The 57,671-nt window shown below is 62.7% G+C and carries 47 protein-coding genes and 1 pseudogene (2 of these 48 cut by a window edge); 32 read left to right on the top strand and 16 right to left on the bottom strand.

The features are described 5' to 3' along the window. The 4 genes from L21SP4_RS06470 to tnpC (L21SP4_RS06455) form a co-directional block, all read left to right on the top strand. Window positions 1-389, top strand: partial view of a DUF3857 domain-containing protein gene (locus L21SP4_RS06470; protein ID WP_082116586.1) — the final stretch only. It extends 2,782 nt beyond the left edge of the window; the window shows 389 of its 3,171 coding nt (coding positions 2,783-3,171); its start codon lies beyond the left edge, outside the window; its stop codon occupies window positions 387-389. Then, on the top strand, window positions 296-997 hold the full coding sequence (locus L21SP4_RS06465) for a hypothetical protein (RefSeq protein ID WP_052881891.1): 702 nt from the start codon (window positions 296-298) through the stop codon (window positions 995-997). The genes L21SP4_RS06470 and L21SP4_RS06465 overlap by 94 nt, the downstream gene beginning before the upstream one ends. Window positions 998-1,158: 161 nt before the next feature. Further along, complete coding sequence (locus tag L21SP4_RS06460; protein ID WP_082116585.1) at window positions 1,159-2,070, top strand: Druantia anti-phage system protein DruA; 912 nt, start codon at window positions 1,159-1,161, stop codon at window positions 2,068-2,070. Continuing rightward, window positions 2,070-3,509, top strand: a complete 1,440-nt coding sequence (tnpC, locus tag L21SP4_RS06455; RefSeq protein WP_074041552.1) for an IS66 family transposase — start codon at window positions 2,070-2,072, stop codon at window positions 3,507-3,509. The genes L21SP4_RS06460 and tnpC (L21SP4_RS06455) overlap by 1 nt, the downstream gene beginning before the upstream one ends. Before the next feature lie 466 nt (window positions 3,510-3,975). On the opposite strand, the gene L21SP4_RS12380 is transcribed toward tnpC (L21SP4_RS06455), so the two are convergent. From L21SP4_RS12380 to L21SP4_RS06435, 4 genes are all read right to left on the bottom strand, one after another. Beyond that, on the bottom strand, window positions 3,976-6,846 hold the full coding sequence (locus L21SP4_RS12380; protein WP_144413779.1) for a glycoside hydrolase family 95 protein: 2,871 nt from the start codon (window positions 6,844-6,846) through the stop codon (window positions 3,976-3,978). Window positions 6,847-6,959: 113 nt separating this feature from the next. Next, on the bottom strand, window positions 6,960-7,967 hold the full coding sequence (locus tag L21SP4_RS06440) for a hypothetical protein (protein ID WP_052881887.1): 1,008 nt from the start codon (window positions 7,965-7,967) through the stop codon (window positions 6,960-6,962). Continuing rightward, window positions 7,964-8,185, bottom strand: coding sequence for a hypothetical protein (locus tag L21SP4_RS12925; RefSeq protein WP_144413778.1), 222 nt, complete (start codon window positions 8,183-8,185; stop codon window positions 7,964-7,966). Before L21SP4_RS12925 ends, L21SP4_RS06440 begins: the two co-directional genes overlap by 4 nt. A gap of 61 nt (window positions 8,186-8,246) precedes the next feature. After that, on the bottom strand, window positions 8,247-8,927 hold the full coding sequence (locus L21SP4_RS06435) for a hypothetical protein (RefSeq protein ID WP_144413777.1): 681 nt from the start codon (window positions 8,925-8,927) through the stop codon (window positions 8,247-8,249). A 172-nt stretch (window positions 8,928-9,099) separates the two neighbouring features. Here L21SP4_RS06435 and L21SP4_RS06430 point away from each other — a divergent pair, with 172 nt between their 5' ends. From L21SP4_RS06430 to L21SP4_RS06410, 5 genes are all read left to right on the top strand, one after another. Then, window positions 9,100-10,011, top strand: coding sequence for a Druantia anti-phage system protein DruA (locus L21SP4_RS06430; protein WP_201774599.1), 912 nt, complete (start codon window positions 9,100-9,102; stop codon window positions 10,009-10,011). Further along, window positions 10,011-11,450 carry an IS66 family transposase gene (gene tnpC / locus L21SP4_RS06425; RefSeq protein WP_074041551.1) on the top strand — a complete coding sequence of 480 codons (1,440 nt, stop codon included), beginning with the start codon at window positions 10,011-10,013 and terminating at the stop codon, window positions 11,448-11,450. The genes L21SP4_RS06430 and tnpC (L21SP4_RS06425) overlap by 1 nt, the downstream gene beginning before the upstream one ends. A gap of 616 nt (window positions 11,451-12,066) precedes the next feature. Further along, the gene (gene nrdD / locus L21SP4_RS06420; protein ID WP_052881884.1) at window positions 12,067-14,811 is read left to right on the top strand and encodes an anaerobic ribonucleoside-triphosphate reductase; all 2,745 of its coding nucleotides are present in this window, start codon (window positions 12,067-12,069) and stop codon (window positions 14,809-14,811) included. A 22-nt stretch (window positions 14,812-14,833) separates the two neighbouring features. Beyond that, window positions 14,834-15,229 carry a hypothetical protein gene (locus tag L21SP4_RS06415; RefSeq protein ID WP_052881883.1) on the top strand — a complete coding sequence of 132 codons (396 nt, stop codon included), beginning with the start codon at window positions 14,834-14,836 and terminating at the stop codon, window positions 15,227-15,229. Further along, window positions 15,229-15,933 carry an anaerobic ribonucleoside-triphosphate reductase activating protein gene (locus tag L21SP4_RS06410; RefSeq protein ID WP_052881882.1) on the top strand — a complete coding sequence of 235 codons (705 nt, stop codon included), beginning with the start codon at window positions 15,229-15,231 and terminating at the stop codon, window positions 15,931-15,933. Before L21SP4_RS06415 ends, L21SP4_RS06410 begins: the two co-directional genes overlap by 1 nt. A 7-nt stretch (window positions 15,934-15,940) precedes the next feature. Here the strand turns inward: L21SP4_RS06410 and L21SP4_RS06405 are convergent, their stop codons facing one another. The 6 genes from L21SP4_RS06405 to L21SP4_RS06380 form a co-directional block, all read right to left on the bottom strand. Continuing rightward, a complete protein-coding gene (locus L21SP4_RS06405) occupies window positions 15,941-16,393 on the bottom strand; it encodes a ferritin family protein (RefSeq protein WP_052881881.1) in 453 nt (150 codons plus the stop codon). 227 nt (window positions 16,394-16,620) lie between these two features. Next, entirely contained in the window at window positions 16,621-17,901 is a 1,281-nt protein-coding gene (locus L21SP4_RS06400) for a sensor histidine kinase (RefSeq protein WP_052881880.1), read from the bottom strand. A gap of 113 nt (window positions 17,902-18,014) precedes the next feature. Beyond that, window positions 18,015-19,940 carry an NADH-dependent [FeFe] hydrogenase, group A6 gene (locus tag L21SP4_RS06395; protein ID WP_074041402.1) on the bottom strand — a complete coding sequence of 642 codons (1,926 nt, stop codon included), beginning with the start codon at window positions 19,938-19,940 and terminating at the stop codon, window positions 18,015-18,017. A gap of 3 nt (window positions 19,941-19,943) precedes the next feature. Continuing rightward, on the bottom strand, window positions 19,944-21,146 hold the full coding sequence (locus L21SP4_RS06390) for a complex I 51 kDa subunit family protein (protein WP_052881879.1): 1,203 nt from the start codon (window positions 21,144-21,146) through the stop codon (window positions 19,944-19,946). Continuing rightward, window positions 21,143-21,664 (bottom strand): NADH-quinone oxidoreductase subunit NuoE, encoded by a 522-nt coding sequence (gene nuoE / locus L21SP4_RS06385; RefSeq protein WP_052881878.1) that lies wholly within the window; start codon window positions 21,662-21,664, stop codon window positions 21,143-21,145. The genes L21SP4_RS06390 and nuoE overlap by 4 nt, the downstream gene beginning before the upstream one ends. 3 nt (window positions 21,665-21,667) lie before the next feature. Beyond that, a complete protein-coding gene (locus L21SP4_RS06380) occupies window positions 21,668-22,048 on the bottom strand; it encodes a response regulator transcription factor (protein ID WP_052881877.1) in 381 nt (126 codons plus the stop codon). 250 nt (window positions 22,049-22,298) lie between these two features. Here L21SP4_RS06380 and L21SP4_RS06375 point away from each other — a divergent pair, with 250 nt between their 5' ends. From L21SP4_RS06375 to L21SP4_RS06365, 3 genes are all read left to right on the top strand, one after another. Next, window positions 22,299-22,823 (top strand): NADH-quinone oxidoreductase subunit NuoE family protein, encoded by a 525-nt coding sequence (locus tag L21SP4_RS06375; RefSeq protein ID WP_082116584.1) that lies wholly within the window; start codon window positions 22,299-22,301, stop codon window positions 22,821-22,823. Then, window positions 22,823-25,972, top strand: coding sequence for an NADH-ubiquinone oxidoreductase-F iron-sulfur binding region domain-containing protein (locus tag L21SP4_RS06370; protein WP_082116583.1), 3,150 nt, complete (start codon window positions 22,823-22,825; stop codon window positions 25,970-25,972). Before L21SP4_RS06375 ends, L21SP4_RS06370 begins: the two co-directional genes overlap by 1 nt. Window positions 25,973-26,142: 170 nt before the next feature. Next, window positions 26,143-27,918 carry an NADH-dependent [FeFe] hydrogenase, group A6 gene (locus L21SP4_RS06365; RefSeq protein WP_052881876.1) on the top strand — a complete coding sequence of 592 codons (1,776 nt, stop codon included), beginning with the start codon at window positions 26,143-26,145 and terminating at the stop codon, window positions 27,916-27,918. A 373-nt stretch (window positions 27,919-28,291) separates the two neighbouring features. Here the strand turns inward: L21SP4_RS06365 and L21SP4_RS06360 are convergent, their stop codons facing one another. Both L21SP4_RS06360 and L21SP4_RS13490 read right to left on the bottom strand, forming a co-directional pair. Then, window positions 28,292-28,552, bottom strand: a complete 261-nt coding sequence (locus tag L21SP4_RS06360; RefSeq protein ID WP_052881875.1) for a helix-turn-helix domain-containing protein — start codon at window positions 28,550-28,552, stop codon at window positions 28,292-28,294. 1 nt (window position 28,553) lies between these two features. Continuing rightward, on the bottom strand, window positions 28,554-28,835 hold the full coding sequence (locus L21SP4_RS13490; RefSeq protein ID WP_052881874.1) for a type II toxin-antitoxin system mRNA interferase toxin, RelE/StbE family: 282 nt from the start codon (window positions 28,833-28,835) through the stop codon (window positions 28,554-28,556). Window positions 28,836-29,460: 625 nt separating this feature from the next. Between L21SP4_RS13490 and L21SP4_RS12375 the strand changes: the two genes are divergently transcribed. The 5 genes and pseudogenes from L21SP4_RS12375 to L21SP4_RS13095 all read left to right on the top strand — a co-directional run bounded on the left by L21SP4_RS12375 (window position 29,461) and on the right by L21SP4_RS13095 (window position 32,903). Next, complete coding sequence (locus L21SP4_RS12375) at window positions 29,461-30,222, top strand: transposase (protein ID WP_074041401.1); 762 nt, start codon at window positions 29,461-29,463, stop codon at window positions 30,220-30,222. Window positions 30,223-30,264: 42 nt separating this feature from the next. Further along, a pseudogene (locus L21SP4_RS13485) lies at window positions 30,265-31,155 on the top strand (transposase); the annotation flags it as partial. Between the two features lie 142 nt (window positions 31,156-31,297). Continuing rightward, window positions 31,298-31,939 carry a type IV toxin-antitoxin system AbiEi family antitoxin domain-containing protein gene (locus L21SP4_RS06345; RefSeq protein WP_052881872.1) on the top strand — a complete coding sequence of 214 codons (642 nt, stop codon included), beginning with the start codon at window positions 31,298-31,300 and terminating at the stop codon, window positions 31,937-31,939. Next, a complete protein-coding gene (locus L21SP4_RS06340) occupies window positions 31,936-32,730 on the top strand; it encodes a nucleotidyl transferase AbiEii/AbiGii toxin family protein (RefSeq protein ID WP_052881871.1) in 795 nt (264 codons plus the stop codon). The genes L21SP4_RS06345 and L21SP4_RS06340 overlap by 4 nt, the downstream gene beginning before the upstream one ends. A 29-nt stretch (window positions 32,731-32,759) precedes the next feature. Then, window positions 32,760-32,903: a hypothetical protein gene (locus tag L21SP4_RS13095; protein ID WP_160300722.1), complete on the top strand. Its 144-nt coding sequence runs from the start codon at window positions 32,760-32,762 to the stop codon at window positions 32,901-32,903. Between the two features lie 105 nt (window positions 32,904-33,008). Here L21SP4_RS13095 and L21SP4_RS06335 read toward each other — a convergent pair whose 3' ends face one another. Further along, window positions 33,009-34,547, bottom strand: coding sequence for a sigma-54-dependent Fis family transcriptional regulator (locus L21SP4_RS06335; RefSeq protein WP_052881870.1), 1,539 nt, complete (start codon window positions 34,545-34,547; stop codon window positions 33,009-33,011). Between the two features lie 158 nt (window positions 34,548-34,705). Here L21SP4_RS06335 and gltB point away from each other — a divergent pair, with 158 nt between their 5' ends. From gltB to mazG, 9 genes are all read left to right on the top strand, one after another. Beyond that, window positions 34,706-39,259, top strand: a complete 4,554-nt coding sequence (gene gltB, locus L21SP4_RS06330; protein WP_201774597.1) for a glutamate synthase large subunit — start codon at window positions 34,706-34,708, stop codon at window positions 39,257-39,259. Window positions 39,260-39,369: 110 nt separating this feature from the next. Next, entirely contained in the window at window positions 39,370-40,824 is a 1,455-nt protein-coding gene (locus tag L21SP4_RS06325; protein WP_052881868.1) for a glutamate synthase subunit beta, read from the top strand. A 168-nt stretch (window positions 40,825-40,992) separates the two neighbouring features. Beyond that, entirely contained in the window at window positions 40,993-43,113 is a 2,121-nt protein-coding gene (locus L21SP4_RS06320; RefSeq protein ID WP_052881867.1) for a GreA/GreB family elongation factor, read from the top strand. Continuing rightward, complete coding sequence (locus L21SP4_RS06315) at window positions 43,100-43,600, top strand: adenylyltransferase/cytidyltransferase family protein (RefSeq protein WP_052881866.1); 501 nt, start codon at window positions 43,100-43,102, stop codon at window positions 43,598-43,600. The genes L21SP4_RS06320 and L21SP4_RS06315 overlap by 14 nt, the downstream gene beginning before the upstream one ends. Before the next feature lie 14 nt (window positions 43,601-43,614). Then, window positions 43,615-45,369, top strand: a complete 1,755-nt coding sequence (gene pabB / locus L21SP4_RS06310) for an aminodeoxychorismate synthase component I (protein WP_052881865.1) — start codon at window positions 43,615-43,617, stop codon at window positions 45,367-45,369. A 31-nt stretch (window positions 45,370-45,400) separates the two neighbouring features. After that, window positions 45,401-46,411, top strand: a complete 1,011-nt coding sequence (locus tag L21SP4_RS06305; RefSeq protein ID WP_052881864.1) for a uroporphyrinogen decarboxylase family protein — start codon at window positions 45,401-45,403, stop codon at window positions 46,409-46,411. A 181-nt stretch (window positions 46,412-46,592) separates the two neighbouring features. After that, window positions 46,593-46,868 (top strand): RNA recognition motif domain-containing protein, encoded by a 276-nt coding sequence (locus L21SP4_RS06300; protein ID WP_052881863.1) that lies wholly within the window; start codon window positions 46,593-46,595, stop codon window positions 46,866-46,868. A 157-nt stretch (window positions 46,869-47,025) separates the two neighbouring features. After that, complete coding sequence (locus tag L21SP4_RS06295) at window positions 47,026-47,724, top strand: HAD family hydrolase (protein ID WP_052881862.1); 699 nt, start codon at window positions 47,026-47,028, stop codon at window positions 47,722-47,724. 22 nt (window positions 47,725-47,746) lie between these two features. Beyond that, complete coding sequence (mazG, locus tag L21SP4_RS06290) at window positions 47,747-48,538, top strand: nucleoside triphosphate pyrophosphohydrolase (protein ID WP_052881861.1); 792 nt, start codon at window positions 47,747-47,749, stop codon at window positions 48,536-48,538. Between the two features lie 6 nt (window positions 48,539-48,544). Here mazG and srlD read toward each other — a convergent pair whose 3' ends face one another. The 3 genes from srlD to L21SP4_RS06275 all read right to left on the bottom strand — a co-directional run bounded on the left by srlD (window position 48,545) and on the right by L21SP4_RS06275 (window position 52,412). Continuing rightward, window positions 48,545-49,348: a sorbitol-6-phosphate dehydrogenase gene (srlD, locus tag L21SP4_RS06285; protein ID WP_052881860.1), complete on the bottom strand. Its 804-nt coding sequence runs from the start codon at window positions 49,346-49,348 to the stop codon at window positions 48,545-48,547. 72 nt (window positions 49,349-49,420) lie between these two features. Beyond that, on the bottom strand, window positions 49,421-51,055 hold the full coding sequence (locus tag L21SP4_RS06280) for an alcohol dehydrogenase catalytic domain-containing protein (RefSeq protein WP_052881859.1): 1,635 nt from the start codon (window positions 51,053-51,055) through the stop codon (window positions 49,421-49,423). Window positions 51,056-51,077: 22 nt separating this feature from the next. Continuing rightward, window positions 51,078-52,412 (bottom strand): PHP domain-containing protein, encoded by a 1,335-nt coding sequence (locus tag L21SP4_RS06275; RefSeq protein WP_052881858.1) that lies wholly within the window; start codon window positions 52,410-52,412, stop codon window positions 51,078-51,080. Window positions 52,413-52,691: 279 nt separating this feature from the next. Between L21SP4_RS06275 and L21SP4_RS06270 the strand changes: the two genes are divergently transcribed. The 6 genes in view from L21SP4_RS06270 to L21SP4_RS06245 are tightly spaced (at most 38 nt apart) and all read left to right on the top strand, a layout consistent with a single transcriptional unit that may run on beyond the window. After that, entirely contained in the window at window positions 52,692-53,348 is a 657-nt protein-coding gene (locus L21SP4_RS06270) for a hypothetical protein (RefSeq protein WP_052881857.1), read from the top strand. A gap of 2 nt (window positions 53,349-53,350) precedes the next feature. Then, window positions 53,351-53,872 carry a DUF2764 family protein gene (locus L21SP4_RS06265; RefSeq protein WP_052881856.1) on the top strand — a complete coding sequence of 174 codons (522 nt, stop codon included), beginning with the start codon at window positions 53,351-53,353 and terminating at the stop codon, window positions 53,870-53,872. A 25-nt stretch (window positions 53,873-53,897) separates the two neighbouring features. Then, a complete protein-coding gene (locus tag L21SP4_RS06260) occupies window positions 53,898-55,622 on the top strand; it encodes a V-type ATP synthase subunit A (RefSeq protein WP_052881855.1) in 1,725 nt (574 codons plus the stop codon). 1 nt (window position 55,623) lies between these two features. Further along, window positions 55,624-56,967 (top strand): V-type ATP synthase subunit B, encoded by a 1,344-nt coding sequence (locus L21SP4_RS06255; RefSeq protein WP_052881854.1) that lies wholly within the window; start codon window positions 55,624-55,626, stop codon window positions 56,965-56,967. 38 nt (window positions 56,968-57,005) lie between these two features. Next, on the top strand, window positions 57,006-57,596 hold the full coding sequence (locus L21SP4_RS06250) for a V-type ATP synthase subunit D (protein ID WP_052881853.1): 591 nt from the start codon (window positions 57,006-57,008) through the stop codon (window positions 57,594-57,596). Between the two features lie 26 nt (window positions 57,597-57,622). Next, window positions 57,623-57,671: the 5' end (the start) of a V-type ATP synthase subunit I gene (locus L21SP4_RS06245; protein WP_144413775.1), read on the top strand. It continues 1,712 nt past the right edge of the window; the window shows 49 of its 1,761 coding nt (coding positions 1-49); its start codon is at window positions 57,623-57,625; the stop codon falls past the right edge of the window.

The following is a 57,671-nucleotide window of genomic DNA, read 5'->3' as shown; positions in this document are numbered from 1 at the left end:
TGAGCGGGGCCGATGTGACCCTGGAATCCGGTTACGGGCATGCCGCCGACCGCGCGATACTGCTTTACGCGATGCTGGAGGCCGCCGGTTTTGCGCCGGACTGGGTCTTCGCCTCCGGACTTCCGCGTCCCGACCCTCTCGCCGCGCCGATGATCGATTATCCTCAGCGCGACGCCTTCGACAGCCCCCTGATCAGGGTCATGCTCGACGACGGACCGGTCTACCTCAACGACGCCGACCAGTACGCCCCGCCGACCAGTACGCCCCGCCGGGCAGCACCCCCCACGACCGGAGGATGGCCCTCGTCGCGGCGGACGGCTCGATCGGGACGGTGCGGGCCGCGGATCGCTACCGCGACCGCCGGGCCGTGGAATACGGGATCACGCTGACACCCGGGGGCGGGGCGCGCATCGATTGGACCCGCCGCTATTTCGGCTCGGCGTATACATCGTTTCACCGGGAGTTCGCTGAAATGATCCCCGAGGAGCGCCGCCGCCATTTCGAGCGCCTCGTCAGCTCGATTGCCCAGTCCGCCGCCCGGGAGGGAGAACCCCGCGCGGAATACACCACCTATCCGGGCGTACAGACCATTACGGTCACGGCGGACCCGTACGCCGTCCGCGACGGCGATCTGCTCTATTTCACCCTGCCCGACGGCATGACGGATCTGCTGCGCTGCGATGCCGATGAGCGCACGCTTCCGCTCTACCGCGATACCTTTCACCGGGAGCTGATGCGGTTCCGCATCCGCGTCCCCGAGGGATTTTCACCCGTGCGGGACGAAGGACGGCGTGCGATCATGCTGCCCGACGGCGTAAGTACGATTACGCGCGCCTCGGCCTACGATCCCGACTCACGGATCTGGACGATCGAGTACGAGGCGGACCTGCGTCCCGCCGTGACGGAGGCACGGGATTATGACCGGCTGCTGGAGATCGGAAGGGAACTCGCGCTGCCCGCCGAACGCACCGTTATCATGCGCAAGAACGGGTCGTAAAAATCCTGTCGCTTCCCGCCGTATGGATTGTAACTACTCAGGTAGCCCCACCATGGCGCTACCATTGAAACAATCGTAGTCTACCCCCCCCCCCCGAGCGCAACAGAAAAAACCCGATTTTCTGCTGGACTCGGATCGCGTGGTCTTCTACGCTGCTGACCATGGCACAGGCTATGGTCATTCAGGGGCGGAAGATCACGGACGGCGAGATCGCCTTGATCCGGGATTTGATGGCAGAGCATCGGGACTGGGGGCGTACCCGCCTCAGCGGGGAACTGTGCCGCTGCTGGAACTGGCGCAACGCGCAGGGCCGTATCAAGGACATGGCGGCGCGCTCCCTGCTGTTGAAGCTGGAGCGACGCGGATGCATCGAGTTGCCGGCGCGTCAACGCCCGTCTTCCAATCATTTCCGCAACCGGTGCGTGCCTGCCGTAGAACCTGCCGCCGAACCGATTCGCTCTGACCTGAGCGCATTGCGGCCCCTGTCGGCAGACCTTGTCGCCCCACGTTCGGATAACTCGCAGTTGTTCAAAGGGCTGCTGGGCCGATACCACTACTTGGGCCATCGCAACACGGTGGGCGAGAACCTGCGCTATCTGATCCGCGACCGGCACGGTCGGCTCGTGGCCTGTGCGCTGTTCGGTTCGGCGGCATGGAAATGCGCGGATCGGGATCGTTTCCTCGGCTGGGATCGGGCCTGCCGTGAACGCAATCTCCAGGCATTGACCAACAATACGCGTTTCCTGATCCTGCCCTGGGTCGAAGTCCCGCATCTGGCCAGCCACGTCCTCGGCCTCATTGCCCGGCGCATCCGGGATGACTGGCAGGGCAAGTACGCTCATCCCGTGCATGCCTTGGAAACGTTCGTGGACCGTTCCCGATTCAAAGGCACCTGCTACCGGGCCGCGAACTGGATGCGCCTGGGCGCAACGCAGGGGCGGACCCGCAACGATCGAGACCGCCGCATCCAGGCGCCGGTCAAGGACGTGTATCTGTATCCGCTTATCCCGGAGTTCCGGCGGGAGTTGTGCGCACCCGCCTGCTCCCGAACCGAAGGGAGGGCGGGCAGGTGATGACACGCCAAGAGGCCGAAGCGATCTACGACGCCGGCAAGGACACCGTCGTGCGGGTACTGTTGATGATGGATGCGCGCATCCGTGCTCTGGAAGAACGCGTTCAGTCTCTTGAGAACCAACTCGCCAAAAACTCGCGCAACAGCAGCAAACCGCCCTCCAGCGACGGCTTCAAGAAACCTGCGCCCAAAAGCCTGCGCAAGAAGGGCAAGCGCAAGTCCGGCGGCCAGCCCGGCCATACCGGCCATACGCTCGCGATGGCCGACAAGCCCGAGCACACCGAAGTGCACCGTGTGAAGGAATGCGAACACTGCGGCCGCTCTCTAGCCGATCAATCCGTCGAGGGCATCGAAAAGCGTCAAGTCCATGACCTGCCACCCCTGCGGCTGATCGTCACCGAGCACCAGGCTGAAACCAAAACCTGCGCCTGCGGCCATCTGAACAAAGCCGCGTTCCCCGAAGGGGTCAACGCTCCGGTGCAATACGGCGAGGGGATCAAGGCTGCGGCCGTGTACCTGAAGAACTATCAGTTCCTGCCCTATGACCGAACCTGCGAACTGCTGAATGACTTCTTCGGCTGCCCGATGAGCGAAGGCACGCTCTGCAATATCATCACCCAATCCCACACGTTGGCCGCCGACCCCGTCGAGAAGATCAAGGAGTTGATCGAGCAGGCCGCCGTGGCACACTTCGACGAGACCGGCTCACGGGTAGACGGCAAGCTGTGGTGGCTGCATTCGGCCTCGACCGCACAGGCAACCTATTATGACATCCATCGCAAACGCGGCCGCGAAGCGATCGATGACATCGGCATCTTGCCCGACTTCCTCGGACGCGCCGTTCACGACTTCTGGAAACCGTACTTCGGCTACGACTGCCTCCATGGCCTCTGCAACGCCCATCACCTGCGGGAACTGATCTTTGCGCATGAGCAGCACCAGCAGGACTGGGCCGACCACATGATCGACTGCCTGCTCGACATCAAAGAGGCCGTCGATCTCGCCAAACAGTCGACCGATCATCTTGACCGGCGGCAGCTACACACCTTCGAAGCCCGCTACCAGCAAGTCCTCGACGAAGGCTACGCGCAGAATCCGCTGCCGCCGTTGCCGCGCAACGCGAAGAAACGACGGGGCCGCCGCAAGAAGACCAAAGCCCGTAACCTGCTCGAACGGCTCGACGAGCACCGCGATGAAGCGCTTGCGTTCATGTACGACTTCAACGTGCCCTTCGACAACAATCAGGCTGAGCGCGATCTGCGCATGATGAAGGTGCAGCAGAAAATCTCGGGCATGTTCCGAACCGAGGATGGCGCCCAAGCCTTCTGCCGCATTCGAAGCTACATCTCAACCGCCCGCAAGAATGCCGTCGGCGCTATGGATGCGCTGACCTGCCTGTTCAGCGGAAACCCCTTCGTTCCGGCGCTCAATACCTCGTAGCCTCTGCCGCGGATGAACGGACCTCGCCGATCCTACTCGCACTCGCCCCCTCGCAAATCCAGGCGGAGCCATCCCGACTTGCCGCCATCGTCTCGATCCCGTATAGCCATCTGGAATCGGCTAACGATAACGGGCGACGAGAACGGCTCACGAGTTGGAAGCGCCTATCGTCCACCGCTCTCGTCGCCCGTTATCGTCAACCGTCCTCTGGGAGAGGGGTACCTGAGTAGTCACGGATCATGAAGCATTGCAAGCCTCTCTATCATTTGGGTTTCAGCATTGCTGCTTATGGCTCGCCCTGTTCATCGTCCCGAATGAACAGTGTGTCGCGTGGTCCGCCCTTTAACAACGAACTGATCGCCGAGTCGCCTTGCGGCTCCGCAAGCCGGTAATACAGCCAAAGACCACAACAGCAACCAAGCTGCCGACCACAATCATGAATGTTCATATCCAACTCCCTCTAACTTTAACGCAAACAAACGACCTGATAGGTTTGACCTTTTTGGGTAGGAAAAGAAGCAACCCCTTCCGAAATCGACACCGGAACAGCCTTCCCTTCACATAACACCTCAAAGGATCCCTCTGTTAAATTATGATCCAGCTTGAGCCGACAAGTGCTGCCTAAACCCGAATGGATCGTCAAGGTTTGCAGCAATCGATCTGCCCACTGCACATCCACTGTAAAGCCACCGCGTGCGCAGAGTCCCTCAAACTTCCCCTGCGGCCAGTGGTTCCAGGGAACAGCCGGAAGAATTTCAATCGTACCGAAATTACTTTGCAGAAGCATTGTCGCAAACGCTGCCGTGATCCCGTAATTGCCGTCCGTCTGAGGCAACCGCCATTGCTCCGGCGAGCAAATAGCAAACATCGAGTCATAGCAGTTCTGATTTAAAAACATATTAATAAAGCGATAGGCATCATCTCCCCTGCCTAGAGCTGCATACATACATGCCGTCCACGCCACGGTCCAATCAACAGGCTCATCAAAAGCTCCCAGTTCCTCTTTTGAATTCAGCACCTTTAAAGCCGCCGCTTCGTATTCGGGCTGATCGAACAAAGTCATCTTATGTGGGTAAAAAAGTCCGGCCAAATGGGATATATGACGATGAGCGGGCCAGAATTGACTGCATTCATTATTGTATTCCTTCAGATGCCCATCCTCCCCGATTAAAGGTTCCTGAAGTTGCCCCAGTTGATCTGAAACGACTGTGGTCAGGTTATCCTCAATCCCCAACACATCGACAATTTCCAAATAATCGCAGTATAATTGTTTGATAATCGTCTGGTCGTGGGTGGTCGCATAGGTAATGGCCGCCACATTACCATCAGGTCCAATTAACAAGTTCTCTGGGGAAATGGACGGACCGCAAACAAATTTGCCAGTACGAGGGTTCTCCACGAGATAATCGGCAAAGAATTGAGCGGCATCCCGCACAATCGGATAGACATCATGTTCGAGATAGAGTCGATCGCCCGTGAATAGATAATGATCCCATAGTTGCAGAGACAACCATGCGCCGCCGGTGGGATACATTCCCACATTAGCCGGAATGAAAGGATAAGTGTACCACCAGCCATCTGTAGCCGTGGCTGTAGCAAACCCCCGACACCCATATACTTCCCCGGCCGTCCTCCCGCCGTTATCGCGCAGCCTATTCAACATATAAATAAATGGCTCACGCAGTTCGGCGAGGTTGCAAATTTCCGTCGGCCAGTAGGTCATTTGAACATTAATATCTAAATGATAGTCGGCATTCCATGGTGCAGTTAATTCTTTGCACCAGATAGACTGAAGATTGGCTGGCATGGATCCGGGTCGTGATGAACTTATCAGCAGGTAGCGTCCAAACTGAAAAAGTAAAGCCTCAAGCTCACGATCCTCAGAACCCTCCCGGTAAAGCCGAAATCTCTCGTCGACTGGCGGGCTGGGCTGTTGTTCGTTTTCTATAAACTGTAGTGCAACCCGTTGGAAAAGTCGCTGATGCTCAGCGATATGATCACCCCGCAGGTCATCATAAGATTTACCCAAGACGTCGTGCAGAACCTCTTGGTTTCTATCTCGCCAGCCGTCCGGGGCCGGTTCGGCAGGATTTTGCCGGTTGTAATCCGTAGCCGACGACAAATACAATGTTAAGGAATCCGCATTCGCGATCATAAGTGTATTGTTGGTTGCCGAACATGTGCCTCCTTCATGTACCGCTTTAACACGAACCTGATATTTTGTTCCGCTCCTCTGATCCGGCATCCTGTGCCCGGGATGCATCGCCTCTCCGCTCATAACGAGCGCAGAACTGCTCTCAGCCCGGGTTTCATACTGGTCGGGGCGGTCCAAAAAGATCTGACAAGAAAGAGCCCCGGGCTCATTTACACTGATCTTCATGATCAACGCATGATCGACCGGGCTTATAAAAATCTCACGTCGGTATTCCACACCATGTCGGATATATTTGATCGATGCTATCGCGGTATCCAGATTGAGTTCTCTCCAGTAATCTTCGACAATTTCACCGTGATCAAATTTCAGTCTCAGGTTTCCCAGTGTCTGATAGCTTCGCGGACGCGGACGGTCGGTGAGCATCTCGGTTTCGACCAAATTTTGTGCATCCGAATACTTTCCTTCAAACATCAGGCTTCGGATATCATCTAAATGCTCAAATGCGTTGGTGCGGTTAAGATCTACCGGACGACCAGCCCAGAGTGTATCATTGTTGAGTTGGATATTCTCTTCCGAGACTCCACCGTATACCATTGCCCCCAGCGAACCGTTCCCGAGGGGCATGGCATTTTCCCATTCATCTGCTGGCTCATTGTACCACAAAACCGTATCGGCCACATGCCGACTTTTAATTTTCGGGATGACGAAAGCTGTCTTGATCGAACGCAATTGATACGCATGCAACTGAGTTCCCAAGGCAGAATTGTCAACAGAATTGCACATGGAAACGGTCAAATCCTGAGCCGCTGCATCTGCGACAAACGTTCCGGTTGCAATATACATGGACGTGCCCCATGCGCCGGAAGATGGAATGCGCGTTTTGTCGATAGTTGCATAACGGTTCTGAATGGTTGCTGTTCGCGCGTCACCTATCCAGATCTGTACCTCATACTCCTGTCCAACCGTCAAACCAGTCAATTGAAACCCGGCCTGAACCGGCTGCGTATTAAAACGAAAGCTATCCAATACCGGTTGCATCTCCGTCACCGAGCCGGTATAGACCGTTGCAGCGGCATAAGCGCCTCTCCCATATACTTTGAAGGGCTCTGCAATCAGATGGCCTGTGTCCGAACCGGTTACGTCCCCGGCATTCGGATCGGCCTCAAAAGCCACCGTGTTCACGGTTTCTGCAGAACGTCGCGCCTCACCGGACGCTGGAAGACGCGCATCGCGCGGCTTTCAGCGGTACGTGTGCAGGCGGCTTGTTCGACGCCTTCCTTGTCATTGTGAATCGACTACGGATCAAGGTAAACCCCCTCCATCTGCACACCGAGCTTGTAAAAGCTCGTGGGCAGATCATTGGTTAGTGGATAGGTTTCCTGAGTCCACGGAATGTCTGTCATGAACGGCTGGAAGCCGTTCATGAGATTCGTTGTCTGGTAGACCGTGTAGGTACGCCCGGATACGCTCGTCCAGTGAAGAGCGTTCGTGTCCATCAACACGGCGAAATGGCTGCCGGGGTCGTTCGGGTCGAGTCCTGCAATGTATGCCTCGCGCGTGGTGTTGACGCCATTCGAACACAGAGCATCTGCGGTGGCGTTCGTGACGCCACCGAAGTGCTCTTGTTCCCACGCATCCGGCAGGCGGTCGTTGTCGGCGTCGGGTGGGATGGGTGTGGGAAAGACAACGTCGATATCGAAGTCTATGTAGTACCCCTCAACAATATCGTCATTCTCATCCCATCTCCGGGTCGTGAGAAAGCCATTGGCAAAACAGATCTGGTGCCAGTTGATGGCAGCGTTCGTGATGTCGTATGAGGACTCGTAGAGATCATAGGGGGTTTCGTCGTCAAAAACGGCGAATCCCACCTCATGAGAACCAACGTATTTCGGGAAAGACAGGTAATGGCTGGTGTCCTGCGTGCTGAATACATCAACCGCATCCCATGGGATGTTGCGGTTGTATATGAAGCTGATGAAACCACCGATTATCTTCCATTCGTTCGTGCTGACCTCGATCGTTTGCTCGAAATGGTTGGAGAAAGTGTGTTTGTACCCGGAGGAGTCCCCCATGATGTAGGAGCGACGCAGCCGATGAGCGGGGTCATAGACAAGGTGGCCCGATATCGCAGCCCCGGCGTAAACATCGTCCGGCACCGAGCCGGTGCTGAAGGATGTGACAGCAACGACATGGCCCTGCCAGTAGATTCCCTTTTGCTCGGCCAGCAAGCGCTCGGACATGAGCATCAGCGCAAGGGTGGCGCACAGGGCGGATTCTTTCAGGTATGGGGTGAGCATCTTCATTTCCTCAGCGTCGAACCATTGAAATTAACCGCTTCAACCAGAGATCCGTTTGTTGAAACTTGCGAAGCAGCAATGAATTTTTCAACATTCCACTTAATTGAGCCAGGCATATTGTCGGCAGCGGAGTCAGTAGTCAACGCCACCGTCAAAGCGATTGACGAAGCTGTTGCGCCAAAGAGCAGAAAACCTGCCCAAAAAAAACCACGAGCATTTCTCATATATTTAAAAACTTCCTTCCTAGATGCCACTGGATCTGAACTCTCAAAAAAAACGTTATCGCTAGATCTTCCATCGACGCAATCCCATTAAAGCAATTGCGAAAACAACACACAGTGAGAGTGAGGAAGGCTCAGGAATACTGCGAAGCTGATAGGCAGGCAATTGTGTTCCCAATGCTGCATCATTCGCATTATTAAACATGGCCAATGTCAAATCCTGAGTGATTGCATCCGCAGTAAATGTTCCGGTTGCAATATACATGGACGTGCCCCATGCACCGGAAAATGGAATGCGCGTTCCGTTGATAGTCATATAACGATCCTGAATGGTTGCAGTTCGCGCATCACCTATCCAGATCTGTACCTCATACTCCTCTCCAACCGTCAAGCCAGTCAACTGAAACCCCGTCTGATCGGCCCGAGTATTAAAACGAAAGCTGTCCAGCACCGGCTGCATCTCCGTCACCGAGCCGGTATAGACCGTTGCAGCGGTATAAGCTCCCCTCCCAATCACTTTGAACGGTTCCACAACCAAGTAGTCTGTGTCCGCACCGGTTACATCCCCGGCCTTCGGATCGGCCATAAAAGCCACCGTGTTCACGGTTGCATTGGTTCCGTTAAAATTAATCGCTTCAATCAGAGATCCGTTTGTGGAAACTTGCGAAGCTGCGTTAAACACCTCGGCAGTCCATGAGATCAGCGCCGCATTTGCGTTCGAAACGAAAGCACATAGCATCATCATTATAACCATACTGCATTATTTCATTTTTTATCTCCCACTGTAACTACTCAGGTAGCCCCACCATGGCGCTACCACTGGAACAATCGTAGACTACCCCCCCCCCCCGAGCGCAACAGGAAAAAGTCGCGGTTTCTGCTGGACTCGGATCGCGTGGTCTTCTACGCTGCTGACCATGGCACAGGCTATGGTCATTCAGGGGCGGAGAATCACGGACGGCGAGATCGCCTTGATCCGGGATTTGATGGCAGAGCATCGGGACTGGGGGCGTACCCGCCTGAGCGAAGAACTGTGCCGCTGCTGGAACTGGCGCAACGCGCAGGGCCGTATCAAGGACATGGCGGCGCGCTCCCTGCTGTTGAAGCTGGAGCGACGCGGATGCATCGAGTTGCCGGCGCGTCAACGCCCGTCTTCCAATCATTTCCGCAACCGGTGCGTGCCTGCCGTAGAACCTGCCGCCGAACCGATTCGCTCTGACCTGAGCGCATTGCGGCCCCTGTCGGCAGACCTTGTCGCCCCACGTTCGGATAACTCGCAGTTGTTCAAAGGGCTGCTGGGCCGATACCACTACTTGGGCCATCGCAACACGGTGGGCGAGAACCTGCGCTATCTGATCCGCGACCGGCACGGTCGGCTCGTGGCCTGTGCGCTGTTCGGTTCGGCGGCATGGAAATGCGCGGATCGGGATCGTTTCCTCGGCTGGGATCGGGCCTGCCGTGAACGCAATCTCCAGGCATTGACCAACAATACGCGTTTCCTGATCCTGCCCTGGGTCGAAGTCCCGCATCTGGCCAGCCACGTCCTCGGCCTCATTGCCCGGCGCATCCGGGATGACTGGCAGGGCAAGTACGCTCATCCCGTGCATGCCTTGGAAACGTTCGTGGACCGTTCCCGATTCAAAGGCACCTGCTACCGGGCCGCGAACTGGATGCGCCTGGGCGCAACGCAGGGGCGGACCCGCAACGATCGAGACCGCCGCATCCAGGCGCCGGTCAAGGACGTGTATCTGTATCCGCTCATCCCGGAGTTCCGGCGGGAGTTGTGCGCACCCGCCTGCTCCCGAACCGAAGGGAGGGCGGGCAGGTGATGACACGCCAAGAGGCCGAAGCGATCTACGACGCCGGCAAGGAAACCGTCGTGCGGGTACTGTTGATGATGGATGCGCGCATCCGTGCTCTGGAAGAACGCGTTCAGTCTCTTGAGAACCAACTCGCCAAAAACTCGCGCAACAGCAGCAAACCGCCCTCCAGCGACGGCTTCAAGAAACCTGCGCCCAAAAGCCTGCGCAAGAAGGGCAAGCGCAAGTCCGGCGGCCAGCCCGGCCATACCGGCCATACGCTCGCGATGGCCGACAAGCCCGAGCACACCGAAGTGCACCGTGTGAAGGAATGCGAACACTGCGGCCGCTCTCTAGCCGATCAATCCGTCGAGGGCATCGAAAAGCGTCAAGTCCATGACCTGCCACCCCTGCGGCTGATCGTCACCGAGCACCAGGCTGAAACCAAAACCTGCGCTTGCGGCCATCTGAACAAAGCCGCGTTCCCCGAAGGGGTCAACGCTCCCGTGCAATACGGCGAGGGGATCAAGGCTGCGGCCGTGTACCTGAAGAACTATCAGTTCCTGCCCTATGACCGAACCTGCGAACTGCTGAATGACTTCTTCGGCTGCCCGATGAGCGAAGGCACGCTCTGCAATATCATCACCCAATCCCACACGTTGGCCGCCGACCCCGTCGAGAAGATCAAGGAGTTGATCGAGCAGGCCGCCGTGGCACACTTCGACGAGACCGGCTCACGGGTAGACGGCAAGCTGTGGTGGCTGCATTCGGCCTCGACCGCACAGGCAACCTATTATGACATCCATCGCAAACGCGGCCGCGAAGCGATCGATGACATCGGCATCTTGCCCGACTTCCTCGGACGCGCCGTTCACGACTTCTGGAAACCGTACTTCGGCTACGACTGCCTCCATGGCCTCTGCAACGCCCATCACTTGCGCGAACTGATCTTTGCGCATGAGCAGCACCAGCAGGACTGGGCCGACCACATGATCGACTGCCTGCTCGACATCAAAGAGGCCGTCGATCTCGCCAAACAGTCGACCGATCATCTTGACCGGCGGCAGCTACACACCTTCGAAGCCCGCTACCAGCAAGTCCTCGACGAAGGCTACGCGCAGAATCCGCTGCCGCCGTTGCCGCGCAACGCGAAGAAACGACGGGGCCGCCGCAAGAAGACCAAAGCCCGTAACCTGCTCGAACGGCTCGACGAGCACCGCGATGAAGCGCTTGCGTTCATGTACGACTTCAACGTGCCCTTCGACAACAATCAGGCTGAGCGCGATCTACGCATGATGAAGGTGCAGCAGAAAATCTCGGGCATGTTCCGAACCGAGGATGGCGCCCAAGCCTTCTGCCGCATTCGAAGCTACATCTCAACCGCCCGCAAGAATGCCGTCGGCGCTATGGATGTGCTGACCCGCCTGTTCAGCGGAAACCCCTTCGTTCCGGCGCTCAATACCTCGTAGCCCCTGCCGCGTATGAACGGACCTCGCCGATCCTACTCGCACTCGCCCCCTCGCAAATCCAGGCGGAGCCATCCCGACTTGCCGCCATCGTCTCGATCCCGTATAGCCCATCTGGAATCGGCTAACGAGAACGGGCGACGAGAACGGCTCACGAGTTGAAGGCCTCTATCGTCCACCGCTCTCGTCGCCCGTTATCGTCAACCGTCCTCTGGGAGAGGGGTACCTGAGTAGTCACACCAGAATTAGAGTAAGGGGGAGTGGGAAGTCTTACTCAGGTTTCAGGTTTCAGGTTTCTCACTCAATTCAGTTTCAGGTTTCTCACTCAATTCAGTTTGGAGTGGGAAGTCTTACTCAGGTTTCAGGTTTCAGGTTTCTCACTCAATTCAGTTTCAGGTCTCCCACTCAAATCGTGCCCGGATAAGGAAACCCCCGCCCCGGAACAACTTAGCCATACACAACATATTGTATATTTTTATTTGACATGTAACATCATCTGGGTTTTAATGGGATCAACGTCGGCGAGGGGCTCAAGGGGTCCGTCGGCGCGGACGGACCGAGAAAGGATCATGGCTGGGGCCCACCGGACCTCACGCCCCAACGATAAAAGGGGACCCCGATGACGGCGCAAAAGCAGTATAAACACCCATTTGACGGTTTCCGCAAGCGTTCCGGCGATGTCGTATCGTTCGAGGCGAGCAAGATCGAGCAGGCCGTGCGCAGCGCGGTGGTCAGTGTAGGCCGCGAGCACGGAATCCAGGCGGACGAATCGCTGCCCGAGCGCGTGACGGAACGCGTAATCCGCCAGCTCGACGATCCGCACAGCGAATATTATGTGGCGGAAGAGGACGGGGAGGGCCGCATCCCCCGCATCGAAGACGTGCAGGATCTGGTCGAGATTCTGCTCGCCGAGGAGAACGAGTCGCTGGTGGTCGCCGCCTACAAGCGGTACCGCAAGCAGCGCGAACGCGCCCGCAAGGGTATCCGGGTACGGGGCCGGCCCGGCGACACCGCGGACGTCACCGACGCCAGCCTGCTGCTGGTGGAATCGCCTTCGCGCAACGAGACCCTGCCGTGGGACCGCGAACGGATCGTCGACCAGATCGTCGCAAAGACCGAACTCTCCCGCAGGGTCGCCCGCAGCGTCGCGAAGTCCGTGGAAAACCGGGTGATCGACGGCGAGATCCGCACGATCAGCACGGCGCTGATCCGCGAGCTGGTCAACAACGAACTGGCCGACCGCGGTCACACCGAACAGCTGCACGATCTCTCGCTGTATCGCGTGTCCAAGGATTACGTGCGCGGGTTGATGAACACGAAGTCGACCGAGAACAGCAACATCGTAAACAACAACCCCGAGGCGGTGAACCTCGGCATCGCCGAACTGGTGCTCAAGCAGTGGGCGCTGGATACCATCTTCTCGCCCGAGCTCCGCCAGGCCCATCACACGGGCCGGATTCACCTGCACGATCTCGGCTACCCGCACCGGGTCTACTGCTCGTCGCACTCGATCGAGTACGTCAAGAAGTACGGGCTGCAGGGGCTCGTGAACCTGAACACCGAGTCGCGGCCCGCCCGTACGGCTTCGGTGCTGACCGGGCACCTCAACACGTTTCTCGCCTCGATGCAGGCCAACTACGCCGGCGCGCTCGGCATCGCCTACATCAACATCATGTACGCGCCGTTTCTTGAAGGCATGGATCGGGCGGAACTGAAACAGATCGCGCAGGAGCTGATCTTCAACGGATCGCAGAACGCGTTCTCGCGCGGCGGCCAGACCCTGTTCCTGGATTTCAATATCCACACGGGGGTCCCGCGCTACCTCAAGGACGTGCCCGCGGTGGGACCCGGCGGCCGGTACATGCTGCGTCGCGCCGACGGCTCGAAAGTCGCGCTGGTCGAGGAGCAGACGGAGGAGACGGATCCCTCCGGCTACCCGCTGATGGAACTTTACGTCGAAGAGGACGGCGGCCGCCGCCTCGTGCTGCGGGAGCGGGCGGATGAGCATAAGGGGCTCGTCTGCGACGACCAGGTGCGTAAGGAAGTCGAGGCGCGCGGGGAGAAGGTCGTGACCTACGGCGATTACATCCGGGAGGCCCGCGACTTCTGCGATGCCCTTCTCGAAGTGTTCGGCGAAGGCGACCGCAACGGGCGTGTCTTCGAGTTTCCGAAGTGTGACTTTCACATCAGCGACGAGACGTTCGAGGACCCCGAGCAGTACCGGATCTTCATGGACGCCTGCCGGCTGGCCAGCGAGAACGGGTCGACGTACTTCATCTTCGACCGCGACGAGGTGACGCTCTCGGCCTGCTGCCGGCTGCGGACGACCATCGACGACAACCGGATGCTGCGTCACCCGGAATCGATGCGTTTCTGCGGATTCCAGAACGTGACCATTAACATCCCGCAGGCGGCCTACCGCGCCGCCCGCCGCGACGGCGAACGGCTGCTCGAGACCTTCTTCGAGGAGATCGACCAGACCATGGATCTCGCGGTCGAGGCGCATCTCCAGAAGAAGCGCAAGGCGGCCGAGATGCTCGCCGAGCCGGGCCGCCCCCTCTGGCAGATCGGCAAGCCGAGCTGCGACGGCAAGCCGTACGTGAACCTGGAGACCTGCACGTATATCCTCGGTCTGATCGGTGTGAACGACGCCGTGAAATTCCTGATCGGACAGGAGCTGCACGACAGCAACGAAGCCCGCCGTCTCGGCCTCAGGATCGTGGCCCATATGTACCTCAAGGCGAAGAAGCTCTCCCAGAAGCACGGGTTGAAGTTCTCGCTGGAGGAATCGCCCGCCGAAAGCGCCGCGCGCCGGCTGGCGAAATCGGACCTGATCTACTACCGGGACGAGGCGAAAGAGGTGGTCAAGGGGGACGACGAGGACGTGGTCTACTACACGAACTCGATTCACCTGGCCGCGGACGCGCCGGTCACGCTGGTGGACCGCATCCGCGAACAGAGCAAGTACCACAGCCTGATCGAATCGGGGGCGATCACCCACGCGTTCGTCGGCGAGGAGCGCCCGGCGCCGGAATCGGTCGCCGCGCTCATGAAGAAGGTGTTCTTTGAGACGCAGTCGGCGCAGGTCACGATCTCGCCCGAGTTCACCTACTGCAACTACTGCCGCCACAATATGCGCGGTCTGAAGGAGAGCTGCGAGTCCTGCGGCTCGGAGGACGTGGTCGGCGAAACGCGCGTCGTGGGCTACTTCAGCAAGATCCAGAACTGGAACAAGTCCAAGCGCTACGGCGAACTGGTGGCCCGGCAGCGCGGGCAGTACGCTGTGGAGACGGCGGAGGACGACGCCATGGAGTGCGCGGAGGAGCCTTCGCCGCAAGCCGGCGCGGAAATCCGGCAGAACTGATCACTCAATACCGGAGGAGAGCATGATGACGGCGTATCGCGTAACCGTATTCGGCAAACAGAACTGCGACAAATGCAAGGCGCTCAATCGGCGTCTGGATAAGGAACTGAAGCGCGACGGGATGGCGGAGTTCGAGAAGGAATACGTCGATCTCGATACGGAACAGGGGCTGGTGCGTTTCTGCGAGGCGGAATGCATCAATCCCCAGCGTATCCCGGCCATGCTCGTCGCACGGCGTGACGAGCAGAGCGGACGTTACGAGCCGATTCCCGCCCCGTCCGCGGAGACGGAAGGCCCCGACCCTTCGCGCCTGGGCCCCGTACTCGGATTGCAGACCGATTATTCGGAGCGGGGGAGGGGCATACTGAAGCCGGAGACGATCCGCGGCGTGCTGAATGAGGCGCGGGAGACGTCGTAATGGCGGCTTCGCCGGTCTATGCCTTCCGCCGCCAGCCTACCATGGTGGATTATCCCGGCCGGATCGCGGCGATCTTCTTCACCAGCGGCTGCAATTTCTCCTGCGGTTTCTGCCACAATGCCACGCTGATGGGAGCGCCCCGGCCGGGCCTGAGCTGGGAGCGGATGGACGAGGTCTGCGCCGATTTCCGGCGCAACTGGACCGATGCGGCCGTCATCAGCGGCGGCGAGCCGACGCTCGCCGCGGGGCTTCCCGAACTGATCCGCTTCTATAAACGGCACGGGTTCGCCGTCAAACTCGACACCAACGGCTCGAACCCGGAAATGCTGGAGGCCTGTCTTCCGGATCTGGACTACGTGGCGATGGATGTGAAGACGGCGCTCGAGGACTACCCCTCCCTCACCGGCTGGTCGCGGCCCGATCGTCTGCGACGGTCCGTCGAACTGCTCAGGAGCGGCGGCGTCCGCCATGAATTCCGCACCACCGTGATCCCCGGCCACCACAATGCGGACCGGATGCGGCGGATCGGGATCGAACTGAACGGCTCGAACCGTCTCGTGCTGCAGCCGTTCGTTCCCGACGAGTCCCTTCCCGGCGAGACCTTTCGCACGCTCCCGCGCACCCCGCCCGAACAGCTCGAAGAGCTCCGTTCCACCGTGACCGAGTTCGTGCATGAGGTGGTGGTGCGAGGGGGGGGCGGATGAGGAATCCTCACAGATCTTCAAGCATCTGGGTGTTTTTCACCATCCGATGCAGGGCGGCTTCTTCGGATTCGCGCAGTCTCTCGAACAGTTCGCGGGTCTGCGCGCCCGGTGCATTCGACGCCATGTCGCTGTAGAAATCGATCAGTGCGCGGCTCAGGTTCTCCGCCCGGCGGGTGATGTCGTCGATCCCGGCGGGAGGAGTGAATTCCGCCTGAGCGAGCAGCTCGCGGAATCGGTGTTCCGGCGGAAACTGCTGCCAGGTTTCCAGCACGTCCTCCGGAGCGTTCGCCTCAAACTCCCTGAGCGCCTGCTCCAGCTTCTGTTCGCGGTGTTCGAGGTAGTCGAGCAGCATTCGCGCGCGTGGCGACGTCTCGTGGTCCAGCTTCCTGTAGTACTCTGCCGCGCGGCGGTGAAAATCCCGTGCCTGGTCCAGCAGCTCGCGTATCTGTTCGAAACCCATCACGTCTCCTCCCGTCGCGCGTCAGCGTAGCATCGGGAAAACCGGGGAGGCAAGACTCCCGCACTTCCTGAGTTCCGCATCGGGACACTCAGGGAAATGTCGTACTCGTACTCTTACTCAGCGCAGCCGTACTCGTACTCGATCTCAGGGGGAGTGGGTTCGGCCTGCGTCTCCCGGGTAGGGCGCGATCTCTCCGCCTTCGGCCCTCTATGCCTTCGGCGGACAGGCTAAGCGCGCCGGGGAAGGGTGAAGGAGAATTCCGCCCAGGAGCCCTCTTCGGAACGGGCGTTGATGTGGCCGCCGTGGAGCAGGACGATCTTGCGCGCGTTGTAGAGGCCGACGCCGGTCCCTTTCTGCCGCATCAGTTCGGGGGTGTTGAGCCGCGAGAAGCGGCGGAAGAGGCGTCCGCGCGCCGATTCGGGAAACCCGGGGCCCTCGTTCCAGACCGTGAAACGCAGGGCCTCGTTCTCCTCGCGCACGCTCATGCGGATACGGCCGCCCTCGCGGCCGTATTTGACGGCGTTGCTCAGGAGGTTGACGAGCACGATCTTGATCAGCCCGGCGTCGCCTTCGACTTCAGGCGGCGCATCAGGCAGCTCGCGCTCAATCGTCATGCGCTTTTCCTCGACCTGCGGCAGGACGATATCGATCGCCGGTTCGACGACGGCGGCACGGACGTCGCGGATCGTGACCCTGTTGGGTTCCAGGCTGCCCGACTCGATGCGCTCGAGGTCCAGATACTGGCGCACGAGTCCGAGCAGGTACTCCGCCTTGGAGATCATCCTTTCGAGCTTGTCCTTCTGCTTCGGCTGCAGCTCGCCGAGATAGCCGCCGGTCAGCAGCCGGGCGTCGGTGACGAGCGAGGCGACGGGGTTTTTCAGCTCGTGGCTCACGAAGCCGAGCATCTCGGTGTAGGCGCGGTTGAGCGATTCGAGCTGCGCGATCCGCCACGCCTTCTCGACGGCCTGGCTGAGCCGTTCGGCGATGACGCGTACCATGGCCACATCCCGTTCCCCGTAGGCATAGCGTTTACGGCTGCTCTGAAAGAGAAAGCCGACCACGCGGTCGTCGACGGTCAGCGGGCAGGTCAGGCTTGAGCGGACGCCTTCCCGGACGACGAGTTCGGTGGAGCGGCTGAAGGGGTGGTGTTCGAGGTAGAGTTCGAGATCGCTGATCACCCGCGGGCGGCCGCGCTGGAGGACGTGTTCGAGCGAGCTGCCGTGGAGGTCTTCGGAGTAGCCTTCGCGCAGCAGCAGGGGCTCGTAGTTCGCCCGGGCGTAGCGCGCGGTGACGCGGCGGGCGTCCTCTTCGACGAAGGCCAGCCCGGCCCGGTCGGTAGCGCCGAGTTCGCGGGCCGTCTGAAAGAAGCGGTCCATCACCTCGTGTATGGACCGCGCGCCGGCGATCTTCTGGTTCATCTCCGCCAGCCGCGCCTGCTCCTCCGATGTGAAGAAAGACCACGGTTTCCCGTCGCCGCGCTCATCGAGGTACTGGAGGTTTCGGGGCATGGGATGAAACTGGAAGATCGGGTGGTTTGAGTGTGAGGCCTGGACCCTGAAATCTGAACCAGAGCGGTGGCATGGTCTTCGGTTACTCAGGTTTCAGGTCTCAGCCTTCAACCTCACACGATATACTTTCCTCTCGGCGTGTAGTGGGTATGCAGCAGCTGATGGCTCAGGTGGCTGCAGGGGCCGTCGGTGAAGAAGTTCCGGTAGAGTTCCGCCACCGCCGGATTCTCGTAGGATTTCCGGACCTCGGCGTCGGAGTCCTCCGCGTAGATCGCCTGCGCGCGGGCCTCGCGGATCTCCGGACTGGTCGGGATCGGCTGTCCGCCGCCGCCCAGGCAGCCGCCGGGGCAGGCCATGAACTCGATGAAATGGCATTGGCTGCAGGGTCCTCCCGCCTTGATGTCCTCCATGACCCGTTTCGCGTGGGCCGTGCCGTGGGCCACCGCCACTTTGAGCGTGGCGCCCTCAAGCCAGGACCAGTCCTGAACGACATTCTGCAGCAGTTCCGGCACCGGTCCGGTCTTCTCGATCGGGAGTTCCATGAAGCGGATGCCCTCGAACCCGCGGATGGGGGTGATGTCGGCGTGTTCGAACAGGTCCTCCACCTTCACGCCGGTCGTCACCTCGATGATGGTGCGCAGCGCCGATTCCATTACGCCGCCGGTGGCGCCGAAGATCACGCCGGACCCCGTGGCCGTACCGAAGGGATCGTCGAAATCCGACTTCGGCACGCCCGGGAGGTGGATGCCCGTCTCGCTGATCATCTGCGCCAGTTCGCGCGTCGTCAGGCCGTAATCGATGTCTTTGTGCCCGCTGTCGCACATCTCCGGACGGTTGCACTCGAACTTTTTCGCCGCGCAGGGCATCAGCGCCACCGTCACGATGTTCTCGGGATCGATCCCCGCCTTTTGCGCGTAGTAGGTCTTGATCACCGAGCCGAACATCTGCTGCGGGCTCTTTGCGGTCGAGACGTGGTCCAGGTACTCCGGGTAGAAGTGTTCAATATACTTGACCCAGCCCGGCGAGCAGCTCGTGAACTGGGGCAGGGCGACGTTCTCATCCTGCTCGACCAGCGCCCCGTAGAGCCTCCGGATAAGCTCCGTGCCCTCTTCCAGGATGGTCAGGTCCGCGGTGAAGTTCGTGTCGAACACCTTGTCGAACCCGCACATCCGCAGCGCCGTATTCATCTCGAACGTCAGGCAGTGCCCCGGTTCGAGTCCGAAGCACTCGCCGATCCCCGCCCGCGGGCTCGGCGCCGTCTGGATGACGACGTGTTTGGTCGGGTCGTCGATCGCCGCCCAGACCTCGTCGGTCGGGTCGTTGGCGCGCAGCGCGCCGGTGGGGCAGCGGTTGATGCACTGGCCGCAGTTGATGCAGACGACCTCGGCCAGCGGCTTGTCGCCGAACGTGACCACTTTTGACTCGAAGCTGCGCCCGGCCACCTCGAGCACACCGGTTTCCTGCAGGTCGATGCAGGTACGTACGCAGCGGCGGCAGAGGATGCACTTGTCCATGTCGCGGACGACCGAGTGGCTGGAGCGGTCGACCTCGTAGCGCGGTTTTTCCGGGTGGCCGAAGCGGAAGAAATCGACCCCGTACTCCTTGGCGAGCGCCTGCAGCTCGCAGTTGTTGTTGCGGAAGCAGGCGTAGCATTCGCCGTAGTGCCGGGAGAGCAGCAGGTCGAGGATATGTCGCCGCGCCTGCCGCACCTTGCGCGTATGGGTCCGCACCGTGATCGGGCGGGTGACCGGGTAGGAGCAGGACGCCTGCAGGGTGCGCTCCTCCTCGACCTCCACCACGCAGACCCGGCAGACGCCGGCGACGCACAGGTCCTCGTGGTAGCAGAGGGTGGGGATGCGGATGCCCAGTTCGCGGGCGGCTTCCAGGATCGTGGTGCCCAGCGGCACCTTGATCTCCTGGTCGTCGACCGTGATCGTGACCTGGGCCCCGATCGCGTCGGGATTGTCCGGCTGTTCGATCCGGTCCAGACACTGGCTGCGGGGCGCGCGCGACGTTTCTTCGGCCATCTTCTTGTCCATGGATTACGCTCCTTGCACGGCGGCGGCTTCGGGCCGGCGCCCCATGATTTCATCCTTGAAGTGTTCGACGATCGAGAGGAACGCATTGGGGCTCGACTGCCCCAGTCCGCACTTCGAGGCGAGCTGCATCGTCTCGCCCAGCGCGCACAGCTCGCGGAGGTAGTGCATCGAGCAGGTGCCCTGTTCGAGCATCTCGATGCCTTCGAGCAGTTTCACGTTGCCCTCGCGGCAGGGCGTGCACTGGCCGCAGGATTCGTCGACAAAGAACTCCATGAAGTTCTTGGCGACGGTCAGCATGTCCCGCCCGGGGCCGAAGACGATGATGGATCCCCCGGTGGGCACGTCTTCAAAGGCGATGGTCCGCTCGAATTCCGAGGCGGGGATGCAGTTTCCGGAGGCGCCCCCGATCTGCACCGCCTTCGCGTCCTCGCCTCCTACCAGCTCGAGCAGATCGGCCACGGTCACGCCCAGCGGCACCTCGTAGACGCCCGGCTGCGCGCAGTCGCCGGAGACGCTGAGCAGCTTCAGACCGCTCGACTTCTCCGTGCCGAGCTTCTTGAACCAGTCCTCGCCCTTGACGAAGATGCACGAGATCCAGGCGAAGGTCTCCACGTTGTTGACGATGGTCGGGTGGTTTTTGAAGCCCGTGTCGACGGGGAAGGGCGGGCGGTTGCGCGCCTCGCCGCGGTAGCCCTCCAGCGACTCGATCAGCGCGGTCTCCTCGCCGCAGATGTAGGCCCCGGCGCCCATCCGGATCTCGATGTCGAAGTGAAAATCCCCGCGCTTGCCGATGCCCTCGCCGAGCCAGCCCTCTTTCCGCCGGCGCGCGAGCACGCTTTCGAGCCGCCGCCGCAGGTAGGTGTATTCCTCGCGCAGGTACAGAATCCCTCTGGTGGCCCCGATCGCGTAGCCCCCGATCGTCATGCCCTCGAATACCAGGTCCGCGTAGTCGGTGAGAATCGCGCGGTCCTTGAACGTACCCGGTTCGCCTTCGTCCGCATTGCAGACCACGTACTTCTGATCGCTCTGCGCCGCCGCGGCCAGGTTCCATTTGACGCCCGTGGGGAAGCCGGCGCCGCCGCGCCCCTTGAGCCCCGAATGGGATACGCGTCCGATCGCGTCCGCACGCTCGCCGCCCAGCGCCGCCTCCAGCCCCCGATTCGTCTCGATCGATGCAAACGTCAGTTTGTTGGGATTCGCCTTCATGCCGGTTCCGCCTCCTTCATAGGGGTGGGATAGACGCCGAACGATTTGCGGCACTCCTCGAGAATGTCGTGGATCCGCTCCGGCGTGACGCGGGTGTAGATGCGGTCGTTCACCAGCATCGCGGGACCCTCGTCGCACATCCCCAGGCAGTTCGCCCACTCCAGCGTGAAGTGGCCGTCCGGGGTCATCTCGCCGAACTCGATGCCCAGATCGTTGCGGAGCTGCCGGGCGACGCGGTCCTTGCCCTGCATGTCGCACGAGATCGTGCGGCAGAGGCGGATCACATAGCGCCCCTTCTGGCGCTGGCCGAGAAAACTGTAGAAGGACACCACCCCGTGCACCTCGACCGGGTGGATGTCCAGGATGTCCGCGATCACCTGCATCACGTATTCGGAGATGTGCCCGTAATCATGCTGCACCTTCTTCAGCACGGGGAGCAGCGCACTGCGGTCGCGGCCGTACTGCTCCACCCACTGCTCGATATTCTTGCGCAATTGTTCCTGTTCGGACCTGAGCATCGTTCAACCCTCCTTCGCCGCAAGCAGTTCGTTGACCCGCTCCACCAGCGCGCCCGGCTCCACCGGCTTCTCCATGAACGCATCCACGGGCACCACCGACTCATCCCTCCCGTAATCCAGCCCCGTGACCTTGCCGAGACTTGTGAGCATCAGGATGGGACGGTCAAACCCGTTGCGACGCAGCTCCTGCGCCATCGTGAACCCGTCATCCTGCTGCTCCATCATCACATCCAGTACCAGCAGCTCAGGATTAAACGACTTCACCGCCACCATGCCGTCGCCGCGGTTGTTCGCCGTGGCCGTCTCGTGTCCCTCCGACCCCAACACCAGCGTTACCGCCTCCACTACGTCCGGATCGTCGTCCACCACCAGTATTTTTGCCATCCGCTCCTCCTTAAAACGCCGCTGAGGTCGAACAATCAGCCGCTCAGTAGAATATTTCGCCGAATTGTAACGTTTTCGGGCGCGCGGGCGAGAAGAAAAAGACATAACTTATTGCGGCCAAATAGTTTAAAATAAAAAACCCCTATTGTCTTAATTATGTTGTCTGTTACCGTAAGATGTGTTTTTAATATCAAAATTTGCAGATCAGGAAGTTTTTATGTTTTGTGAATGATGTTATTTGGAGGCTCCTATGATTTGTTCCGGGATTGAAGAAAACACATGTTGCGGTGGGGAATGTTCCGCGGAGCATTTTGCGGAGCTGGACGAACTGCTCGACCGGTATCGATCGGTGCCCGGGGGGCTGATTCCGGTTCTGCAGCAGGCGCAGGAGTTGTTCGGCTATCTTCCCGAGGACGTCATCAAGCGCGTGAGCCGCGGGCTGGACCGGCCGTACAGCGAGGTCGCGGGTGTCATCGGGTTCTACTCCTATTTTTCCACCCAGCCGCGCGGCGAGCATGTGATCCGCGTCTGCCTGGGCACGGCCTGCTACGTCCGCGGGGGAAAGCAGGTGCTGGAGGCGCTCAAGAAGGAGCTGGGCGTGGAGGTGGGCGAGACCACGGAGAATCGACAGTTCACGCTGGAGATCGCGCGCTGTTTCGGGGCCTGCGGGCTCGCCCCGGCGGTGATGATCGACGACGACGTGCACCAGCGCGTGAAGCCGGCCCGCGTCCGTCAGATGCTCGACCCGTACCGTAAGTCGGAGGAATCCCAGTGATGAGAACGATCCGGACTATCGACGACCTTGAAGCAGTGAAGCGCGAGCGCGGTCCCGCCCTGGGGCTCCGGCGCGGCGGAGAGGAAGAAAAGATTCACGGCGGAAGCCCGATCCAGGTGCTCGTCTGCGTGGGGGGCGGCTGCCTGGCCTCCGGGGCGCTCGAGATCTGCAGGGCGCTCGAAGAGGCCGTGGAACGGCACGGCGTGCAGGAGAAGGTCCGGATCATCCGGACCGGCTGCATGGGGCCCTGCGCGGCCGGACCGGTGGCCAAGGTCATGCCCGACGGGGTGTTCTACCAGAAGCTCAATCCCGAAGACGCCGAGGAGATCATCGCCACGCATATCGTCCGGGGCGAGGTGGTCACGCGCCTGCTCTACCGCGAGGGCGGTACCGGGAAGCCGGTCCCCGAAATGGACCGCATCGATTATTTTCGCAAGCAGCACAAGCTGGTGCTCCGCAACTGCGGCATCGTCGATCCGCACGAGATCGACGACTACATCGCCGCCGACGGCTACCGCGGCCTGGCGCGCGCGCTTACCGAACTCGATCCCGATACGCTGGTCGATTACGTGGAGCAGTCCGGCCTGCGGGGACGCGGGGGAGGCGGCTTCCCCACCGGCCTGAAGTGGAAGCTGACGCGGCAGTCGAGCGAGACGCCCAAGAGCGTCGTCTGCAACGCGGACGAAGGCGACCCGGGCGCGTTCATGGATCGCAGCATCCTCGAGGGCGACCCCCATGCGGTGATCGAGGGCATGACGCTGGCGGGCTTCGCGATCGGGGCCTCCCGCGGCTACGTCTACTGTCGCGCCGAGTACCCGGTGGCCGTCGAGCGCATGAGCCGGGCGCTCGACCAGGCCCGCAACGGCGGTCTGCTCGGAGAGCATCTCTTCGGGAGCGATTTCTCTTTCGATATCGAGATCCGCATGGGATCCGGCGCGTTCGTCTGCGGCGAGGAGACCTCGCTTCTGGCGTCGATCGAAGGCAAGCGGGGCGAGCCGCGCCCGCGCCCGCCGTTCCCGGCCCAGAAGGGCCTCTGGGATAAGCCGACGCTGCTCAATAACGTCGAAACCTTCGCCAACGTCCCGATCATCGCGCAGAAGGGGCCGGAATGGTTCGCGGAGCTGGGCACCGAAAAGAGCCGCGGCACGAAGGTCTTCGCGCTGGCCGGAGCGGTGAACAACACGGGGCTGGTCGAGGTGCCGATCGGCATCCCGCTGGGGGAACTGATCTACGACGTCGGCGGCGGCGTGGCCGACGGTAAGCCGTTCAAGGCCGCGCAGCTCGGCGGCCCCTCGGGCGGCTGTATCCCGCGCGAACACCTGAATGTCCCGCTGGACTACGAGTCGCTCGTGGAACTCGGCGCGATCATGGGCTCGGGCGGCCTGATCGTGATGGACGACGAGAGCTGCATGGTGGATGTGGCCCGCTATTTTCTGGAATTCGTGCAGGAGGAATCGTGCGGCAAATGCGTTCCCTGCCGCGTGGGTACGAAACGCATGCTGGAGATCCTCGAGGGGATCTGCCGCGGCGAAGGGAAGATGGAGGACCTCGACCGCCTCGAGAAACTGGGCAACCAGATCAAGGAGTCGGCGCTCTGCGGGCTCGGCAAAACGGCCGCGAATCCGGTGCTCTCCACGCTGAGGCATTTCCGCGATGAGTACATCGCCCATATCCGCGACCATAAGTGCGAAGCGGGGGTCTGCCCGGAACTCGTGCGCGCGCCCTGTCAGAGCGCCTGCCCGGCGAACGTGGACGTGCCCGGCTTCGTCTCGCGCGTGGCCGAAGGACGCTATGCCGACGCGCTGCTGCTCCACCGTGAGCGCAACCCGTTCGCCTCGGCCTGTGCGCGGGTGTGCTTCCATACCTGCGAAGACCACTGCCGCCGCGCGAGCCTCGACGACTCCGTCTCGATCCGCGCGGTGAAGCGGTTCATGGTCGAACAGGAAATGATCATCCAGGTCCCCGAGGTGCGGGAGAACCAGAAGAACGCGGCGCGCAGGATCGCCGTTATCGGCGCCGGGCCGGCCGGCCTCTCCTGCGCCTACTTCCTCGCCCGCCTCGGCTATCGGCCGAAGGTGTTCGAGGCCGAGGCGCGGCCGGGCGGGATGATGGTCCAGACGATCCCCGAGTATCGCCTGCCGCGCGAATGCCTCGCCCGCGAGGTGCGCATGATCGAGCGCATGGGCGTGGATATCCAGTGCAATACGAAGCTGGGCGAGGACGTCACGCTCAACGGCCTGCGCGAGCAGGGGTACGACGCGGTCTTCCTGAGCATGGGCGCCCCGGACGGGGTCGCGCTCGGTATCCCCGGCGAGGACGCCCCGCAGGTGACGGAGGCGATCCGCTTCCTGCGCGAGTACAATATCCGCGGCTCGGCCCCCGCCGGCCGGAACGTGGTGATCATCGGCGGCGGGAACGCGGCGGTCGATGCCGCCCGGACGGCCGTCCGCCTCGGCGCGGAGACCGTGACCGTGGTCTATCGCCGCACCCGCGAACAGATGCCCGCCTACACCGAGGAAATCGAAGAGGCGGAGAACGAGGGCGTCCACCTGCAGATGCTCACCAATCCGGTCGAGATCGAATTGAAGGACGGGGCCGTCAGCGGCGTGCGCTGCAAGCGGATGACGCTCGGCGCGTTCGACCGCTCCGGCCGCCGCCGCCCGGAGGCCTCCGACGAGACCTTCGTGATCCCCGCCGACCAGGTGATCGCCGCGATCGGCCAGAAGCTCGATGCCGGCGCCGTGCTGGACGGGCAGGACGTCGCACTCCAGTCGAAGGGCTACCTCCGGATCAATCCGGTCACCGGCCAGACCTCGGAGGAGTGGATCTTCGCCGGCGGCGATGCCGCCACCGGCCCGGCATCCGTGGTCGAAGCCGTGGCCGCGGGCGAAAAGGCCGCGGTTGGTATCGATACGATGCTCACCGGCAAGAACCACGCCTTCTGGCGCGAAGAGGTCGATAACGATACGGAGTTCGATCCGGACGCCGACCCGATCCCGGACGATCGCGAACCCATCCCGCTGATCCCCGTCGAACGGCGGCGGAACAACTTCGACGAAGTCGAACAGCCGTGGACCGAACCGGTCGCCCGCCGCCAGGCGCGCCGCTGCCTGCGCTGCGATTACCGGGAGAAACAGCATACGTGGTGAGCGGGGGATGTGATCGAGTGAGAAGGCTGAGACCTGAAACCTGAGTAAGAATTAGAGAGAGTTGCGGACAGGGTACGAGACCCGGGCGCGCCGCAGAAAGGTAGGGCGCGATCTCCGAGCGCGCCGCCCGGCACCCAGAACAGAACACCGGAACCCCGACGGAGGCCGACATGCCGAAATGCTGGATTAACGATCAAGCTGTGGAGGTGCCGGAAGGCACGACGATCCTGAACGCCGCGCAGTCCGTCGGGCTGAAGATCCCCACGCTCTGCTATCTGGAGAACGTGCAGGCGATCGGCGCCTGCCGCGTCTGCCTGGTGGAGATCGAAGGCATCAAGGATCTCGTCGCCTCCTGCGTGACGCACGTCAAAGACGGCATGAAGATCTTCACCAATAACCGTCGCGTCCGGGAGGCGCGCCGCACGGTTGTGGAACTGCTGCTCTCCGAGCACGAGGGCGACTGCCAGACCTGCGACCGGAACGAGGACTGTGAGCTGCAGACCCTCGCCCGCGACCTCGGCATCCGCGAACTGCAGTACACGGGTGAAAAGGCGCTGCGCGGCCAGGACCACAGCACGCCCGGACTCGTCCGCGATTCGGCCAAGTGCATCATGTGCCGCCGCTGCGTGACCATCTGCAACGAAGTGCAGGGCATCTCGGCCCTGTTTCCCCAGGGGCGTGGATTCCATACCACCATCGGACCCGCGTTCGCCCAGGATCTCGACACCGTGACCTGCGTCCAGTGCGGCCAGTGTGCGGCGGTCTGTCCCGTGGGCGCGATCTCGGAGCGCGATCAGACGGACGAGGTCTGGGCCGCGCTCGACGATCCGGAAAAGACCGTGGTCGTCCAGACCGCCCCGGCGATCCGCGCGGCGCTCGGGGAATGCTTCGACTACGAACCCGGAACCCGGGTCACGGGCAAAATGACCACCGCGCTCCGGCAGATGGGCTTCGATGCCGTCTTCGATACGGAATTCACCGCGGACCTGACGATCATGGAGGAAGGGCACGAGCTGCTCAGCCGCCTGAAGAAGGCGCTGGTCGACGGCGAACCGGATGTCGCGCTGCCGCAGTTCACGAGCTGCTCGCCGGGCTGGATCAAGTTCATGGAATACTTCTACCCGGATATGCTGCCCAACGTCTCGACGTGCAAGTCGCCGCAGCAGATGATGGGGGCGGTCATCAAGACGTATTACGCCGAAAAGATCGGGAAACGGCCCGAGGATATCGTCAGCGTCTCGATCATGCCCTGCACGGCCAAGAAGTACGAGGCCGGGCGCCCGGAGATGAACGACAGCGGCACGCAGGACGTGGATGTCGTGCTGACCACGCGCGAGCTGGGGCGGATGATCCAGCAGGCCGGACTCGATTTCGACTCGCTGCCCGACGGCGAGATGGATACGCCGCTGGGTACCGGTTCCGGGGCGGCGGATATCTTCGCCAACACCGGCGGCGTCATGGAAGCCGCACTGCGCACGGCGTACGAAGTGATCACCGGCCGCGAACTTCCGTTCGAGGACCTGCACGTGAAGCCGATCGAGAGTCTCGACGGCGTGAAGGAAGCCGCGGTGACCATCGAAAATCCGACCGCGGAGTGGTCGTTCCTCGACGGGGTGGAAGTGAACGTGGCCGTCGCGCACGGGCTCGGCAACGCGCGTAAGCTGGTCGAGAAGATCCGCAGCGGCGAAGCGAGCTATCACTTCGTCGAGGTGATGACCTGTCCGGGCGGCTGCATCGGCGGCGGCGGACAGCCGCGTATCACCGATGACACCGTGCGCCAAAAGCGCATCCGGGCGATCTACGACGAGGACGAGAGCAAGACGCTCCGCAAGTCGCACGAGAACCCCGACATCCTCAAAATCTACGAGGAGTACTTCAGCGAACCGCTCGGCGAACGCTCCCACCACCTCCTGCACACGCACTACGTCGAACGCGAACGCGTGTAGACTTCTGATCGTACTCGGCGCAGCAGGACCACCGTCTTCGGCGCTGGGAGTGCGCGTACGAACTCAGGCAACCCCCGGGTGTGACGCCGGGAGCAAGAGAATGACTTGAATCAAAAGTGGCGCTATAGCATCACTGCGCCATGAAAACAGAATTTGTCACAACGTTGAAACGGCCTACATTGGACTGGGTGATCCCCCTGTAGCATCGCGGTATGCTGAGAGACTATTCGATCGCGTTTGCCAAATGGACGATCCGCGAAGAGACCCCGGGGGAGCAAATCATCGAGAACTACCCCCTTCACCGCGACCGCACGCTTCCACCGCGCCGCAAGCGCAAGCGCCCTGGACAGCGACGGATCCCCTCCCGGTCCGGTCAGGCGGCTGGCCGGTCTTTGATATCCCATCCGGGAAAGACCAGCACGGCCGGGTGACACCGGAGGGCCCGGGCAAGGGTCTTAGCGCGTTCCACCCCGAGGTTGATCCGATTGTTCTCGATCCCCGACAGGGTTGACTGAGGGATCCCCGTAAGTTCGGCCAGATCGGTCTGGCTGAGTTCCTGCAATTCCCGCATGATGCGGACCGACTCCCCGACGGAAACATCCACGGTTTTTCTGGCTTTGCGATAATCCTTCATTTCACCTCCTCCGGTAATCATGGGCTGTCATGTTAATGACCTTTACGTGCAACTGCTGATGTTCGATTCTGTAAATTACCCGGTACTGTTTGCCGAGCCGCGACGATCGATGTCCTTTCCATTCACCTCGCAGGGCTTCGTCATGAAATCCCTCGATCCGGCGAAGGCCCTCGGGTCCCGAAATGGTCACGATGTCCTTCCATTTTTCGTACCGTTTCAAAATTTCCGCCGGGATGCGCGGAAGCTTTCTGACCAGGTTCCGATGTTCAAATACTTCCCACATATCTAATATGTACTATACTATATTAGTAATGTCCAGTCCTTGGCGCCGTTTTGATGAAAAGTGATCGGGATTTCAGTGAACCGCGGTGGGGTGCGCCCTGCCCAGGAGGCGCAGGCCGAACCAGGGCGTGAGGGTAGGGCGGTTCTGCTGTCCGGTAGAACCGCCGCAAAAAAACGGGGTGCCCGATGATCCGGAGCCTCTCCGGGAAGACGGACAGGCGAACAACCCCGCAACGTACCCGTACGCGTACTCAGCGCAGCGGTACTCGTACACGTACTCGGAGCGCCGAAGGCGAGATCCCATCCGTATCATCGGTAATCCGTGGTCGAAAACACAAGACACGACTCTCGCAAAGGCGCAGAGATCGCAAAGATGAATGAGAAGAGCACAGGCAAAGAGATCGTGCGCGCTATCTTACGCTCGTAGTAGGCCCGCAGGTCCGCGCAGCGGGGCCAGGGCCGTTATCTTCACGCGCCTGGCCTGCCGGGGGCAGGCTTACGGCGCTACTACAAACGGTTGTCGTCTCCCATCCCGGAAGTGTCCCGTTGACTGTTGAAACTTGAAGGCGGTCTCCTGAGCGTCCATGTTGGACGCTCGGGGCAAACCAACCCGAAAGGAGACCGCCATGAGTGACAATAGCGTCCTTGAAGTCCTTGGACAAGTTGAACCGTCTGCAGCAGGAGATGTTTTCCGTGACTGGCTGCGTGGTGAAATGCGAACCCTGATCGCCGATATTCTGGCTGAAGAGGTCACAGAATTGTGTGGTCCGGCCTACAAGCCGGCAGGGGACAGAGGCTGCCGACGTGCCGGCGGAACCCGCGTAGGACTTCGAATTGACGGTATTGATGAGGAGATCCGCAAGCCGCGTGTACGTCGCCATGAGGCAGACACATCGAAGGAGGTCAGGCTTAAAAGTTACGACGCGGTCAACAGGGCCGACGACCTTCGTGACCGTATCTTGCGTGCCACAGCTGCCGGAGTCAGTTCACGTGATCAGAAAACCTTGTATCCCGATTCAGCGCCCGGACGCAGCAGGGTTTCCCGCGCCTGGATTGTCGAGGGCCGACAGCGCATACAGAAGCTCCGTGACCGCGACCTGAAGTCCGAGAGGTTCTTCTGCATGCTGCTGGACGGCATTGTACTGTCCGAGGATCTCAGCGCCATTGTGGGGCTGGGCATTACGCTGGACGGCCGCAAAGTTATGCTGGATTTTGAAATAGGCGCACAGGAATCGACAGAAGTGTGTGACGCATTGCTCGACCGCAGCCGTTCTCATTATGGCCGCATTCCGACCGCGGACGGCGTGGCAGCCGTCCCTCCCGAGTCGATATCCGACGCATTTTCGGGCACTGGGAGGGTCGGGTGCCACCCCGACCGAAAAGGGTGAAGCCATAATGAGAATCGCTGGCTCGACCGGCTTGTCCACCGCGGTCTTGAGTTCGAGGGCGATCCGTTGGCGGTTCTCGACGGTTCTCGGGCACTTCATAACAGCGTCTTGAAGCATTTTCCGCGAGCGCGCATTCAACGATGCCTGGTGCATAAGGAACGAAATATTAAGCGTTGTCTCTCCAGGCGTCATCACGGCAGCGTGAGCGACCTTTTCAAGCGTCTCCGCTCCGTGGAAGGCGAAGAAGCCGGACGTGAAGCACTCGCCGATCCGGAACGCTTTCTGAGCCGGCACAGCCACAAGGCCCTGGAATCCCTGCACGAGGCCGGTGAGGAGCTCATTACGGTTCACAAGCTGAATGCGCCGTCCACTCTACACACCACGTTGACGAACACAAACTGCATCGAGAACCCGTTCCGAAACACACGCGCAAAAATCGGGCGGGTGAAGCGTTGGCGCGCAGAGACGGATCAGGCGGAACGCTGGCTGGCCTATTCGCTTCTGAGGGCCGAGAAAGGGTTCCGTCGAATCAAAGGCTATCGTCAGATCCCGGTGCTTTTGAAATCCCTGGGCTGGCCATCGGAAGCTGTTGAGGCGTCGCTCCGCTCCGCCCTTGGCCCTCCGGGCCATCCCGCCTCCGGCGGGAACGGGCTCCACTCCACGACGCCTCACCCCCAGGCAGAGAGCGAAGCGAACTGCCGAACAGGGACTGGACAAGTGAATGACAAGGAACTACATCGAAATGAAGACCGAGACCGCCAACGAGTTTCAACAGGATTCGGGACATCCCCGCCTTCTCATCCTATCGCTGTGGTGACAATCATCTCCCGGGCCGAACGGCAGATAAACCACAGTGATCACAGAGAACGTGATTCTTACTCGTACGCGTACTCGGAGCGTCGAAGGCGCGTATCGGGGGCGGTTCACGAATGAGCGATCCCGAAGTGCGGATTTCCCGTCGCTCACCATAAAAATCTACAAAGACCGAAAATTGCGAAGAACCTGAAAGAATCGTGTGACAAATTTTTTACCGATAAATATAGAATATAATGTATAAGATCATATATTAACGACCATGAGATTTGAAGAGCTGCTTGAATATGCGGGGGGATGGGCCTGGTTCGATTTTGCCACACTGGTTCAGCTCTCGGCCGAGCCGCGGGAACATCTACGGACGCGGCTCTATGCGTGGAGGAGGGCGGGACGGGTAATCGCGCTTCGGCGGGGCATGTATACGTTGGCGGAGACGTATCGCCGGACGCGGCTTAATCCCGCCGCGCTCAGCAACGCACTCTACGCGCCCTCGTATCTCAGCCGGCAGTGGGCGCTCTCATGGTATGGACTGATTCCGGAGATGACCGCGCAGTACACGGCCGTGACGACGCGTCGGCCGCGGACTTTTGAGAACCCGTACGGACGTTACCGCTATCGGCATCTCAAGCGATCCGCTTTCTTCGGGTATCGTTCCGTGGAAACGGGCGGGGCGTCCGTGCTGATGGCGCATCCTGAAAAGGCGTTGCTCGATCTGTGGTACCTCGATTCAGGGGAATGGACCCTGGAGCGTATGGAATCGATGCGGTTCCAGAACACGGAGGTTGTGGATTCCGCTCGCCTTGAGGCGTTCGCGCGCCAGTATGATTCACCCCGCCTCCGGCGGGCCGCGGGGGTATGGACTTTATATGCCGAAGAGGTTCGGGGAGGAGGGGAGGTGTTGTGAAAGAACAGGCGTTGGCCATTGCGCGGACCGCGGATCGCCCGGAGCGGAGGCTTAACCTGTTGCGCGAGTATCTTCAGGCCCTGACCATGAGGTCCCTGCACGAGAGCGAGGCGTTCACCCGCATTGCTTTTGTGGGGGGAACTGCGCTGCGGTTCGCTTATGGATTAGGCCGATATTCCGAGGATCTCGACTTCACCCTTGAAACGCCGGAGGGTTACGGTCCCCGTCCGTGGATGCAGAAGATCAAACGGGATCTGTTACTGGCGGGGTTCGATCTATCGGTCACCTGGAACGAACGCAAAACCGTACATACGGGTTGGATCAGGTTCGCGGGCGTGTTGAAGGAACTCGGACTTTCACCTATGGATCGTCAGAACCTCTCGATCAAGATTGAGATCGACACGAATCCGCCCGCGGGGGCCGCATCGATTCGGACGGTGATCCATCGTCATGTCATGTTCGCGCTCCGGCATTACGATCCCGCGTCGCTTATGGCGGGCAAACTGCACGCCCTGCTGACCCGGAAATACGCAAAAGGTCGCGACTGGTACGACCTGCTCTGGTACCTCGGGCAGAGACCCCCCGTCGAACCCAATACCGTTCTCCTGCAGAACGCTCTCGATCAGACCGGGGATCAACCGTCACCCCGGGCCGCGGACTGGCGCCGGCTGGTGCGGGAGCAGATCGACACCGTCGATTTCGACGTGATCGTCTCCGACGTCGAGCCGTTTCTCGAGCGTCCGGGAGAAGCCGCCCTGTTGACACCGGAGCATCTCCGCTCCCTGCTGTGATCCGACGCCGCCCGTCGCCCAGCCTGTGAATGTTCCGGATCTTCCGCTGTATAGGCGGACTCGTCGTGGACGGCGCGTCGGTGCCCTCGCCGATGCCCGCATCCATCGCACGCCAGGTCGTCCAGTCGTTTCACCGCCCGCCGCCGGCCCCGGGATCGGGCGAAGCCCTGTAACATCGCGAGGAGGAGATCCTGTGCCGGGCTGGTCGCGTTGCGGCGGATCCGCTGCAGAAAAAGGTGAAAAAGGGCTCGAGGCCCCGACCTTCGAAAGGCGTGTTTTCACCGATACTGCTTCGCGTCAATGCCGAGCTGCCTGATCCGGTAGTTGATGATCCGCTGCGTGGTGTTCAGGTAGCGCGCCGCGGCCGCGGCATTGCCGCGGTGCTTCTTGAGCGCATCGATCAGGATCTCCTTCTCGTACGAGGCGACCATCGTCTTGAGGTCCGCGCCCTCCTCCGGCAAAAGATCGGTCTGCGTCCGCTCACTGGTCTGCAGCGAAGGCGGCAGGTTATAGCCGTGCACGACGTCGTCGGACGAGGTCAGCACGGCACGCTCGATGCAGTTCTCCAGTTCGCGCACGTTTCCGGGCCAGTGGTACGCCATCATCATGTTGATCGCCGAGGTCGAGATGCGCTTGATCTGTTTCCCGTAGCGCTCGCTGTACTTCTGCAGAAAATGGTCCGCCAGCAGCATGATGTCCGAGCGCCGCTCGCGTAGCGGCGGCAGGAAGATCGGGAAGACGTTCAGCCGATAGTACAGATCCTCGCGAAATCCCCCGTCGCTGATCGCATGCTCCAGATCCCGGCTCGTCGCCGCGATCACCCGTACGTTGACCTCCAGGCTCTTCGTCCCGCCGACCCGCTCGAACGTGCGCTCCTGAAGGACACGCAGCAGCCGCACCTGGACGGCCAAATCGATATCCCCGATCTCATCCAGAAAGATCGTCCCGCTGTCCGCCAGCTCGAAACGTCCCTTCCGCTCACTGGTCGCCCCCGTGAACGATCCCTTCTCGTGGCCGAACAGCTCGCTCTCCACCAGGTTCTGGGGCAGGGCGGCGCAGTTGACGCTGATGAACGGGTTGTTCGCACGCGAACTGTTGTAATGGACCGCCCGCGCGACCAGCTCCTTGCCCGTGCCCGACTCGCCGCGGATCAATACGTTCGCCGGGCTCTCCGCCACCTGCGCGATCTGCTCGTAGACCTGTCGCATCGTGTGGCAGTTTCCCACGATGTTGTCCAGGCTGTACCGGTCGCCCAGCTGCCGCCGCAGCCGCTCGTTCTCCGCCAGCAGCCCCTCGCGCTCCTCCTTCTCCTCGCGCATGTTCGCCACCGCCTCGGCCAGCACGTTCGCCACCAGCTCGAGAAAACGGAGATACCGCTGCAGATCCTCGTGATGCGCCCGCGTCGTGAGGTCGACGCTCATCGTCCCGATCACCTGCTTGTTGTGGACGATCGGTACACAGATGAACGCCACCGGCGCACTCCCCCGCGCCCGCGTCCGGTCCAGGAAAGACGGCTCCTTGCTCGCGTTCGGGATCACCGCCGGCTTGCCCGTCTGCGCCACCTGCCCCGTGATCCCTTCCCCCAGCCGGTACTGCCCGCGCCCGCGCTCCCGCGAAGAAAGGCCGTGCGAGGCCTCAATCACAAAGATGTCCGAGTCCGGCCTCCGCAGCGTCAGCGTGCTCCGCGAAACCTGCATCTCCGACTCCATGATGTCCAGAACTTCGCCCAGCAGCTCCTTCACCCCGGACGCCTGACCCGTCACCGCCTGCGAGATACGATACAGAACTTCAAGCTCTATCTGCTCTTCCTTCACCATATCAGTGCTCCAATATTGAGACATTTGAATAGACGCGTACAAAAATGTATTATAGAGGATTGCTAAAAACAAGTATGAAATTGAATGATCTTTGATATTGACGGAACGGGGCTATACCCCCTTAATGTACTCCTATTTAAGGGACGGGAGAGCGCATCATGAAGGCAGGAGGCAGCGGGATGATTCGGGGGCGGGGCGGGGCGGTCGGGCTCTATGATCCGCGTCATCATCATGACAACTGCGGAGTGGGGTTTGTGGCGAACATGGACGGCCGGCCGACGCGTCGGATCGTCGAGGCGAGTATCGAGGTACTGGAGAATCTGCTGCATCGCGGGGCGACGGGGGCGGACCCGGAGACGGGCGACGGGGCGGGGGTGCTGGTACAGCTCTGCGACCCCTTTTTCCGGCGCGAGGCGTCGGCGCTGGACATCGAACTGCCGGAGGCCGGGGCGTACGGGGTCGGGATGATTTTCATGCCGCAGGATGCGGAGCGCGCCGCGTTATGCCGTGAACTGATTGAGGAGGTGACGGCGGAGGAGGGGCTGGAGTGTCCGGGCTGGCGCGAGGTCCCCACCGACGCCTCGGTGCTCGGCGAGCTGGGGCGGCGCGAGGTTCCCCGGGTCGAGCAGTGTTTTACCGTCGGTGCGGGGCGAACGGGCGCGGAGCTGGAGCGGAAGCTGTACGTCCTGCGCAAGCAGGTGGAACGCCGCGTCGCCGAACGGATGCCGGAAGAGGACGGATTTTACATCCCGAGCTGGTCCGCCCGCACGATCGTCTACAAAGGCCTGATGCTTCCGGGCCAGGTCACCGGGTTTTACGCGGATCTCAACGACGAGGCGTTCACCAGTGCGGTCGCGGTGGTCCACCAGCGGTACAGCACCAACACGTTCCCCTCCTGGCCGCTCGCTCAGCCGTTCCGCTACCTCGCGCACAACGGCGAGATCAATACGCTGCGCGGCAACCGCAACTGGATGCGGTCGCGCGAACGCAACCTCGAGTCGGATCTCTTCGGGCGGGATATCCGCAAACTCGCTCCGGTCATCGAGGAGGGCGGCAGCGATTCGGCGAGCCTCGACAACGTGGTCGAACTGCTCACGCAGGGCGGACGCGACGTCCATCACGCTCTCATGATGATGATCCCCCAGGCGTGGGGCGAGAAGTACCCGCTCGGCCCGGATCTGCGCGGCTTCTTTGAATATCACGCCGGGCTGATGGAGCCGTGGGACGGCCCGGCGGCGGTGGCGTTCACCGACGGACGCTACGTCGGCGCATCGCTGGACCGCAACGGCCTGCGTCCCGCGCGGTACACGGTCACCAAGGACGGCTTCGTGGTCTTCGCCTCGGAGGCGGGCGTGCTCGATATCCCGATCGAAGAGGTCGCCGAGCGCGGGGCGCTGCGCCCGGGCCAGATGATGCTCCTCGACCTCGACGAACAGCGGATCCTCACCGATTTCGAGATCAAGATGCACTTGGCGCACCGGCGGCCCTACCGCCGCTGGGTGGAGGAGAACAAGATCCGGATCCACGGGTTCTTCGGCGCGGTCGCCCCGGTCGAGACGGATGCGGCCACGATCCTTCAGCGCCAGAAGATCTTCGGTTACACGCGCGAGGACCTCCAGCTCCTGCTCGCGGGCATGGCCTCGAGCGCCCATGAACCGGTCGGCTCGATGGGATCGGACCAGCCGCTGGCGGTGCTGTCCGAAAAACCGCAGCTCCTCTACTGGTATTTCAAGCAGCTCTTCGCGCAGGTCACCAACCCGCCGATCGACCCGATTCGCGAGGAACTGGTGATGTCGCTGATGACCTTCATCGGCAATCCGGATCAGATCCTGACCGAGGTCCCGCAGCATGCGCGGCTGGTCAAGCTGGATCATCCGATCCTCTCCAACGAGGACCTGGAGCGCATCCGCTCGCTGAATCTTCCGGACTTCCGCTGCGTGACCCTTCCGATGCTCTTTCCCGCCGGCGGGGAAGGCGAGGTGCTCGAGGAGGCGATCGAGACGCTCTGCGCCCACGCCGAGACCTCCGTACGCGCCGGCCACCGCATCCTCGTACTCAGCGACCGCGACGCGGATGCCGACCGGGCCCCGATCCCGGCGCTGCTGGCCGTGGCCGCCGTGAACCGCCACCTCGTCGAGCGCGGTCTGCGTACCAGCATCAGTGTCCTGGTCGAAACCGGCGAGGCGCGCGAAGTGATGCATATGGCGCTGCTTCTCGGTTACGGGGCGTCGGCGATCAACCCCTGGCTGGCGTTCGAGTCGGTGGCGCAGATGGCCCGCCGCGGCGATCTCAGCCGCGACTGCGGCGTCTGCAAGGCCCTGGAGCACTACATCAAGGCGAACTGCAAGGGCCTGATGAAGATCATGTCGAAACAGGGCATCTCGACGCTGCGCAGCTATCGCAGCGCGCAGATCTTCGAGGCCGTCGGTCTGAATCAACGGGTCATCGACCGATTTTTCACGGGGACCCCCTCGCGCATCGAAGGGATCGGGCTCGACGAGATCGCGCGCGAGGCGAACGAGCGTCACCGCGCGGCCTTCGCGCCGCACCCGCGCGCGGCGAACATCCTGCCGGCGGGCGGTCAGTACCGCTACCGCAACGACGGCGAACGCCACCTCTGGACGCCGGAGACGATCTCGCTGCTCCAGCGCGCCGCGCGCGAGAACGACCCCGGCCTCTATCGCGAGTACGCCCGGCGCATCAACGATCAGACGGAGCACCAGAGTACACTGCGCGGACTCTTCTCCTTCCGGGAAACGGCGCCGGTGGCGCTCGAGGAGGTCGAACCGGCCGCGGAGATCGCGCGGCGCTTCGTGACCGGCGCGATGTCCTTCGGCTCGATCAGCCGCGAGGCGCACGAGACGCTCGCGGTCGCCATGAACCGTCTCGGCGGCATGAGCAACAGCGGGGAGGGCGGAGAGGATCCCGCCCGCTACGAGCCCCTGCCCGGCGGCGACAGCCGCTGCAGCGCCATCAAACAGATCGCCTCCGGCCGCTTCGGCGTCACCGCCGAGTACCTGGTCCACGCCCGCGAACTCCAGATCAAGATCGCCCAGGGGGCCAAGCCCGGCGAGGGCGGCCAGCTCCCGGGCCATAAGGTCAACGGGGAGATCGCCCGCGTACGCCACTCCACGCCCGGCGTGACGCTGATCTCACCCCCGCCGCATCACGATATCTATTCGATCGAGGATATCGCCCAGCTCATCTATGACCTCAAGAATGCCAACGACGAGGCGCGCGTCTCGGTGAAGCTGGTCTCGGAGGTCGGGGTGGGGACCGTCGCGGCGGGCGTGGCCAAGGGGCACGCGGACATGATCCTGATCAGCGGTTACGACGGCGGCACGGGCGCCTCGCCGCTTTCGTCGATCAAACACACCGGCATGCCGTGGGAACTCGGACTGGCGGAGACGCAGCAGACGCTGGTCGCCAACGAGCTGCGCAGCCGGGTCCGCCTGCAGGTGGACGGTCAGATGAAGACGGGGCGCGACGTGGTGGTCGGCGCGCTGCTCGGCGCCGAGGAGTTCGGCTTCGCGACCGCGGCGCTGATCGTCTGCGGCTGCGTGATGATGCGCAAGTGCCATAACAATACCTGCCCGGTCGGGATCGCGACCCAGGACCCCGAACTCCGCCGGCGGTACACCGGACGGCCGGAACACGTGGTGAACTTCCTGCTGATGGTCGCCGAAGAGGTGCGCGAGCTGATGGCGCAGCTCGGGTTCCGGACGATGGATGCCATGGTCGGGCGCTCCGACCTGCTCGCGATGAATCGCGCGATCGGATTCTGGAAGGCCCGCGGACTCGACTTCTCGCAGATCTTCTACCGGGCGGACGCGCCGCCGGAGGCGGTGCGCTGCACGATCCCGCAGGATCACGGGCTGAACGAGGCGGTGGATTACGGGCTCCTCCCGCGCATCGAACGCGCGCTCGAACGCAAGGAGCCCGTGGAACTCGATCTCCCCGTGCGCAATACGCACCGGACGCTGGGGACGATCCTCTCCAGCCGGATCGCACGCCGCTACGGGATGGAAGGGCTGCCGGACGGTACCGTGACGCTGCGCTGCCGCGGGTCGGCCGGCCAGAGCTTCGCCGCGTTCGCGGCGCGCGGGATGACGTTCCTGCTCGAAGGCGAGGCGAACGACTACCTCGGCAAGGGACTCTCCGGTGCGCGGATCATCGTGCGCCCGCCGCAGGGCGCGACCTTCATGCCCTCGGAACAGATTATCGCCGGCAACGTCGCGCTCTATGGGGCCACCTGCGGCGAGCTGTACCTTAACGGTCAGGCCGGCGAACGCTTCGCGATCCGTAACAGCGGCGCTCGCGCCGTCGTGGAAGGAATCGGCGATCACGGATGCGAGTACATGACCGGCGGCCGGATCGTCGTGCTCGGCCCGACCGGGGTCAATTTCGGCGCCGGTATGAGCGGCGGACTCGCCTACGTCTACGACGAGACGGGGATGTTCGACGACAAGTGCAACCTCGAGATGATCGACCTCGAACTGGTCGAGGAGGAGGAAGACGAGCGCGAATTGCGGGAGCTGATCGAACAGCACCGGCAGTACACCGGCAGCCCTAAAGCGGCCTATATCCTCGAACACTGGGACGCCTGCCGCCGCCGGTTCATCAAGGTCTTCCCGATGGAATACCGCCGAGTGCTCGGACGCATGAGCCGCGAGGACGAGGCCACCGAGCGTGAAGAGGTGATGACCCGCTGAGCCGCGAAGTTAAGCGGGGAAGAATTAAGAATGGCCACAAAAAAAGCACAGGGGACGCGAGCAGAATCGGGCGGCGACCGCAAAGGGGAACCTAAGGCGCGGGAAGAATAATGGACAAGAATCGAGGCTTCATAAAGTACAGGCGGCGCGAACCCGGTTACCGGCCAATCGAGGAGCGGGTGCGTGATTTCCGCGCCGTGGAGCGCCGCCTGGATCCGGAGGAGGTGCGCCGGCAGAGCGCGCGCTGTATGGACTGCGGGGTGCCGTTCTGTCACGCGCACGGGTGTCCTGTCGGGAACGTGATACCGGAGTTCAACGAGCACGTCTTTCACGGACGCTGGCGGGATGCGCTGGAGATTTTGCTCTCGACCAACCCGTTTCCCGAGTTCACGGGCAGGATCTGTCCTGCGCCGTGCGAGACGTCCTGCGTACTGGGCATCAACGCCGATCCGGTCACGATCCGTCAGATGGAGCTTGAGATCGTGGAGCGCGGATTCGAGGAGGGCTTCTTCCCGAACCGCCCGCCCGAGAACCGGCGCGATCAGACCGTGGCCGTGGTCGGATCCGGTCCGGCGGGGCTCTCCGCCGCCTATGAGCTCAATCGTGTCGGGTTCAGGGTCACGGTTTTTGACAGCGCGCCCCGTCCGGGCGGACTGCTGCGCTACGGCATCCCGGACTTCAAGATGGAGAAATGGATCATCGACCGCCGCGTCGAGGTGATGGAGCGCGAGGGCATCGTGTTTGAATGCGGCGTGGAGATCGGCTCGGACTTGTCCTTCCGTTTCCTGAGGCGGCGCTACGACGCGGTCGTGCTGACCGGGGGGGCGCGTGAGCCGCGCGATCTGGAGGTCCCGGGACGCGAGCTCGACGGCATCCATTTCGCTATGGACTTCCTGAGCTGCCAGAACCTGCTCAACGAGGGGGAACCGGTCCGGGAAGATCGCCGTGTCCATGCGGAGGGACGCCATGTCGTGGTCATCGGCGGCGGGGATACGGGCGCCGACTGCGTGGGGACCGCGAACCGGCAGGGGGCCGAAAGCGTGACGCAGCTCGAGATCCTTCCCGAGCCCCCGAAGGAACGTCCGGGCGACACGCCCTGGCCCCTGTGGCCGCGTTCGCTGCGCACCTCCAGCAGCCACAAAGAAGGCTGCGAGCGACGGTGGTCGGTCATGACGAAGTCGTTCGAGGGCGATGCGGAAAACCGTGTGAGACAGCTGAACTGCGTCAGGGTGGAATGGGTTGAACCTGAAGAGGGAGGGCGACCCGTCCCGCGCGAAGTCGCAGGCTCGGAATTCACCCTTCAGGCTGACCTGGTCCTGCTGGCGATGGGATTTGTCAAGCCGGCCCCCTCGAACTACATGTACGATCTCGATCTCCGGATCGACGAACGTGGCCGCGTCGCGCGCGACGAGCGACACCGGACCAGTCTCGAAGGAGTCTTCGTCGCCGGCGATATGGCCCTCGGCGCCTCGCTCGTGGTGAGCGCCATCCGGGACGGACAGGACGCCGCCGAAGGCGTCCGCGCGTGGATCGACGGAGAGACGAAGGGGATCGGGGAGGCTTGAATTCGGGAACTCTGGAATCCTGGCGGCTGGAACGGTCCGCAGGATATCCTTTAAGGGCGCGATTTCTTCTTCCACCCGTGGTTTATGCCGGGGACCGTTTTTTCTTCCCGTTGTTCTGCGCTTCATGGTGAAATCTCCGTTTCGGACCACGGGACGGAGCGGAGGATCATGGACGAAGCACAGTTTCTGGCACAGCTCGAGTCGGAAGAGAAGGATGCGGCCGCCCTGCTGGATGCGGTCAGGGCGAAGCATGAGGAAGGCGACCCCGACACGGCGTCGGACTGGTCGGATCTTCTGCTCGACACCCTCGCGGAGCAGGGGGCGATCCGGGACGCCGCGGAAACGCTCCGCTGGCAGGTCTGCGAGTTCGGACGGTACGGGGACCGGCCGGAAGACCGGGTCGAAGCCGTGCGGCGTCTGTTCGCCCGCCATCATCGCGAGCGCAAGCTGGTGGAAGCCGCGGGGTTCGAATCCATCCCGCCCGCGGAGGCCTTCCGCCGCCTGTTCAAACTGTGGGGTTTCGAGTCGGGGAGCCTGTGCTACGACCGCACCTGGGGCCTCGGCCGGATTGAGCGGGTGGACGATCTGTACCGTCGGGTGGTGGTCGAATTCGAATCGCAGCGGGATGAGCGCGAGGTTCCGTTCGAACAGGCCGCGGAACGACTCGAACCCGTATCGGAAGATCATCTCTACACGTTGCGGGAGCGCGACCCCGACGAACTGCGGCGGATGATCCGCAAAGAGCCGCTGGCGGTCCTGAAGCGGGCGCTCGCGCACTTCGGGCCTTCGACACAGGACGAACTCGGGGATGCGCTCGTTCCGGTCATCATCGAACCCGGCGAGTGGAAGTCCTTTATCGACCGCGCGCGCGCCGCCGCCCGGGAGGACCCGCTCGTCGACTGGCCGCAGCGGCGTGAAGAGCCGATCCGTGTGCGTCGCGAGGCTCGAAGCTACGATCGGAGCTGGTTTGAAGAGATGGCGGAGGAGCGCGATGCGGGAACCCTTCTCGACGGATTCGAGGCGGCCCAGGCACGCGGCATCGAGCTCGACGAGCGTATGCGGGCCGTTGCGGCGGAGCGACTCGGCTTCGTCATGGACGCCGCAAGGGGGAATGCGACGCGGGTCGCACGGGCTGCGCTGATCGCCGCGGGCTGGAATCTCGAGCCCGAACGCCCCGGACGCCGGGAGGGTGCGGAGGAATTGAACGATCCGGATGCGCTCACGCAGGCGCTGGAGGGGCTGCCCGTGAAAAGGGTGCGCGAGTTCCTCGACTGGGTCACCGCTCACGGCGATTCTTCCGCCACCGGCCTGGCGGACCTGCTCAACCGCTGCAGTACGCCCGTGCTGAACGAACTCGTCCCGTACGCCGTGGAGCACGGGGCCGGCGAAGCCTGTGCGGCGCGTATACGCGAGGAGCTGAACCGCCGGACCGCGGCGCCCGGACTTCTCTATTGGCTGCTGCGCAATTCGGACCGTCTCGAAGAGTGGAACATCGCATCCCGCGGCGAGTTCGCCTTTCTGCTGCTCGACGAAATCGGCTCCACGGCCGCGCGCCCGATCCGCGAAGCCTTTCAGGATCCGGAGTGGCTGGCGCGGATTCTCGAGGAGATGCCGGAGCGGCGGCGCAGCGAATTCGTCCGCCGGATCAGCCGGAGTTCGGCGTGGTCGACTCTCGATCGCAATGCCGTGCTGGGCAAGATCGTCAAAGCACGCCCCGAACTGCACCAGGTGATCCTTGACGAACAGCAGGCCCGGCGCGGTGAGGCGGAGGAGGTTCCGGTCACCTCGATCCGGAGTTACCGCGCCCGGGAAGAGGAGTACCGCGACCTCGTGCAGCGCCGAATTCCGGAAAATGCGCGCGAGATCGAGCACGCACGCAGCTACGGCGACCTCCGCGAAAACGCGGAGTACAAGGCGGCCAAGGAACGGCAGCGGCTGCTGGCGCAGCGCGTCCGCGAACTCGAGTCGATGCTCGACCGCGTGAAGCCAACCGATTTCAGCGGCTACGGCGCGGAGAAAGCGGGAACGGCAACCGTGGTCGAGCTGGGCTACTCGGGCGGGCGGCGCGACCGCTACATTATCCTCGGGTGCTGGGACGGAGACGAGGAACGCGGGATCATCTCTTCGCAGACGGCCCTCGCCCAGGCGCTCGAGGGACACGGTGAAGGGGAGAATGTGCGCGTGCCCGGCGAGGAAGGCGAGATCATCTGCCGCCTGGTCTCCGTAAAGCCGCTGCCCGCAGACATCCTCGAATGGGTGAAGGGAAAGGAACCGGATGAGAACGGCTGAAGAAAAAATCACGGCGCGGGAGGCTATGCCCGGCCTGCGTCGTCAGCTCCGCGAAGCGGGCGGGACGCTCGTATTCACCAACGGCTGCTTCGACCTGCTTCACGTCGGCCATCTCCGTTATCTCGAGTTCGCGCGCGGGCAGGGCGACGCGCTTTGCGTGGGGGTCAACTCCGATGCGTCGGTGCGGCGCAACAAGGGGACGGAACGGCCTTTCGCAGAAGAGCACCGCCGGGCGGAAATGCTCGCCGGGCTCGAATGTGTCGACTTCGTGGTTCTTTTCGAGGAGGACGAGCCCCGCGCGCTGATCGAGGAGATCGTGCCCGACGTGCTGGTTAAGGGGAAGGACTGGGCCCACTACGTGAGCGGCCGCGAATGCGTGGAGGCGCACGGAGGCCGCGTGGTGCTGGCCGATCTGGTCGAAGGATTTTCCACCACCGCCCTGATCCGCCGGATACGGGGGGAGGGGAACGGTTCGCGGGCGGACTGACGCCGGGCGGAATCATGGCGCCGGAAATCATACTCTATGCCGCGGGGGCGCGCGGATGGCTGCGGTTTACGGAGCCGGTCGAAATAGCGCGTGCGGAAAGTCCGCGGGAGGTGACCCCCGCGCTCCGCCGCATCGAACAGGCGGTGGAGCACGAAGGATGCTGGGCGGCGGGGTTTCTCGCCTACGAGGCCGCGCCGGGACTGGACCCGGCGCTTCCGGCGCACGCGCAGGAACCGGATCTGCCGCTGCTGTGGTTCGGATTGTTCTCTCCGCCCGTGAGTGCGGAACTCCCGGAAGAGACCGAAACGTGTCCGCCCGTGAAGTGGACCCCTTCCGTTTCGGCGGCGGCCTATGCGCAGGGATTCGAGGCGATCAAGAAATACATCGCCTCCGGCGAGACCTACCAGGTGAATTACACCCATCGTCTGTACGGATCGATGCCCGCGGACCCCCGTGCCTTCTTCGGGAAGCTGACCGACGCGCGCTGCCCGGGGTACGGCGCCCTGGTCGACTACGGCGGGGGGGTGATCTGTTCGGCCTCGCCCGAACTCCTCTTCACCCTCGACGGCGAGGTGCTGACCTCGCGGCCGATGAAAGGTACGGCCCCGCGCGCCCCCGACTACGCCTCCGACGTGCGCCGTGCGGCCATGCTCCGCGATTCGGATAAGGAGCGCGCGGAGAACGTGATGATCGTGGACATGGTGCGCCACGACCTGGGGCGCATCGCGGAGACGGGCACGGTCACGACCCCCGCGCTTTTTGACGTGGAGCGCTATCCCTCGGTATGGCAGATGACGAGTACGGTGCGCGGCCGGACCCGGGCCAGCCCCTCAGAGATCTTCGGCGCGCTCTTCCCGGCCGCGTCGGTGACCGGCGCGCCCAAACGGCGCACCATGGAGGTGATCGCCGATCTCGAGACTTCGCCGAGGGGCATCTACTGCGGGAGCATCGGCTATCTCGCTCCGGGCCGGCGGGCGCAGTTCAACGTCGCCATACGCACCGCGCATTTTCCCGCCCGCGATTCCCGGGCCGTGTACGGGGTAGGGGGCGGTATCGTCTGGGACTCCGACGTGGACGCGGAAATGGCGGAGTGCCGGGCTAAGGCACGCGTCCTCGAGGGGAAGCGTCCTGAATTCGACTTGCTCGAAACGATACGCTGGTGCCCCGGCAGCGGCTGCGTCCTCCTGGACCGGCATCTGACCCGCCTGCGGCAGTCGGCTCAATACTTCGGGTACGAGTGCGACGTGGATGCGGTGCGCCGGAAACTCGACGAAGCCGCCGCGGGATTCGGGGACGTCCCGATGCGTGTGCGCCTGACCATGGACGTTTCGGGGAAGGTGCGGCTTACTGCGCGGCCCCTGGAGCCTTGGCCCGCTGCGGGGGTGGTGCTCGCTCCCGCGCCGGAACCCGTGGACCCGGACGATCCGTTCCTGTACCATAAGACCACCCGCCGGGCGGTGTACGAGCGCGCGTCTTCGGGGATGCCGAAGGGAACAGAGGCCCTGCTGTGGAACGAGCGGGGCGAGGTGACCGAGACCTGCATCGCGAACGTACTGTTCCGTTTCGGCGCCCGATGGGTCACCCCGCCCGTCGGGAGCGGATTGCTCGCGGGGACCGCCCGGGGCGATCTTCTGGATCGGGGCGCGGCGGACGAGCGGGTGGTGACGATCGAGGAAGCGCGTAACGCGGACGAATGCAGGGTGATCAATTCCGTTCGGGGGTCCGCTCCGGCGCGGCTTGAAGGCCCCCTTGGTGCGGTGCAGGGTTAAAAGAAAGAACCAGCGGATAAAGGAGAAAGCCATGACCGGAAAAGAACGGACAGACGCCATGCTTGAAGGAGAGGTGTGCGATTTCGTGCCGAGAACGCCGATCCTCATGCAGTATGCGGCGGAGTATATCGGCTCCGACTACGGAGCCTTCGCCTCGGATCATCGCGTGCTGGTGGAGGCCAACCTGCGCTGTGCCGAAGATTTCGGCATGGATCAGGTGAGCGCGATCTCCGACCCGTATCGCGAGGCGGCCGGGTTCGGCGGTCAGATTGAATTCGTCAGGGACGGCGTGCCCCGCTGCACTCCGCCGATGGCGGAACGACGGGATTTTTCGCTGCTGAAGGATCCTGATCCGGAGCAGTCGGACCGCATGCGCGATCGCCTCGACGCGGTGCGTTTGTTCAAAAGTAAATGCGCAGGGGTGTATTCGATACTGGGCTGGATCGAGGGTCCTGCTGCCGAGGCCGCCGATCTGCGCGGAACGAGTAATCTGATGATGGATTTCTACGACGATGAGGTTTTTGCCGCGGAGCTTATGGACCGCTGCCTGAAGGCGGCGGTCGATTTCGCGCGGGTCCAGGTGGAAGCCGGCGCCGATATGATTGGGGTCGGCGATGCGGTGGCGAGCCAGATCTCGCCTGACTTGTATGAACGGCTGGTTCAGCCGCGGGAAAAGAGGCTGGTTGAGGCGATCCACGGCTTTGGCGCGCGCGTCAAGCTCCACATCTGCGGCGAGATCACCCATCTGCTCCCCGGCATCGCCGATCTCCATATCGACGTGCTCGATGTCGATCACATGGTGGATATGAAGGCGGTCCGCGATGCCGTAGGCGGTCGCACGGTCCTGGCGGGGAATATTGACCCGGCGCAGGGAGTGGCCCGGGGTTCGACGCAGGCGATCCGCGACCATGTCCGGCGCACCTATGAGCAGGTGGGAAACCCCTATTTCGTGAATGCCGGCTGCGAAATACCCGCCGGGACTCCCGAGGCCAATCTGCGCGCCCTCTGCGAGCCGCTTGAATACGTCAAGCGCATGACTTGACGTCTCCGTGCGGATGTGCCATTTTCCCGTGCGAAAGACGGAGGAGGACTCCGGGCTTTTCCCCATGAGGGGGATGCGGGACACCTTCGGGTGTTGCGCGGAAAATCAGATTTCGCCCCGGCGTCGCAGGCGGAATTTGAAGAACCGTATTAAGCGGCGCATGTGACAGAGAGGTGAGCAAGTGAATATCTATGTCGGCAATCTGCCGTACAGCGTGGACGATCAGGAACTCCAGGAAATGTTTGAAGGGTTCGGTGAAGTGTCGTCGGCCCGGGTGATCAATGATCGTTTCAGCGGCCGTTCCAAGGGATTCGGTTTCGTGGAAATGTCGGATGACGATTCCGCGAAGAAGGCGATGGACGAACTGAACGGCAGCGACTGCCAGGGACGCGCCTTGCGCGTCAACGAAGCCCGTCCTCGTGAGGATCGTGGTGGTGGACGTCCTCCCCGCGACTGATTTGGTTGAAACGTACTGAATGGAAGGGGCGCTCCTTGGAGCGCCCCTTTTTTAAGGCCCTGTTCGGGCTGGGAGCTTGACCCCGGACCTGATTACGATTAAACAGGGAGCTTTTCACACCGCCGCTTACGGCATGCAGAAGGGGAGAGCAATCGCCATGACATCAGCCGAGGCCAGAACCGAAGTGCCGCGCCATCTTTTCTTTGAACTGGAAAACCTCGCCGTCCAGGGACGGGAGATCATGTTCGAGGCGCTCAAAGATACGCTCGAGACGAAGGGCGTGGAACTCACGGTGGAGCGTTATGTCCGTCACGGACTCTACCCGCTGCCGGAATTCGCGATTCCGGAGATTCTCAAGGCGGCAGGCGAAAAAGCGGACCACACCAAACGACTCGAAGAACAGGTGCGCGCGCAGGTGCGGGAAAGGATCGAAGGCGCTGAACTCAACCCGGAACTGGTGAACGTGCTCGACGCCGCGGCGGAACTCGACGTCCAGCCGGTGACGCTGTCCGCCTTTCCTCCCGATGTGGCCGGATCGTGGATGCAGAAGCTCGGGCTCGAAGAGCGCGGCGTCCGCCTCTTTGCCTTCGAGGAAGTCCGGCCGGATTTCCCGCAGGTGAAGACATGGCTGACCATCGTGCGCGAGGAAGGCATCCCCGCGCGGGCCTGCATGGCGCTGACGACGTCGAGCCGCGCCTGCAAGGCGGCGCTGACCACGGATATGACCGCGGTGGCGGCGCCCGACCGTTTCACGGTCTTCCAGGACTTCAGCGGCGCCCGTTTCGTGCTGGAGAACCTCTCCGATATGAAGCCCCGCGAGCTGCTGGAAAGCACGCTTCCCGCCCGGACCTTCTGACCGCCGCGCCCGGGAGAGCACGATGTCGTCACACGGGGAAGACGCACTCCGCAGGCTGCAGTCGATCATGGCACGCCTGCGCGCCCCGGACGGCTGCCCCTGGGATCGCGAACAGACGCTCGACTCGATCAAAGGCAACCTGATCGAAGAGAGTTACGAACTGGTTGAAGCGATCGAAGAGGGCCGACGGGACAAGATTCGCGAGGAGCTGGGCGATGTGCTGCTGCAGGTCGTCTTTCAGAGCCGGATCTGCGAGGAGGACGGCTCCTTCGATCTCGATGCGGTCGCGGAGACGCTCTGTGAAAAACTGGTGCGCCGGCATCCCCATGTCTTCGGCGACGATACGGCCGAAGACAGCCGGGAAGTACTTCGCAACTGGGAAACCATCAAACGCGACGAGGGCGGGCAGGGCCCCCGTTCTCTGTTCGAAGGTCTGCCCGCGCATCTGCCCGCACTGATGAAGGCGCATCAGGTCCAGCGCCGCGCGGCCCGCGTGGGGTTCGACTGGCCTGAAGCGGCGGAGGTTCTGGATAAGGTGCAGGAGGAGATCGCCGAGCTGCGTGAGGCGCTGGCGGCAAGCGCCGTCGTCCCCGAAAAGGTGCGTGAGGAACTGGGCGACCTCCTGTTCTCGATGGTCAACCTCTGCCGCCGCCTCGATGCCGAAGCCGAGGACGTTCTGCGTCTGAGTACGGCGAAATTCATGCGCCGGTTCCGGGCGCTGGAGCAGAAACTGCACCGCGCCGGGCGCACCCCCGACGAGTGTACGCTGGAAGAACTCGATCGCGTCTGGGACGAGGTCAAAAACGAGGAATAAAGATCCTCACCGCATTTCCTGGCCGCCGGTCACGTTGATCGCCTGACCCGTCATGTAGGACGAGAGGTCCGAGGCGAGGAAGATTACCGCGTTTTCGACGTCCTCGTACTCGCAGCTGCGCCGCAGGGGTACCTGGTCGAGATACTTCTGCCGGACCTCATCTTCGGAGATCCCCTGGTTGCGGGCGTACTGCTTGAAGAGCGAGTTTACCCACAGCGGCGAATTGAGCAGGTTGCCCGGGCAGACGGAATTACAGCGAATCCCGGCTTCGGCGAGTTCGAGGCCCAGCGACTGCGTGAGGCCCACGCCGCCGAATTTACTGGCGGCATAAGCCGAGTTCTTCGCGCTGCCTTTCTTCCCGGACTTCGAATTGATCTGCACGATCGATCCGCCGCCGGTCTGCTTCATCGCCCGCACGGCATGGCGGGCCGTCAGGAAGTAGCCGAACAGATTGACGTTCATTACAAACCGCCACTTTTCCGGATCGATCTCGTCCACCGGCCCGGCGACCAGCACGCCGGCGTTGGCAACCACGACGTCGACCCGGCCGAATTCTTCGAGGGCGCGGTCGAACAGGGCGCCCACGGAGGCGTCGTCCGTGACATCCACCTTCGAAGAAAGTCCTCGCCGTCCGGTCTGCTGTCCGATTTTTTCGGCCGTTTCACGGACGTCCTCCTCCTTGAGGTCCGCGGCGAGCACATCGCATCCTTCGCGCGCCAGACGCACCGCCAGGGCCTCGCCGAGTCCCTGGGCCGCCCCGGTAATCACGGCTTTCCTGTCCTCAAGCATTCCGTAGATTCTGCTGCTCATCGTCGATTTCCCTTCCTTCGTTTCATGCGGTTCCGTCCGGTCGCGGGCTGCGCCCGCCGAACCGGAGCGTGATTATCCTTCAAACGTACGGATCAGAGCCTCTTCCGCCTCCCGGTTCCACACGCCGCCCTGAAGCGCCTTCGCGGCCTCGGGCGAGACGCGGTCGAGTTGTTCGAGCGGCGTCAGTTGCATGCCGCGACAGGCGGGATAGACCATGATCTTGCCGGCGATCGTGCGGTGCTCGACCGCCCGAATACCGTCGATCGCCCCGTCCAGTCCGCAGACCGCGGCCACCGAGGTGTTGGTGTCGAGCCGACCTTCCGCCACATGATCGAGCACCGCGCGCATGTCCTCCATTTCGGACCCGCTGGTGCCGATGAAGTAGAGGCCGCGCTCGATGTAGCGGTCCAGGTCGATTTGGCCGGATTTGTCCGCCGGTATGCCGGCGAAGATATTGATGAGACCTCCGCGGGCCGCCTTCTGGACGGCCTCCTCGACCAGGGCGGGCACGGGGACCGTCGTTACCTGGAGTTCGTATTCGGTCTCCGCTCCGCGATCCTCCTCGCGGGGATTGTAGGCTTCGAAGCGGTTGCCGCGTTCTTCCGCCACCGGCGCGGCCACTTTCGTCAGCGCGTCCAGGCGCTCCCGCTCGAGGTCTTCCGCGTGAACGGTGACCTCTTCCCCCATGCTCAGCAGGCGCACGACGTGCATCGTCCCCATCGGCCCGGCGGCGCCGACGATGCGTGCGCGGGCCCTGGCCGGCGGCTCTCCATTCTCCGGGATCGCTGCGAGCGCCTCCGCGGGATCGGATCCGGGGGTGCCCGCCAGGCGCAGGCCCCGGTAATGCACGGCCCCGACCGCCGTCTTCACCGGCGCACCGAATTTTTCGCCGCACTGAACGATGAGAATCAGCGCGTCTTTGCGGGCTTTGTCGAAGAGAAGCGGCACCAGCTCCGCGTCCGCGCCGAAGTAGAGAAGATCGTCAAACCCGCCGTCTTCGAGCTTTTCGAGCGCGTCCCGGTTCTCCACCCGGACGATTTCCTCCGGGCGACCGTAGTGCTCGAAGAACGCGTCCAGATCGCCGGGGTCCCGGTCCCGGCCGCAGACCACCAGCGCCCGGCCGCCGGCGTGCATCCGGCGCCGCTGACGCTCCCGGTACGAGATCTCCACGCAGGCCCAGGGTTCCACGAGGGCGAAGGCGGAATCGGAATAGTCGGACGGCGTGGCCGGGAGGAGCATCGAATCGCCTTCCGGCGATCGCAGCAGACGCTGATCGAGAAGCACGTACTCCTGCAGCGCGCCCTCGAAATTATAGCCGAACGCGCCGTTGGACTGCCCGGTGCGGAGCCAGCGCCAGTCGGCCTGAATCACATACCGTTCGCCGGGCCGGACCCCGGATACCTCGCTCCCCACCTCCAGTACTTCAATCACCGGCTCGTGGCCGGGCACCGCGGGCTTGTCGCCGGGCACGTAGGCGGGATTCTCCGCCAGCACCGCCGGATCGATGCCCTCGACGACTTCCGACTTGCGTACGTGCTTGTCGAACTGCTTGAGCAGCTTGAGGTCGGAAAAACAGAGGCCCACTACGCGCACCCGGCCGACGATCTGATGCGGTCCGGGGCGGTGGACGGGCTTTTCATGATTCAGCACCAGCTCGTCGGGACCGGTGAGCTGAACGGCATTCTGGGTTTCGGGAAGATCGGCCATGGCAGTCTCCTGTGGGTGTGGGTCAGACAACGCGTTCAAGTAGGCGGGCCGGTTCGGCCCGCTCATCGAGATCGGAAAAAAGACCGGAGGCGTCCGGAGAAAGTTTTTCGCCCAGGTCGGCATAGAAGGCGTTGCGGGCGGCCCGGTCTCCGCCGAAAGCGCGCACCGCCCAGTCGCTCAGCATCCCGAGCCCCGCCTCGCGCTCCAGCACGCTGTGCGCGTAGAAAATGTGTCCGCCCTCACGGAACAGCGGCAGCAGCGGTGCGAGTTCCGCGCTGTCGAAATCGTCCACCACCTTGTTGCCGGGGCTGTTCATCTCCGTTCCGGCCACGACGGGCAGGTCGCGCGCGCGGGCCGCATCGACAAAGGCGTACAGGTTTTTCACCAGATCGTCGTCCACGCCGGGCGTGAAGTTGCGGTCGGGCACGAGATTGACCGCCTCCGCGCCGTCCTCGACGGCGGCATCGAGGAGGGCCCCGGGATCCGCCTCGGCACCGCTGCGGCCGTTCAGCCAGGCGACCGCCGGCACCGCGCCGCATCCCCGTACGAACGCGTTGAACTCCTGCAGCGCAGGGAACGCCGCGGGGTCGGGGTCGACATAGCCCGGTCCGCCGCGCTTCATCAGTTTCGAGCGGATCGTCTTCTGCAGAGTTACCCCGTCGGGGAGTTCGAGCGCCTCCGCGTCGACGCCCAGCACCCCGCTCCAGAAGCGGGCCAGTTCTTCCGCGGAAAAACACTCCGCCGCCTTGCGGGCGTAGGCGAGGCACAGGTGGCGCTCGGTGGCGTTGCCCGAAGGCGTGAGCGGTCGGACGTCGCGTTCGTAGTCCAGCGTGACGCGCTGCAGGTGGCGGTTGACCCGTTCCATGATCCCGCGCGTGCGCTGTTCGGCTTTGGCCCGCAGATCGCGGAGAAACGGCGCCTGTGCGGCGGGAGGTTCGGGGGAGGGGAATCCCAGACCGAGATGATAGGCGATCCCGGGTTCGCCCGGGGAATTGATCTCGGTGCCGTCGTAACGCTCCATGTACACGCGGGTCTCCAGCCCGGAGAAACGCCTCAGCTTCATCGCCGCACAGGCGCGCTCGAACTCCTCCATGCCGTCCAGCACATCGAATTCGATTTTCGCGATCTCGTGCAGTCCCCGCTTCCGCGCCTGCCAGGCGAGGGCGGAGGGCGACCACCCGCACGCGTTGTAGGAATGAAAGCTGTGCATGTGAAGATTGACCCGGCCCCGGTCCGGTTCCGCACTCAGCTCGCCGCGATCCAGCTTGTCCCGAAGTTCCTTCAGCGCCTGCTCACGAACCTGCGGATCGAAATCGTTCAGCCGCTCTTCCATGGTTTCAACCGTCGTTTCCGTCATGACACCTTCCCGTGCTCAATGAACCTGTCTGCGTCCGCGGTCTGTCTCCGGGACGCCGCCGTCCCTGTTGCCGCCCGAGTCCAGATCGCGACTTTACCTGACCTCCGGACAGGCGCAAGTCTGCGGTGAAACAAAATGCTCATTTATGATTGAAAGTGAGTGAATCTTTTCGTTTGACCGGGGCGTGATGAAGTCGAGAATGGGCGGTTCTTGAATTGAGCGGCGGGGCATGCGATAAAGCCTGAATCTAGTTCGGCGCGAAACCGGGGAGACGGAACGATGGCGGAAGAACTGCAGCAGTTGATTGATCGAATCCGCAGCGAGGGTGTGGAGAAGGCGGACCGCGAGGCGGAGGAGCGGCTGGAGCGTGCGCGCAGGGAGGCGGAGGAAACGGTCGGCGAGGCCCGCTCGAAGGCCGAGCAGATCATCAGCGACGCGCGCCGCGAGGCGGCGCAGTATGAACAGCGAAGCCGGCAGTCTCTGCGGCAGGCGGCGCGGGATCTTTTGCTCACGGTAGGCGGGGGCGTGGAGCATGTCGTACGGACAGTTCTGCGCGAGCGCGTCGGCGCGGGATTCGACGAGGAAGTGATGGCCGACATGCTCCGCCGGATCGCGGAGAGCGGCGATCAGCCGCTGGAGGTATATCTCAACGAGGACGACCGCGAGCGCCTCAGCCGCCACCTGGCCGCGGACGCGTGGGCGAAGGTGCGCGAGGGAGTGGAACTGCGGACCGACCACGAACTGCTCAAGGGGTTCCGCGTTTCGGCCCGGGACGGCGACGTGCGGCGCGACTTCACGGAAACGGAGATCGTCGAATCGCTCTCCGCTTTCCTGCGTCCGCACCTGCAGGAACTGGTTAATGAAGCGGTGAAAGAGAGCCTGTCCGGCGGCGACGGCGCTTCCGGGGCGCAGGGGCCTGCGGGGGACGACGGCTGACGATGGCTCACGTTTACCTGGCATCCACACTTCCTGCGCTGCGCTTTACGGGCGAACCGCCGTTCAGCGGGGACACGCTTCTGTTCCGGTGTGCGGGGGTACTTGACGGCGATGAGCAGCATGATGTCGAGCGTGTGCTGCGGCGGCATGACAAGGCTCCGCGCACGGACGTCGCGCGCCGGTGGGTTGAACTCGAACTGAGTTTCTCGGCGGAGATCGCCCGGGTCCGCGCGGCGCGGGCGGGTATGGAGAGGCCCCGTACGGAGGGATACACGGGGATCGTCGAGGACCCGGTGGAGCGGGCGTTTGCGGTGGAGAACCCGGCCGGAAGGGAAGACGCCCTGGATCTGTTCAGGTGGAATTGCGCGGAGGATCTGGCCCGGGAGGCTCCCTTCGGGTTTCCCGCCGTCCTGGCGTTTGCCGTACAGCTTGGGATTCTCGAGCGGCGGGCGGCGTTCGACCGCGATCAGGGGCGGGAGACCGTCGAACGGCTGGTGGCGGAGAAGGCACAGGTGCAGTGGTGAGGAATCAATCTCAACGAGGTCGAAGATGAGTGAGAATACGGGCAGGATCGCGGGGATCAACGGGAACCTGATCCGGGTGGAATTCGACAACCCGGTGACCCAGAACGAAGTGGCCTATGCGCGGATCGGCGAGGCGCAGCTCAAATCGGAAGTAATCCGCATCCGCGGGAATCACGCCGACCTGCAGGTCTTTGAAGACACCAACGGGTTGAAGGTCGGCGACCCGGTCGACTTCAGCGGCGAGATGCTCTCGGTGGAACTCGGTCCCGGACTTCTGACCCAGGTGTACGACGGTCTTCAGAACCCGCTTCCGGAGCTTGCGGAGCAGTGCGGTTATTTCCTGCAGCGCGGGGTGTATCTTAAACCGCTCGATCGCGAAAAGACATGGCCCTTCACCCCGGCCGTGTCCGCGGGCGATACGGTCTCGGCCGGCGACGCGGTAGGCACGGTGCCGGAGGGCATCTTCGATCACAGCATCATGGTCCCGTTTGCCTGGAAGGGCCGGTACACGGTCGAGGAGGTCGTCGGGGAGGGGGACTACACGGTCGACAGAACCGTGGCCCGTCTGAAGGACGAGCAGGGGCGCGAGCGCGAGATGACGATGGTCCAGACGTGGCCGGTCAAGATCCCGATCAACCTGTATCGCGAGCGCATGCGTCCCGGGGCCCCGATGGTGACCCAGATCCGGCTCGTCGACACCTTTTTTCCCGTCGCACTCGGCGGGACGTACTGCATCCCCGGCCCGTTCGGCGCGGGCAAAACGGTGCTGCAGCAGTGCACCAGCCGTACCGCCGAGGTCGATGTCGTGATCGTCGCGGCGTGCGGGGAACGCGCGGGCGAGGTGGTGGAGACCTTGCGCGAGTTTCCGGAACTGATCGATCCGCGCACCGGGAAGAGCCTGATGGAGCGTACGATCATCATATGCAACACGAGTTCGATGCCCGTGTCGGCGCGTGAATCCTCGGTCTACACGGCGGTGACGCTCGCGGAGTACTACCGGCAGATGAGGCTCAACGTGCTTCTGCTGGCCGACTCGACCTCGCGCTGGGCGCAGGCGCTGCGGGAGATGTCCGGGCGGCTGGAGGAAATCCCCGGAGAAGAGGCCTATCCCGCCTATCTCGAATCGGTCATCGCCGCCTTTTACGAGCGCGCCGGACGGGTGAAGTTCGACGACGAAGGCACCGGCTCGGTCACGATCGGCGGAACCGTGAGTCCGGCGGGCGGGAACTTCGAGGAACCGGTGACGCAGTCGACGCTGAAGGTGGTCGGCGCCTTTCACGGCCTCTCCCGGGCCCGCTCCGACGCGCGCCGCTATCCGGCCATCGATCCGCTGGACTCGTGGAGTAACTACACGAGCGTGGTCGAGGCCGAACCGCTGGAGCGTGCCCGGCGGATTCTGCGCGAGGGGAACGAAGTCGGGCAGATGATGAAGGTCGTGGGCGAAGAGGGGGTCTCGATCGAAGAGTTCCTCGTCCACCAGAAAGCGGAATTTCTCGATGCGGTCTATCTCCAGCAGAACGCTTTTCACGAAGTCGACAGCGCCACCTCGGCGGAACGTCAGCGCTACGTCTTCGGCAAACTGGACCAGGTGCTCCGCGCGGAATTCACGTTCAGCGAAAAGGAATCGGCGCGCGCGTTCTTCCAGAAACTGACGCGGGAGGTGCGCGACTGGAACCGCGAGGAGATGGACGGCGACGGGTTCAAGCAGGCGGAACAGAAGATGGACGATATGGTCTCGGAGGTAACGTAACATGCGCAAGGTCTATCACCGCATCGAATCGGTGGCCGGGAACGTCATTTCGGTCAAGGCCCCCGAAGTGAAGTACAGCGAACTGGCCATGGTCACCTCGGCCCGGGGAGAGTCGCTCGCCCAGGTGATCCGCCTGGACCGGGACATGGTGTACCTGCAGGTCTTCGCCGGCAGCCGGGGGATCGCCACCGACGCCAGCGTCCGCTTTCTCGGCCACGAGATGCAGGTCTCCTTTTCGGATAATCTGCTCGGACGGGTTTTCACCGGCAGCGGCGAGCCGCGGGATCGCGGGCCGACGCTCACCGAAAACGTGATCGAGATCGCCGGGCCATCCGTCAACCCCGCGCAGCGCATCATCCCCCGCAACATGGTGCGCACGGGGATTCCAATGATCGATGTCTTCAACACGCTGGTCGAATCGCAGAAGCTGCCGATCTTCTCGATCGCGGGCGAACCCTACAACCCGCTGCTCGGACGTATCGCGCTGCAGGCGGAAGTGGACGCGATCATCCTCGGCGGCATGGGACTGAAGCACGACGACTACCTCTATTTCCGCGACCGGCTGGATGATGAGGGCGCCCTCGCGCGCTCCGTGATGTTCATTCACACGGCGGCCGACCCCACGGTCGAGTGCCTGATGGTGCCCGACCTGTGTCTCGCCGTCGCCGAAAAGTTCGCCCTGCAGGATCAGCGGGTGCTGGTGCTGCTGACCGATATGACGAACTACTGCGATGCATTAAAGGAAGTGGCGATTACGATGGAGCAGATTCCGTCGAACCGCGGATATCCGGGCGACCTCTACACCCAGCTCGCGCGGAGATACGAGAAGGCGGTCGACTTCGAGACCGCCGGGTCGATCACGGTGCTCGCGGCCACCACCATGCCCGGCGATGACGTCACCCATCCGATCCCCGACAATACCGGGTACATCACCGAGGGGCAGTTCTACCTGCGCAACGGCCGCATCGAACCGTTCGGTTCGCTGAGCCGCCTTAAACAGCAGGTGAACGGCGATACGCGCGATGACCACCGCACGATCATGAACACGATGATTCAGCTGTTTGCGGATTACCGCGAGACGCTGGAAAAGCAGTCGATGGGATTCCGGATGAGCAACTGGGATTCCAAACTGCTGAAATACGGCGACCGCTTCGAGCGCGAAATGATGGACCTGAGCGTCAACATCCCCCTCGAACAGGCGCTGGATCGCGGCTGGAGGATTCTGGCCGATTGCTTTGCGCCTGAAGAGACGGGCATTCACTCGGAACTGGTCGAACAGTTCTGGCCGCAGGATGCCGCCGTCGAATCGTCCGAACGGAAATTCGGCGACTCAACAACCCCGTAACTCAACAACTCAACAACCGGGTTCCCGGTGCGCGGACCATGGCCAAGATCAAGTACACCAAGAATGAGCTGAAGGAACAGCGCGACGCGCTGGCCCGGTTCGAGCGATACCTGCCGACCCTGCAGCTCAAGAAGCAGCAGCTCCAGAACGAGATTCAGCGTCTGGATGCGGAAATCGAGGCCAAGGGCCGCGAGGAGGAGAAAGTGCGCTCGAACCTCTCCCACTGGATTCAGCTGTTCGGGGAGCCGTTCGATTTTTCCCCGTACCTGGAGATGCACGAACTCCGTATCGAGGCGGGCAATATCGCGGGGGTGAACATTCCGGTGTTAGGCGAGATCGGCTTCGTGGAACGGCGGCCGGATTTCGAGCGCACGCCGGCCTGGGTGGACGAGGGGATCGCCATGCTGCGGAAACTCATCCGTCTCCGTGTCGAACGCAACGTGCTGGAAGAACAGCAGCAGCGCATCCGCGACGAACTGCGGGTGACCAATCAGCGCGTCAACCTGTTTGAGAAAGTAAAGATCCCGGAGTGCCGGGAGAACATCCGCACGATCCGCATTTTTCTCGGGGACCAGCAGACCGCGGCCGTGGCGCGGTCGAAGATCGCGAAGGCGAAATCGGCGGGATAGGGGCGTAGCGTACGATGATCGTACCGATGAAAAAACTCATACTCCTCTGCCTCGAGCGGGAGGTGCAGCCGACGC

It is taken from the genome of Kiritimatiella glycovorans (genome assembly GCF_001017655.1).
Classification (GTDB): domain Bacteria; phylum Verrucomicrobiota; class Kiritimatiellia; order Kiritimatiellales; family Kiritimatiellaceae; genus Kiritimatiella; species Kiritimatiella glycovorans.
This window is presented reverse-complemented; position numbering and strand designations above follow the sequence as displayed.

Excerpts from the sequence above, each read along its gene's own strand:
- L21SP4_RS06465 (WP_052881891.1), top strand. The coding sequence starts at position 296 with ATGGCCCTCGTCGCGGCGGACGGCTCGATCGGGACGGTGCGGGCCGCG.
- L21SP4_RS06460 (WP_082116585.1), top strand. The coding sequence starts at position 1,159 with ATGGCACAGGCTATGGTCATTCAGGGGCGGAAGATCACGGACGGCGAG.
- tnpC (WP_074041552.1), top strand. The coding sequence starts at position 2,070 with ATGACACGCCAAGAGGCCGAAGCGATCTACGACGCCGGCAAGGACACC.
- L21SP4_RS06440 (WP_052881887.1), bottom strand. The coding sequence starts at position 7,967 with ATGAAGATGCTCACCCCATACCTGAAAGAATCCGCCCTGTGCGCCACC.
- L21SP4_RS12925 (WP_144413778.1), bottom strand. The coding sequence starts at position 8,185 with ATGAGAAATGCTCGTGGTTTTTTTTGGGCAGGTTTTCTGCTCTTTGGC.
- L21SP4_RS06435 (WP_144413777.1), bottom strand. The coding sequence starts at position 8,927 with ATGATGATGCTATGTGCTTTCGTTTCGAACGCAAATGCGGCGCTGATC.
- L21SP4_RS06430 (WP_201774599.1), top strand. The coding sequence starts at position 9,100 with ATGGCACAGGCTATGGTCATTCAGGGGCGGAGAATCACGGACGGCGAG.
- tnpC (WP_074041551.1), top strand. The coding sequence starts at position 10,011 with ATGACACGCCAAGAGGCCGAAGCGATCTACGACGCCGGCAAGGAAACC.
- nrdD (WP_052881884.1), top strand. The coding sequence starts at position 12,067 with ATGACGGCGCAAAAGCAGTATAAACACCCATTTGACGGTTTCCGCAAG.
- L21SP4_RS06415 (WP_052881883.1), top strand. The coding sequence starts at position 14,834 with ATGATGACGGCGTATCGCGTAACCGTATTCGGCAAACAGAACTGCGAC.
- L21SP4_RS06410 (WP_052881882.1), top strand. The coding sequence starts at position 15,229 with ATGGCGGCTTCGCCGGTCTATGCCTTCCGCCGCCAGCCTACCATGGTG.
- L21SP4_RS06405 (WP_052881881.1), bottom strand. The coding sequence starts at position 16,393 with ATGGGTTTCGAACAGATACGCGAGCTGCTGGACCAGGCACGGGATTTT.
- L21SP4_RS06400 (WP_052881880.1), bottom strand. The coding sequence starts at position 17,901 with ATGCCCCGAAACCTCCAGTACCTCGATGAGCGCGGCGACGGGAAACCG.
- L21SP4_RS06395 (WP_074041402.1), bottom strand. The coding sequence starts at position 19,940 with ATGGACAAGAAGATGGCCGAAGAAACGTCGCGCGCGCCCCGCAGCCAG.
- L21SP4_RS06390 (WP_052881879.1), bottom strand. The coding sequence starts at position 21,146 with ATGAAGGCGAATCCCAACAAACTGACGTTTGCATCGATCGAGACGAAT.
- nuoE (WP_052881878.1), bottom strand. The coding sequence starts at position 21,664 with ATGCTCAGGTCCGAACAGGAACAATTGCGCAAGAATATCGAGCAGTGG.
- L21SP4_RS06380 (WP_052881877.1), bottom strand. The coding sequence starts at position 22,048 with ATGGCAAAAATACTGGTGGTGGACGACGATCCGGACGTAGTGGAGGCG.
- L21SP4_RS06375 (WP_082116584.1), top strand. The coding sequence starts at position 22,299 with ATGATTTGTTCCGGGATTGAAGAAAACACATGTTGCGGTGGGGAATGT.
- L21SP4_RS06370 (WP_082116583.1), top strand. The coding sequence starts at position 22,823 with ATGAGAACGATCCGGACTATCGACGACCTTGAAGCAGTGAAGCGCGAG.
- L21SP4_RS06365 (WP_052881876.1), top strand. The coding sequence starts at position 26,143 with ATGCCGAAATGCTGGATTAACGATCAAGCTGTGGAGGTGCCGGAAGGC.
- L21SP4_RS06360 (WP_052881875.1), bottom strand. The coding sequence starts at position 28,552 with ATGAAGGATTATCGCAAAGCCAGAAAAACCGTGGATGTTTCCGTCGGG.
- L21SP4_RS13490 (WP_052881874.1), bottom strand. The coding sequence starts at position 28,835 with ATGTGGGAAGTATTTGAACATCGGAACCTGGTCAGAAAGCTTCCGCGC.
- L21SP4_RS12375 (WP_074041401.1), top strand. The coding sequence starts at position 29,461 with ATGAGTGACAATAGCGTCCTTGAAGTCCTTGGACAAGTTGAACCGTCT.
- L21SP4_RS06345 (WP_052881872.1), top strand. The coding sequence starts at position 31,298 with ATGAGATTTGAAGAGCTGCTTGAATATGCGGGGGGATGGGCCTGGTTC.
- L21SP4_RS13095 (WP_160300722.1), top strand. The coding sequence starts at position 32,760 with ATGTTCCGGATCTTCCGCTGTATAGGCGGACTCGTCGTGGACGGCGCG.
- L21SP4_RS06335 (WP_052881870.1), bottom strand. The coding sequence starts at position 34,547 with ATGGTGAAGGAAGAGCAGATAGAGCTTGAAGTTCTGTATCGTATCTCG.
- gltB (WP_201774597.1), top strand. The coding sequence starts at position 34,706 with ATGAAGGCAGGAGGCAGCGGGATGATTCGGGGGCGGGGCGGGGCGGTC.
- L21SP4_RS06325 (WP_052881868.1), top strand. The coding sequence starts at position 39,370 with ATGGACAAGAATCGAGGCTTCATAAAGTACAGGCGGCGCGAACCCGGT.
- L21SP4_RS06320 (WP_052881867.1), top strand. The coding sequence starts at position 40,993 with ATGGACGAAGCACAGTTTCTGGCACAGCTCGAGTCGGAAGAGAAGGAT.
- L21SP4_RS06315 (WP_052881866.1), top strand. The coding sequence starts at position 43,100 with ATGAGAACGGCTGAAGAAAAAATCACGGCGCGGGAGGCTATGCCCGGC.
- pabB (WP_052881865.1), top strand. The coding sequence starts at position 43,615 with ATGGCGCCGGAAATCATACTCTATGCCGCGGGGGCGCGCGGATGGCTG.
- L21SP4_RS06305 (WP_052881864.1), top strand. The coding sequence starts at position 45,401 with ATGACCGGAAAAGAACGGACAGACGCCATGCTTGAAGGAGAGGTGTGC.
- L21SP4_RS06295 (WP_052881862.1), top strand. The coding sequence starts at position 47,026 with ATGACATCAGCCGAGGCCAGAACCGAAGTGCCGCGCCATCTTTTCTTT.
- mazG (WP_052881861.1), top strand. The coding sequence starts at position 47,747 with ATGTCGTCACACGGGGAAGACGCACTCCGCAGGCTGCAGTCGATCATG.
- srlD (WP_052881860.1), bottom strand. The coding sequence starts at position 49,348 with ATGAGCAGCAGAATCTACGGAATGCTTGAGGACAGGAAAGCCGTGATT.
- L21SP4_RS06280 (WP_052881859.1), bottom strand. The coding sequence starts at position 51,055 with ATGGCCGATCTTCCCGAAACCCAGAATGCCGTTCAGCTCACCGGTCCC.
- L21SP4_RS06275 (WP_052881858.1), bottom strand. The coding sequence starts at position 52,412 with ATGACGGAAACGACGGTTGAAACCATGGAAGAGCGGCTGAACGATTTC.
- L21SP4_RS06270 (WP_052881857.1), top strand. The coding sequence starts at position 52,692 with ATGGCGGAAGAACTGCAGCAGTTGATTGATCGAATCCGCAGCGAGGGT.
- L21SP4_RS06265 (WP_052881856.1), top strand. The coding sequence starts at position 53,351 with ATGGCTCACGTTTACCTGGCATCCACACTTCCTGCGCTGCGCTTTACG.
- L21SP4_RS06260 (WP_052881855.1), top strand. The coding sequence starts at position 53,898 with ATGAGTGAGAATACGGGCAGGATCGCGGGGATCAACGGGAACCTGATC.
- L21SP4_RS06255 (WP_052881854.1), top strand. The coding sequence starts at position 55,624 with ATGCGCAAGGTCTATCACCGCATCGAATCGGTGGCCGGGAACGTCATT.
- L21SP4_RS06250 (WP_052881853.1), top strand. The coding sequence starts at position 57,006 with ATGGCCAAGATCAAGTACACCAAGAATGAGCTGAAGGAACAGCGCGAC.